The sequence below is a fragment of the Nocardioides sp. genome (assembly GCF_047602075.1).
Taxonomy (GTDB): Bacteria; Actinomycetota; Actinomycetes; order Propionibacteriales; family Nocardioidaceae; genus Nocardioides.
Genome location: NZ_JASGIF010000001.1, coordinates 1757708 through 1815378, shown reverse-complemented (window position 1 = coordinate 1815378; position 57671 = coordinate 1757708). Strand labels below are relative to the sequence as shown.

Annotated in this window: 56 protein-coding genes and 1 pseudogene (2 of these 57 running past the window's edge); 41 read left to right on the top strand and 16 right to left on the bottom strand. The window is 69.4% G+C overall.

The features are described 5' to 3' along the window. From QM714_RS09155 to QM714_RS09145, 3 genes are all read left to right on the top strand, one after another. Positions 1–611, top strand: the 3' portion of a protein-coding gene (locus QM714_RS09155) for a FecCD family ABC transporter permease (protein WP_415099691.1). It extends 460 nt beyond the left edge of the window; only the last 611 of its 1071 coding nucleotides appear in the window; the start codon falls outside the window, past its left edge; the stop codon is at positions 609–611. Positions 612–685: 74 nt separating this feature from the next. Then, positions 686–1684, top strand: a complete 999-nt coding sequence (locus tag QM714_RS09150) for a FecCD family ABC transporter permease (protein WP_415099689.1) — start codon at positions 686–688, stop codon at positions 1682–1684. 20 nt (positions 1685–1704) lie between these two features. After that, positions 1705–2520: an ABC transporter ATP-binding protein gene (locus QM714_RS09145; RefSeq protein WP_415099687.1), complete on the top strand. Its 816-nt coding sequence runs from the start codon at positions 1705–1707 to the stop codon at positions 2518–2520. Between the two features lie 27 nt (positions 2521–2547). Here the strand turns inward: QM714_RS09145 and QM714_RS09140 are convergent, their stop codons facing one another. Continuing rightward, positions 2548–4044 (bottom strand): amidohydrolase, encoded by a 1497-nt coding sequence (locus QM714_RS09140; RefSeq protein ID WP_415099685.1) that lies wholly within the window; start codon positions 4042–4044, stop codon positions 2548–2550. A gap of 66 nt (positions 4045–4110) precedes the next feature. On the opposite strand from QM714_RS09140, the gene QM714_RS09135 reads away from it, so the two are divergent. Next, a complete protein-coding gene (locus QM714_RS09135; RefSeq protein ID WP_415099683.1) occupies positions 4111–4815 on the top strand; it encodes an FMN-binding negative transcriptional regulator in 705 nt (234 codons plus the stop codon). Positions 4816–4896: 81 nt separating this feature from the next. On the opposite strand, the gene QM714_RS09130 is transcribed toward QM714_RS09135, so the two are convergent. Further along, positions 4897–6045, bottom strand: coding sequence for a S1C family serine protease (locus tag QM714_RS09130; RefSeq protein ID WP_415099681.1), 1149 nt, complete (start codon positions 6043–6045; stop codon positions 4897–4899). Positions 6046–6442: 397 nt separating this feature from the next. Between QM714_RS09130 and QM714_RS09125 the strand changes: the two are divergent. Next, positions 6443–6721: pseudogene (locus tag QM714_RS09125) on the top strand (AMP-binding protein); the annotation flags it as partial. Between the two features lie 163 nt (positions 6722–6884). Then, entirely contained in the window at positions 6885–7127 is a 243-nt protein-coding gene (locus QM714_RS09120) for an AMP-binding enzyme (protein ID WP_415101036.1), read from the top strand. Here QM714_RS09120 and QM714_RS09115 read toward each other — a convergent pair. Further along, positions 7099–8409 (bottom strand): citrate synthase, encoded by a 1311-nt coding sequence (locus QM714_RS09115; RefSeq protein ID WP_415099679.1) that lies wholly within the window; start codon positions 8407–8409, stop codon positions 7099–7101. The genes QM714_RS09120 and QM714_RS09115 overlap by 29 nt on opposite strands. A 329-nt stretch (positions 8410–8738) precedes the next feature. Between QM714_RS09115 and rplM the strand changes: the two genes are divergently transcribed. The 18 genes from rplM to secA all read left to right on the top strand — a co-directional run bounded on the left by rplM (position 8739) and on the right by secA (position 29669). Beyond that, positions 8739–9182 carry a 50S ribosomal protein L13 gene (rplM, locus tag QM714_RS09110; RefSeq protein WP_415099677.1) on the top strand — a complete coding sequence of 148 codons (444 nt, stop codon included), beginning with the start codon at positions 8739–8741 and terminating at the stop codon, positions 9180–9182. A gap of 24 nt (positions 9183–9206) precedes the next feature. Next, on the top strand, positions 9207–9698 hold the full coding sequence (gene rpsI, locus QM714_RS09105; RefSeq protein ID WP_415099675.1) for a 30S ribosomal protein S9: 492 nt from the start codon (positions 9207–9209) through the stop codon (positions 9696–9698). A 240-nt stretch (positions 9699–9938) separates the two neighbouring features. Then, positions 9939–11285 carry a phosphoglucosamine mutase gene (gene glmM, locus QM714_RS09100; RefSeq protein ID WP_415099673.1) on the top strand — a complete coding sequence of 449 codons (1347 nt, stop codon included), beginning with the start codon at positions 9939–9941 and terminating at the stop codon, positions 11283–11285. A gap of 93 nt (positions 11286–11378) precedes the next feature. Continuing rightward, positions 11379–12908, top strand: a complete 1530-nt coding sequence (locus QM714_RS09095; protein ID WP_415099671.1) for a M1 family metallopeptidase — start codon at positions 11379–11381, stop codon at positions 12906–12908. Positions 12909–12985: 77 nt separating this feature from the next. Further along, complete coding sequence (locus tag QM714_RS09090; RefSeq protein ID WP_415099669.1) at positions 12986–14359, top strand: phosphomannomutase/phosphoglucomutase; 1374 nt, start codon at positions 12986–12988, stop codon at positions 14357–14359. Between the two features lie 16 nt (positions 14360–14375). After that, positions 14376–14534: a Trm112 family protein gene (locus QM714_RS09085; protein ID WP_415101034.1), complete on the top strand. Its 159-nt coding sequence runs from the start codon at positions 14376–14378 to the stop codon at positions 14532–14534. After that, the gene (locus tag QM714_RS09080) at positions 14531–15562 is read left to right on the top strand and encodes an SIS domain-containing protein (RefSeq protein ID WP_415099667.1); all 1032 of its coding nucleotides are present in this window, start codon (positions 14531–14533) and stop codon (positions 15560–15562) included. The genes QM714_RS09085 and QM714_RS09080 overlap by 4 nt, the downstream gene beginning before the upstream one ends. A gap of 240 nt (positions 15563–15802) precedes the next feature. Next, positions 15803–16750: a DUF808 domain-containing protein gene (locus tag QM714_RS09075; RefSeq protein ID WP_415099665.1), complete on the top strand. Its 948-nt coding sequence runs from the start codon at positions 15803–15805 to the stop codon at positions 16748–16750. Positions 16751–16872: 122 nt separating this feature from the next. Next, positions 16873–18321: an adenosylhomocysteinase gene (gene ahcY / locus QM714_RS09070; protein ID WP_415099663.1), complete on the top strand. Its 1449-nt coding sequence runs from the start codon at positions 16873–16875 to the stop codon at positions 18319–18321. Between the two features lie 82 nt (positions 18322–18403). Continuing rightward, positions 18404–19105, top strand: coding sequence for an MtrAB system response regulator MtrA (gene mtrA, locus QM714_RS09065; RefSeq protein ID WP_415099660.1), 702 nt, complete (start codon positions 18404–18406; stop codon positions 19103–19105). Positions 19106–19107: 2 nt separating this feature from the next. Then, a complete protein-coding gene (mtrB, locus tag QM714_RS09060) occupies positions 19108–20691 on the top strand; it encodes an MtrAB system histidine kinase MtrB (RefSeq protein WP_415099657.1) in 1584 nt (527 codons plus the stop codon). Further along, a complete protein-coding gene (locus tag QM714_RS09055; RefSeq protein ID WP_415099655.1) occupies positions 20691–22424 on the top strand; it encodes an LpqB family beta-propeller domain-containing protein in 1734 nt (577 codons plus the stop codon). Before mtrB ends, QM714_RS09055 begins: the two co-directional genes overlap by 1 nt. Positions 22425–22487: 63 nt before the next feature. Then, positions 22488–23222 carry a ComF family protein gene (locus QM714_RS09050; RefSeq protein ID WP_415099653.1) on the top strand — a complete coding sequence of 245 codons (735 nt, stop codon included), beginning with the start codon at positions 22488–22490 and terminating at the stop codon, positions 23220–23222. A 443-nt stretch (positions 23223–23665) separates the two neighbouring features. Continuing rightward, positions 23666–24283 (top strand): ribosome hibernation-promoting factor, HPF/YfiA family, encoded by a 618-nt coding sequence (gene hpf, locus QM714_RS09045; RefSeq protein WP_415099651.1) that lies wholly within the window; start codon positions 23666–23668, stop codon positions 24281–24283. A gap of 67 nt (positions 24284–24350) precedes the next feature. Further along, on the top strand, positions 24351–25025 hold the full coding sequence (locus QM714_RS09040) for a response regulator (RefSeq protein ID WP_415099649.1): 675 nt from the start codon (positions 24351–24353) through the stop codon (positions 25023–25025). Continuing rightward, the gene (locus tag QM714_RS09035; RefSeq protein WP_415099647.1) at positions 25022–26227 is read left to right on the top strand and encodes a winged helix-turn-helix domain-containing protein; all 1206 of its coding nucleotides are present in this window, start codon (positions 25022–25024) and stop codon (positions 26225–26227) included. The genes QM714_RS09040 and QM714_RS09035 overlap by 4 nt, the downstream gene beginning before the upstream one ends. A gap of 71 nt (positions 26228–26298) precedes the next feature. Then, positions 26299–26682 carry a hypothetical protein gene (locus tag QM714_RS09030; protein WP_415099645.1) on the top strand — a complete coding sequence of 128 codons (384 nt, stop codon included), beginning with the start codon at positions 26299–26301 and terminating at the stop codon, positions 26680–26682. Between the two features lie 188 nt (positions 26683–26870). Then, on the top strand, positions 26871–29669 hold the full coding sequence (gene secA, locus QM714_RS09025; protein WP_415101032.1) for a preprotein translocase subunit SecA: 2799 nt from the start codon (positions 26871–26873) through the stop codon (positions 29667–29669). Positions 29670–29679: 10 nt separating this feature from the next. Here the strand turns inward: secA and QM714_RS09020 are convergent, their stop codons facing one another. Further along, positions 29680–30180 carry an Rv3235 family protein gene (locus QM714_RS09020; RefSeq protein WP_415099643.1) on the bottom strand — a complete coding sequence of 167 codons (501 nt, stop codon included), beginning with the start codon at positions 30178–30180 and terminating at the stop codon, positions 29680–29682. A 27-nt stretch (positions 30181–30207) separates the two neighbouring features. Beyond that, complete coding sequence (locus tag QM714_RS09015) at positions 30208–30888, bottom strand: LysM peptidoglycan-binding domain-containing protein (protein ID WP_415099641.1); 681 nt, start codon at positions 30886–30888, stop codon at positions 30208–30210. A 116-nt stretch (positions 30889–31004) separates the two neighbouring features. Between QM714_RS09015 and QM714_RS09010 the strand changes: the two genes are divergently transcribed. The 4 genes from QM714_RS09010 to QM714_RS08995 all read left to right on the top strand — a co-directional run bounded on the left by QM714_RS09010 (position 31005) and on the right by QM714_RS08995 (position 34459). After that, positions 31005–31538 (top strand): hypothetical protein, encoded by a 534-nt coding sequence (locus tag QM714_RS09010; RefSeq protein WP_415099639.1) that lies wholly within the window; start codon positions 31005–31007, stop codon positions 31536–31538. Positions 31539–32703: 1165 nt separating this feature from the next. Next, on the top strand, positions 32704–33057 hold the full coding sequence (locus tag QM714_RS09005) for a hypothetical protein (RefSeq protein ID WP_415099637.1): 354 nt from the start codon (positions 32704–32706) through the stop codon (positions 33055–33057). Between the two features lie 109 nt (positions 33058–33166). Beyond that, positions 33167–33772: a hypothetical protein gene (locus QM714_RS09000; protein WP_415099635.1), complete on the top strand. Its 606-nt coding sequence runs from the start codon at positions 33167–33169 to the stop codon at positions 33770–33772. Positions 33773–33784: 12 nt separating this feature from the next. Continuing rightward, positions 33785–34459, top strand: a complete 675-nt coding sequence (locus QM714_RS08995) for a hypothetical protein (RefSeq protein WP_415099633.1) — start codon at positions 33785–33787, stop codon at positions 34457–34459. A gap of 9 nt (positions 34460–34468) precedes the next feature. Here the strand turns inward: QM714_RS08995 and QM714_RS08990 are convergent, their stop codons facing one another. Genes QM714_RS08990 through QM714_RS08975 form a run of 4 tightly spaced genes read right to left on the bottom strand, consistent with a single transcriptional unit; the run spans position 34469 to position 37856 of the window. After that, the gene (locus QM714_RS08990) at positions 34469–34798 is read right to left on the bottom strand and encodes a sec-independent translocase (RefSeq protein WP_415099631.1); all 330 of its coding nucleotides are present in this window, start codon (positions 34796–34798) and stop codon (positions 34469–34471) included. Positions 34799–34850: 52 nt separating this feature from the next. Beyond that, complete coding sequence (locus tag QM714_RS08985) at positions 34851–36011, bottom strand: Mrp/NBP35 family ATP-binding protein (protein WP_415099629.1); 1161 nt, start codon at positions 36009–36011, stop codon at positions 34851–34853. Positions 36012–36036: 25 nt separating this feature from the next. Beyond that, a complete protein-coding gene (locus tag QM714_RS08980; RefSeq protein WP_415099627.1) occupies positions 36037–36585 on the bottom strand; it encodes a DUF1003 domain-containing protein in 549 nt (182 codons plus the stop codon). Beyond that, complete coding sequence (locus QM714_RS08975) at positions 36585–37856, bottom strand: magnesium transporter MgtE N-terminal domain-containing protein (RefSeq protein WP_415099625.1); 1272 nt, start codon at positions 37854–37856, stop codon at positions 36585–36587. Before QM714_RS08975 ends, QM714_RS08980 begins: the two co-directional genes overlap by 1 nt. 127 nt (positions 37857–37983) lie before the next feature. On the opposite strand from QM714_RS08975, the gene QM714_RS08970 reads away from it, so the two are divergent. From QM714_RS08970 to QM714_RS08955, 4 genes are all read left to right on the top strand, one after another. Next, positions 37984–39186: an acyl-CoA dehydrogenase family protein gene (locus QM714_RS08970; RefSeq protein WP_415099623.1), complete on the top strand. Its 1203-nt coding sequence runs from the start codon at positions 37984–37986 to the stop codon at positions 39184–39186. Positions 39187–39224: 38 nt separating this feature from the next. Next, the gene (locus QM714_RS08965; protein WP_415099621.1) at positions 39225–39758 is read left to right on the top strand and encodes a MaoC family dehydratase; all 534 of its coding nucleotides are present in this window, start codon (positions 39225–39227) and stop codon (positions 39756–39758) included. A 49-nt stretch (positions 39759–39807) separates the two neighbouring features. Beyond that, entirely contained in the window at positions 39808–40458 is a 651-nt protein-coding gene (locus QM714_RS08960; protein WP_415099619.1) for a DUF6758 family protein, read from the top strand. A 232-nt stretch (positions 40459–40690) separates the two neighbouring features. Then, positions 40691–41569, top strand: coding sequence for a PHP domain-containing protein (locus tag QM714_RS08955; RefSeq protein WP_415099617.1), 879 nt, complete (start codon positions 40691–40693; stop codon positions 41567–41569). Between the two features lie 47 nt (positions 41570–41616). On the opposite strand, the gene QM714_RS08950 is transcribed toward QM714_RS08955, so the two are convergent. After that, a complete protein-coding gene (locus QM714_RS08950) occupies positions 41617–42399 on the bottom strand; it encodes an SDR family NAD(P)-dependent oxidoreductase (RefSeq protein ID WP_415099615.1) in 783 nt (260 codons plus the stop codon). Between the two features lie 61 nt (positions 42400–42460). Between QM714_RS08950 and QM714_RS08945 the strand changes: the two genes are divergently transcribed. The 5 genes from QM714_RS08945 (at position 42461) to QM714_RS08925 (ending at position 46497) form a co-directional block, all read left to right on the top strand. Further along, on the top strand, positions 42461–43267 hold the full coding sequence (locus QM714_RS08945) for a ParA family protein (protein ID WP_415099613.1): 807 nt from the start codon (positions 42461–42463) through the stop codon (positions 43265–43267). A gap of 43 nt (positions 43268–43310) precedes the next feature. Continuing rightward, positions 43311–44018, top strand: a complete 708-nt coding sequence (locus tag QM714_RS08940) for a L,D-transpeptidase (protein WP_415099611.1) — start codon at positions 43311–43313, stop codon at positions 44016–44018. A 200-nt stretch (positions 44019–44218) separates the two neighbouring features. After that, positions 44219–45238, top strand: a complete 1020-nt coding sequence (locus tag QM714_RS08935) for a hypothetical protein (protein WP_415099609.1) — start codon at positions 44219–44221, stop codon at positions 45236–45238. A 209-nt stretch (positions 45239–45447) separates the two neighbouring features. Beyond that, a complete protein-coding gene (locus QM714_RS08930) occupies positions 45448–45696 on the top strand; it encodes a hypothetical protein (protein WP_415099607.1) in 249 nt (82 codons plus the stop codon). 21 nt (positions 45697–45717) lie between these two features. Beyond that, positions 45718–46497 carry a hypothetical protein gene (locus QM714_RS08925; protein WP_415099605.1) on the top strand — a complete coding sequence of 260 codons (780 nt, stop codon included), beginning with the start codon at positions 45718–45720 and terminating at the stop codon, positions 46495–46497. Between the two features lie 470 nt (positions 46498–46967). Here the strand turns inward: QM714_RS08925 and QM714_RS08920 are convergent, their stop codons facing one another. Next, on the bottom strand, positions 46968–48512 hold the full coding sequence (locus tag QM714_RS08920) for a DEAD/DEAH box helicase (RefSeq protein ID WP_415099603.1): 1545 nt from the start codon (positions 48510–48512) through the stop codon (positions 46968–46970). Positions 48513–48577: 65 nt separating this feature from the next. Between QM714_RS08920 and QM714_RS08915 the strand changes: the two genes are divergently transcribed. Continuing rightward, positions 48578–49282, top strand: a complete 705-nt coding sequence (locus tag QM714_RS08915; RefSeq protein ID WP_415099601.1) for a ferritin-like fold-containing protein — start codon at positions 48578–48580, stop codon at positions 49280–49282. 38 nt (positions 49283–49320) lie between these two features. Here QM714_RS08915 and QM714_RS08910 read toward each other — a convergent pair whose 3' ends face one another. The 3 genes from QM714_RS08910 to QM714_RS08900 form a co-directional block, all read right to left on the bottom strand. Continuing rightward, complete coding sequence (locus tag QM714_RS08910) at positions 49321–49590, bottom strand: GlsB/YeaQ/YmgE family stress response membrane protein (RefSeq protein ID WP_415099600.1); 270 nt, start codon at positions 49588–49590, stop codon at positions 49321–49323. 16 nt (positions 49591–49606) lie between these two features. Next, complete coding sequence (locus tag QM714_RS08905) at positions 49607–49828, bottom strand: DUF3107 domain-containing protein (protein ID WP_415099598.1); 222 nt, start codon at positions 49826–49828, stop codon at positions 49607–49609. A 90-nt stretch (positions 49829–49918) separates the two neighbouring features. Beyond that, positions 49919–50506 (bottom strand): TetR/AcrR family transcriptional regulator, encoded by a 588-nt coding sequence (locus tag QM714_RS08900; protein WP_415101030.1) that lies wholly within the window; start codon positions 50504–50506, stop codon positions 49919–49921. A 244-nt stretch (positions 50507–50750) separates the two neighbouring features. Here QM714_RS08900 and moeZ point away from each other — a divergent pair, with 244 nt between their 5' ends. Together moeZ and QM714_RS08890 are read left to right on the top strand one after the other, a co-directional pair. Next, positions 50751–51965, top strand: coding sequence for an adenylyltransferase/sulfurtransferase MoeZ (gene moeZ, locus QM714_RS08895; RefSeq protein ID WP_415099596.1), 1215 nt, complete (start codon positions 50751–50753; stop codon positions 51963–51965). 477 nt (positions 51966–52442) lie between these two features. Beyond that, entirely contained in the window at positions 52443–53114 is a 672-nt protein-coding gene (locus tag QM714_RS08890; protein ID WP_415099594.1) for a lysophospholipid acyltransferase family protein, read from the top strand. Between the two features lie 12 nt (positions 53115–53126). On the opposite strand, the gene QM714_RS08885 is transcribed toward QM714_RS08890, so the two are convergent. Together QM714_RS08885 and QM714_RS08880 are read right to left on the bottom strand one after the other, a co-directional pair. Continuing rightward, complete coding sequence (locus QM714_RS08885; RefSeq protein WP_415099592.1) at positions 53127–54650, bottom strand: M36 family metallopeptidase; 1524 nt, start codon at positions 54648–54650, stop codon at positions 53127–53129. 193 nt (positions 54651–54843) lie between these two features. Continuing rightward, entirely contained in the window at positions 54844–56037 is a 1194-nt protein-coding gene (locus QM714_RS08880) for a CaiB/BaiF CoA transferase family protein (protein ID WP_415099590.1), read from the bottom strand. 77 nt (positions 56038–56114) lie between these two features. On the opposite strand from QM714_RS08880, the gene QM714_RS08875 reads away from it, so the two are divergent. Then, positions 56115–57671, top strand: the start of a protein-coding gene (locus tag QM714_RS08875) for an ATP-dependent helicase (RefSeq protein ID WP_415099588.1). Its footprint extends 1716 nt past the window's final position; 1557 of the gene's 3273 nt are visible here — the first part of the coding sequence; its start codon is at positions 56115–56117; its stop codon lies off the right edge, out of view.

Below are 57671 nucleotides of genomic sequence, written 5' to 3'. Positions count from 1 at the left end.
TGATGGCCTACGGCTTGGGCTCGGCCGGCCAGGCGGGAGTGAGTCCGGCCCGGTTGGCCCTCGCCGGCGCGGCGATCTCCGCGGTGTTGACGGGGTTGATCTCTGCGATCGTGCTGGTCTCGCCGCACGCGTTCAACGGCTTCCGCTCCTGGAGCGTCGGCACGCTTGCTGATCGCAACGGGCAGGTCGTCACCCAGGTGCTGCCGTTCATCGCCGTCGGGGTGGTCATGTCGCTGGGGTTGGCTCGCTCGCTCAACGCGCTCGCCCTGGGCGACGACGCCGCACGCGGGTTGGGCGCACACGTGGCTCGCACCCGCGTGCTCGGCGTGGTCGCCACCACCCTGCTGTGCGGTGCCGCCACTGCCGCGGTGGGGCCGATCGGCTTCGTCGGCCTCGTGGTGCCGCACATGGTGCGCAGCTTCACCGGCCCCGACCACCGATGGTTGCTTCCCTACTGTCTGGTCGCCGGGCCGGCACTGATGCTCGCCGCTGACGTCACCGGACGACTGCTCGCCCGCCCGGGCGAGATCGGCACCTCGATCGTCACCGCCGCCGTCGGCGCACCGGTCTTCATCGCACTCGTCCGCCGACGCCGGATGGCCGAGCTGTGACCTCCGTGGACCGTCGACCGGTCGCCCCACCCGGCCCTGTCGCTCCCTCGTTCCGGACCTTGCAGACGGGCCGGGTGTCGGTCCGACTGCAGCGCCGCACCATCGTCGCCTGCCTCCTGGTCACCCTCGCCGTGCTCGGTCTGGTGCTGGTCCAGCTCTGCGTCGGGGACTACCCGATGTCGCCCCGGGACGTGCTCAGCACCCTCAGCGGCCACGGCAGTCCGGGTGAGGAGTTCACGATCTACACGCTGCGGCTGCCCCGGGTCGTTACCGCCGCGTTGATCGGTCTGGCGCTGGGTGCCAGTGGCGCGATCTTCCAGTCGCTGACTCGCAACCCGCTGGGCAGTCCGGACGTGATGGGCTTCACCATGGGTGCCTCCGTGGGGGCCGTGCTCGTCATCTTGGTGCTGCACGGAGGGGACGCCGGGGTCACCGGCGGCGCGATGGTCGGCGGCTTCGTCACCTCGGCCGCGGTCTATCTGCTTGCCTATCGCAAGGGTGTCCAAGGGTTCCGGTTGATCCTGGTCGGGATCGGCATCAGTGCCATCTTGGAGTCGGTGGTGTCCTACCTCCTGCTCCGTGCCCGCCTGCAGGACGCTCAGGACGCCTACGTCTGGTTGGTGGGCAGCCTCAACGGCCGTGACTGGGGCCACGTCGTGATCATCGGGGCCGTGACCGGGCTGATGCTCCCGGCCGGGATGGTGCTGTCCGGCCGGATGCGGATGCTTGAGATGGGCGACGACACCGCGCAGGCGCTCGGTGTCCCAGTCGAGCCGAGCCGCCGCTGGCTTCTCGGCGTCGGCACCATGCTGTGCGCGGGTGCGGTCGCCGCTGGCGGTCCGATCTCGTTCGTGGCCCTGGCCGCTCCGCAGATCATGCGCCGGCTCACCGGCGGACCGCTGGCCGTGCTTCCCTCCGCCCTGATGGGTGCGTTCCTCCTCGTGCTCAGTGATCTCGCCGGTCAGCGGCTCTGGCCGGACATCCAGTTCCCGGTCGGGATCGCGACGCTGTGCATCGGCGGGATCTACCTCGCCTGGCTGCTGTTCCGCCAGAACAAGACCAACCGTTTCTGACCACCCGACGGGAGAACCAGATGGCCGTGTCACCGACCGAGGGCACCGACCGCCTCCACGCGCACGATCTCTGTCTGCGATACGGCGACCGGGTGGTCGCCGAGCAGCTCTCGGTGTCCGTGCCCGATGGCTCGTTGACGATGGTGATCGGGCCGAACGCCTGCGGGAAGTCGACGTTGCTGCGCTCGCTTGCTCGTCTGCTGGTGCCCGAGACCGGCAGTGTGGTGCTCGACGGCGCCGACATCTCGACCTATCACACCAAGGAGGTCGCCCGTCGGCTCGGCCTGCTCCCGCAGACCTCGATCGCCCCCGACGGCATCACGGTGGCCGACCTGATCGCGCGCGGTCGCTTCCCGCACCAGGGCTTCCTGCGCCAGTGGTCGCGCGAGGACGACGTCGCGGTCGGCTGGGCGATGGAGCAGACCAACGTCACGGCGCTCGCGTCACGCTATGTCGACGAGCTCTCCGGCGGTCAGCGGCAGCGCGTGTGGCTCGCGATGGCGCTCGCCCAGGACACACCGCTACTGCTCCTCGACGAGCCCACCACCTACCTCGACATCGGCCACCAGATCGAGGTGCTCGACCTCTGCGCCGAGTTGCACGAGCGCGGTGGCCGCACGATCGTGGTGGTGATGCACGAGCTCAACCACGCTGCCCGCTATGCCAGCCACCTGATCGTGATGCGGGACGGCGCGATCCTCGCCCAGGGTCTGCCTCGTGACATCGTCACCGCCGAGCTGATCGAGCAGACCTTCGACCTGCCCTGCCGGATCATCGAGGACCCGGAGTCGCACACCCCGATCGTCATCCCCGCCGCCAGGGTGCCGCTGGTCTAGTGGTGCGGGGTTGGGTCCGAGCACCCTTCACTCGGCGCGCCAGGTCCAGCGGCCGCCGAGGAGGGTGGCGTGGACCGGCATCGTCGCGAGCTCCGCGGGGGTGCTGGTGAGCGGATCCCGGTCGACGACGACCAGGTCGGCGGGTGTGCCGACCACCGGTGCAGGCCCACCGCGGGTCGACCAGGTCAACGCCTGGATGATGCTGAGCTGCTGCTCGGGATGCCACGGTGGACGGTCGTCGGCACTGCGGTGCACGGCTGCGGCGATGGTGACCCACGGGTCGAGCGGCGAGACGGGTGCGTCCGAGCCCAGGGCGAGCGTGGCTCCGGCTCGAGCGAGGTCGGCGAAGGGGAACGCGCGACCGGTCCGACCCGCCCAGTGATGGTCGGCCACGTCCCGATCGTCGAGCACGTGGGCGGGCTGCACGCTCGCGGTCACGCCGAGTCGAGCGAAGCGGGCGAGGTCGGCGGCGTCGAGCAGCTGCGCATGCTCGATGCTTCCGGTTGCGCCGAGCCGCTCGAAGACGTCGAGCACCAGCGTGTTTGCCCGGTCGCCGATCGCGTGGATAGCTGCCGTGATGCCGCGGTCGCGGGCTCGGGCCATCAGCGTCTCCAGCTGCTCGGGTGCCACCTCCAACAGGCCGCATGCATGCGGTCCGGTGAGCCCTGGGTAGGGATCGTGGCAGTAGGCCGTGCGGGTGTTCAGGGAGCCGTCGGTCATCACCTTCAGCGGTCCCATCCGGACCAGACCGTCGGTGGCGGGAACCGGTTCGCCCGTGCGGAGACCTTGGCCGAGTGCCCAGCCGAGGTCCGGAGGATAGAACGCGCACTCCACCCGCAAGGAGGTCAGCCCACCGTGATGACGGCGAGTCCAGACCTCCAGGTTGCGGGCCCGCTCGAACTCCACGATGCCCACCACTCCCCGCGCTGCCGCCGCGGACGCGGCGGTGACAGCGCGAGCATCGCTGGCCTCCGGCGTCGTGGTCCATAGCTGTCCCACGGCCTGTTCGCTCTCCTTCTCGCGCAGGAGGCCTTCCGGGCGCGGCTCGACACCGAGTCGGCCGAAGGCGGCGCTGTTGAGCCACACGCAGTGCAGGTCGCCGCTCACCAGCGCCACGGGAGTCACGCCCGAGACCGCGTCGAGCGCGGTCAGGGTCGGTGCGTCTGGCCACAGGCCGTCCCGGAAGCCGTAGCCGACCAGTACGTCGTCCCCCGCGGGATGCTCCGCCACGCGTTCCGCGACTCGGGCGACCGCCTCTCCGGCCGACCGCGTGCCCGAGAGGTCGAGCTGCAGCTCCGCGGTCGCCCACTGGTCGAAGTGGACGTGCGCATCCCAGAGGCCGGCCAGCACGAACCGTCCGTCCAGGTCCACGGGGTCGCCCTGATCGGCAGCACTCGAATCGTGTGGACGTCGGGCGACCAGCCGGCCCGCCTCGATGACGAGGTCCTCCAACGCCCCGTCGGAGCCCACGACACGGGCTCGGCGCAGAACGGTCGGAGAGGGAAGATCGGCATCGGCAGTCACCGCCTCAGGATGTCGGTGCTCTGGGTCTCCCACATGTGGCAGAGCCACTGATTCGCGCCCGCACGCTTGGCCGATCCGACGAAGTTCCTCAGCGGTCAGGTCGGGCAGGATGGCTGGGTGTACGTCAACGACGACTACCGTCCCGAGGACCTCGCGGAGATCCACGCGCTGATCGAGCGATGGCCGTTCGCGGTGCTCATCGTCACCGAACCCGAGCTGGCGTTGGCCTTCGTGCCGATCGAGCTGCGTCGTGACGTGGGTCCGCTCGGCACTCTGGTCGGCCACGTCGCGGCAGTCGACCCGATCGCGGCGTCCCTGCGTGCGGGCGAACGGTTACGGATGGCCTTCCTCGGACCGGTCACCTACGTCAGCCCGACGCTGTACGCCGACCGCGGGCTGCCGACGTACAACTTCGGTGCTGTGGAGGTCGAGGGACGTGCCCGTCCGTTCGACGACGAGCAAGCGGTGCGCCGGCACCTGATGACGCTCGTCTCCATCCACGAGGCGCACACCCCCGAGCAGCAGGCCACCTGGCGCCCCGACGAGTGGGCGCGGAACCGGATCGGTGAGCTGCTCGACGAGCTACAGGCCTTCGAGCTGCCGATCGACTGGCTCGACGCCAAGGTCAAGATGGGGCAGAACCGCACCCCCGGCGACCGGCTCGGCACCATTGCGGGCCTCGAGGCGGCCGGCGGGGAGCACGCCTGCGAGGCGGCCCGGATGATGCGGGCGCGCTACGACGACAACGGCGACTTCCGACCGCGCGCCTGACCTGCGTCAGTGGAACTGGCCGGCCCCAGCAAGTAGGGCCGGCCAGTTCCGCGGTTGCGTCCGATCAGGATGCTTGCCAGATCAAGATGCGGTGGCGTCGGAGTCCAAGGTGATCTCGGCGGACTGCTCCTTGCCGTCGCGCTCCCAGGTCACCTTGACCTTGTCGCCGGGGCGGTAGGACCGGATCGTGGCGACCAGGGAGTCCGCGCTGGTGATCTGGTTGTCGCCGACCTTGGTGATCACGTCCCCGGCCTTGAGCCCGGCCTCGGCGGCGGCCGAGCCCTCGGTCACGCTGCCGACCTGAGCGCCCTCTTGGAGCAGCTGGGTGGAGCCACCGGTGACATCGGTGACGCTGACACCCATCTTCGCGTGGGTCGGGGTCGCGCCCTTGGCCATCTGGTCGATGATCGGCATCACCTCGTCGATCGGGATCGCGAAGCCGAGGCCGATGGAGCCGGACTCGCTCTCGCTGCTCCCGGTCGTCTTGATCGAGGAGTTGATGCCGACGACGTCGCCGTTCATGTCGACCAACGGGCCACCACTGTTGCCCGGGTTGATCGCCGCGTCGGTCTGGATCGCGGGATACGTCGTCGCGTTGCCCTGCTCGTCGGTGCCCACGTTGACCGGCCGGTTCAGCGCACTGACGATGCCGCTGGTCACCGTCGACTGCAGGCCGAACGGTGAGCCGATCGCCACCACCTGCTGACCGACGCGCAGTTGGGAGGACTGACCGATGGTCGCCGGACTGAGTCCGCTGACGCCCTCGGCCTTGATCACGGCGGTGTCGGTGAGCGGGTCGGTGCCGAGCACGCGCGCCGACGCGTGCGACCCGTCGTTGAAGAGCACCTCGATGGAGCCGCTGCTACCCGCCACTTCGACCACGTGGTTGTTGGTGAGGATCTCTCCGTCGGCGCTCAAGATGATGCCCGACCCGGAGCCCGATTCCTGTGCACCGGACACGTCGATCTTGACGACCGAGGGCAGCACAGCGGCGGCCACGTCCTCGACCGATCCGCTCGCGGGGGCCGAACCCTGGTGGACGGCCGGTTCTGCGCTCGTCGCACTCGCCGAACCCGAGTCGTGGGTGGAGGTCCACAGCGCCGCACCACCCACGCCGGCGCCGGCACCAGCCACGAGGGAGACGGCGACGACACCCGCTGCCAACGCACCGGCCCGCTTGCGACGGGGCTCCGGGGCGGCAGGGATCGGCTGGGTGTAGGTCGGTGGCATGCCACCGCCGTGCGGCGGTTGGCCAGCGCTGGGCTGATGCCGAGGAGGCTGGCCGCCGTAGGTTGGCTGGCCCGTCGACGGAGCCGGTGCGGGGGGCTGGGCGGGCCAGCCAGCCGGCGTGTTGATCGGCTGCGTGTGATCGGGGCTTTCGGGGGAGGGCACGGGGGGAGGGACACTCTCGTCAGGCATGGTCCCCATCCTCGCGACGGACGCTGTGAGGAGGCTGAGTCGGCGCTGGGTGCCCGCGAAATTCCACGCGGCCCTGGGAGGTGAACGGAAACCGGGAGCCGACCGACCGACCTGGTGGGCCGAGCACACCCCAGAAGGGTGAGGCAGTGACCTACACGGTCAACGACTCAGGCGCCCGGGTGGTCTTCGTCGGCAGCGAGCTGATGCCATGGTCGACTCGATCCGCGACAAGCTGCCGAACGTCGAGCACATCGTGGAGGTGAGCCCGGACCGAACAGAGGGCGACGAGTACGAAGCCCTGGTCGCCGGTGCCGAGCCGCTTGCTCGCCCAGACGAGACCGATCCGGACGACGTCTGCCTGGTGATGTACTCCTCCGGGACCACCGGCCGGCCCAAGGGGGTCATGCTGACCCACGCCAACATGGTCCAACACGCCGTGAACGCCAACGAGGGCTGGGAGTTCGAGCTGGGCGACAAGTCGATGGTGTCGATGCCGCTGCCACTGCTGCGGGCGGCGATCGAGGCCTGGCCGGACACCGACTTCATCCAGGTCTACGGACTCACCAAGGTCGCCGGCGTCGCCACCCACCTGATGCCCGAGGCCCACCACGAGGAGGAGCATCCCGAACGGCTGGTTCCGGACCGGCGACATGGGCAAGGTCGACGACGAAGGGTTCGTGTTCATCGAGGACCGGCTCAAGGACATGATCATCAGTGGCGGGGAGAACATCTACTCCCCGGAGATCGAGCGCGTCCTCGCCGAGCACCCGGCTGTGACGGAGGTCGCCATCATCGGAGTGCCCGACGACCAGCAGAGCCAGCTCGTCGAGGTCACCTGCGTCAGGGGTCCACGCCGAGTGCCGGTCAGGCCCAGCGCTCGACGGCCGGGGTGAACGGGATGGTCCGCTGGCCGGTGTAGATCTGCTTCGGCCGGGCGATCTTCTGCTCCTTGTCCTGCACCAGCTCGAGCCACTGGGCCAGCCACCCGGGCGCGCGGCCGATGGCGAATAGGACCGTGAACATCTCGGGTGGGAACTCGAGTGCCTCGTAGATCAGACCGGAGTAGAAGTCGACGTTGGGGTAGAGCTTGCGGGTCACGAAGTACTCGTCCTCGAGAGCGATGCGCTCCAGCTCCTGGGCGATCTTGAGCAGCGGGTTGACCCCGGTGACCTCGAAGACGTCCTCGGCCGCCTGCTTGATGATCTTCGCGCGGGGGTCGTAGTTCTTGTAGACCCGGTGGCCGAAGCCCATCAGCCGCTCGTTGCCGGCCTTGACCCCCTCGATGAACGCGGGGATGTTCTCCATCGACCCGATCCGGCGCAGCATTCGCAGCACCGCCTCGTTGGCACCACCGTGCAACGGGCCGTAGAGCGCAGCGATGCCGGCCGCGACGGCGGAGTAGGGGTCGACCTGGGAGGAGCCCACCGACCGCACCGCGTTGGTCGAGCAGTTCTGCTCGTGGTCGGCGTGCAGGATGAACAGCACGTCCAGCGCGTGCACCAACCGCGGATCCGCTTCGTACTTCTGCTCGCTCATCTTGAACAGCATCGCGAGGAAGTTGGCGGTGTAGGACAGCTCGTTGTCGGGGTAGACGTAGGGCTTGCCCTGTGCGTGCCGGAACGCCCACGCCCCGAGCGTGGGGAGTTTGGCGATCATCCGCACGATCTGGATGTCGCGGACCTGCGGATCGGTGATATTGCGGCTCTCGGGGTAGAACGTCGAGAGCGCACCCACGGATGCCATCAGCATCCCCATCGGGTGGGCGTCGTAGCGGAACCCCTGCATGAAGCCTTTGACGTTCTCGTGGACGAAGGTGTGGTAGGTGATCTGGTGCACCCACTCGTCGTACTCCTCACGAGTGGGCAGGTCACCGTGGATCAGGAGATAGGCCACCTCGAGGAACGACGACTTCTCGGCCAGTTGCTCGATCGGGTAGCCGCGATACTCCAAGATCCCGTGGTCGCCGTCGATGTAGGTGATCGACGACCGGCACGATGCGGTGTTGACGAAGCCGGGGTCGTACGCCGCCAGGCCGCCGTCCTCGTCGTTCAACCGGATCTGGGTCAGGTCGCTGGCCTTGATGGTGCCGTCGGTGATGGGAAGCTCGTACTCGCGCCCGGTGCGATTGTCACGCACAGTGAGCGAGGGGGTCCCGGAGGCCGTTTCGTCGGTCACGCCGGCTCCTTCGTCGCGTCGATGATGTCGAGGGGTGCATCACGGTGTGATCCCCCTAACGTAGTCGGCGTGGGAGCGAACGGGCCGGTCGGGTGTGAGGGATGAGCCGTCGATGCCAGGCGGCACGGGCGTCGTACGCCGCGGTTTTGACCCCGCTGTCGCCCCCCGCGTAGTCTTGACGGTCGCGACTCCTGCCGCGCCGTGTCGACGTGTGAGGGACGGTGCAGACCCGGACGCCAAGCCGGGCAGTGTTCGTCAGAAGTCGTAGCAGCATCACCCGGCCGGTGCATCCGCCTGACTGGGCAACCACGAACGAATGAGGCTCAACCGTGCGCACGTACAGCCCCAAGCCTGGCGACGTCCAGCGCGAGTGGTACGTCATCGACGCCACCGACGTCCGCCTCGGGCGACTGGCGGTCCAGGTCGCGAACCTGCTCCGCGGCAAGCACAAGGCGATCTTCGCCCCCCATGTCGACACCGGTGACTTCGTCATCGTCGTCAACGCCGACAAGGTCTCCCTGTCGGGCAACAAGCGGGCCACCAAGATGGCCTACCGCCACTCCGGCTACCCCGGTGGTCTCACCGCGACGCCGTACGGCGAGCTGCTCGACAAGGACTCCCGCAAGGCGATCGAGAAGGCTGTCTGGGGCATGCTCCCCAAGAACAAGCTCGGTCGTCAGATGCTGAAGAAGCTCAAGGTCTACGCCGGCTCCGAGCATCCTCACGCGGCCCAGCAGGCCAAGCCGTTCGAGATCACCCAGGTCTCCCAGTAACTCGCGCCAAGAAGGACTTTTTTCGTGACTGAGAACACCGACGAGACCTACGAGACGAACGAGCAGGGGGTCACCTACACCTCCGAGAGCTCGCCGTCCGCTGACGCTCCGCTCAAGCCCGCCACCATCGCCCCGGCGTCGGCCACCGGCCGCCGCAAGGAGGCCGTGGCCCGCGTGCGGATCATGCCCGGCACCGGTCAGTGGCGCCTCAACGGGCGCACCCTCGACTCCTACTTCCCCAACAAGCTGCACCAGCAGGTCGTCAACGAGCCGTTCGTGACGACCGGGCTGGAGGGCCGCTTCGACGTCGTGGCGCGCATCCACGGCGGTGGCATCACCGGCCAGGCGGGCGCGCTGCGCCTGGGCGTTGCCCGTGCGCTCAACGCGGTGGACGCCGACGCCAACCGCCCCGCGCTGAAGAAGGCCGGCCTGCTCACCCGGGACGCCCGGGTCATCGAGCGCAAGAAGGCCGGTCTGAAGAAGGCTCGTAAGGCTCCCCAGTACAGCAAGCGCTGATCGGGACACCCCGTGCCGGGCACCTGGCTGCGTTGTCGTCGGTCGACGGCCGCTCCGCTGCGCTCCGCACAAAGGCCGCCTTCTCTCCTCCGCCTTGCCATGCACTCCGGCGAGCCGGGCACCTGGCTGCGTTGTCGTCGGTCGACGGCCGCTCCGCTGCGCTCCGCACAAAGGCCGCCTTCTCTCCTCCGCCTTGCCATGCACTCCGGCGAGCCGGGCACCTGGCTGGACGGTTGCTGAATGGGGCGACTCTTCGGCACCGACGGAGTCCGGGGCCTGGCCAACGGTGATCTCACCGCTGAGCTGGCCACCGGGCTGTCGGTCGCTGCCGCTTATGTGCTGAGCGACCGCGGCGATTTCGCTGGCCACCGGCCGTTGGCCGTGGTCGGGCGGGACACCCGGGTCTCTGGACAGTTCCTCGAAGCCGCGGTCGTCGCCGGGCTGGCCTCGGCCGGTGTCGACGTCCTGCTCCTCGGCGTGTTGCCGACACCGGGCGTCGCCTACCTCACCGGCACCCTGGACGCCGATCTGGGTGTGGTGCTCTCGGCCTCGCACAACCCGATGCCCGACAACGGCATCAAGTTCCTCGCCCGAGGCGGACACAAGCTCGACGATGCCGCCGAGATCGCCATCGAGCAGCGCCTCAGCGAGACCTGGGCGCTCCCGACCGGCGCCGGCGTTGGCCGGGTCGACACCCACCCGACTGCGGTCGAGGAGTACGCCGCCCACCTGGTCCGCACCATCGAACACCCCCTCGCCAGCATCCGGGTCGTCATCGACTGCGCCGAGGGCGCCGCCTGGCAGGCCGGCCCGCTGGCACTGACCGGCGCCGGTGCGGATGTGACCGCCATCCATGCCCAGCCCGACGGCCTCAACATCAACGACCGCTGCGGCTCCACCCACCTCGAGGCGCTGCAGGCGGCCGTGGTCAAGGACGGCGCCGACGTCGGCTTCGCCTTCGATGGTGACGCCGACCGGTGTCTGGCCGTCGACCACGAAGGCAACGTCGTCGACGGTGACCAGATCATGGCAGTCCTCGCGCTCTCGATGCACGAGTCGGGTCGGCTCGCCTACGACACGGTGGTCACCACCGTGATGAGCAACCTGGGCTTCCTGCAGGCCATGCGCGCACACGGTGTCGAGGTGCACCGCACCAAGGTCGGCGACCGCTATGTGCTGGAGGCGATGAAGGCCGCCGGGTTCTCCCTCGGTGGCGAACAGTCCGGTCACGTCATCCTCAGCGACCACGCCACCACCGGCGACGGCATCTTGACCGCCCTGCAGGTGCTGGAGCGGATGGCCACCACCGGACGGTCCCTGCGCGACCTCGCCGCGGTGGTGACCCGGCTGCCGCAGGTGCTGGTCAACGTGCCCGACGTCGACAAGGTCCGCGCCGCGGCGGATCCCGTCCTCTCGGCCGCGGTCTTTGCCGAGGAGGCCGCGTTGGGCGAGTCGGGGCGGGTGCTGCTCCGCCCCTCCGGCACCGAGCAGCTGGTCCGAGTCATGGTCGAAGCACCCACACCGGGCCAGGCCCAGGCGGTGGCCGATCGCCTGGCCACCGTGGTGAAGGAGCAGCTCGGCCTCTGAGCGTTGGGGGGAGGCACCCGATAGGGTCAGTCGAACCCTGCTCACCGTTTCGGAAGGTCACCGTTGCGGGAGCCACGACCTCGGGAGCCACGGATGTCCTCACCCGCACTTCGCCGGATCGCCGCGCTCGGCACCGCCGTACTCCTCGGCGCGCTGCTGGTCCCGGCCAGACCGGCGACCGCACTCGAGCCCACGCCGGGTGCACCCGGGATCGGCGACCACTACTTCCCGAAGTACGGCAACGGGGGATACGACGTCTCCCACTACGACCTGTCGCTGCGCTACGGCATGAAGAGCGAGCGGCTGGTCGGCGATGCGACCCTGACCGCGACCGCGACCCAGGACCTCTCCCAGTTCAACCTCGACCTCCAGCTGCGCGCACTGCGGGTCTGGGTGGACGGCCACCGGGCCACCTTCACGCAGGGCAAGCGGGAGCTCGTGGTGGTGCCGGCGACGCCGGTCACCGACGGGCAGGAGTTCCGCGTCCGGGTGACCTACGACGGCGAGCCCGCGGCGGTGGCCACGCACGGACTGGGCGGCTGGTGGAAGACCTCCGACGGAGCGGTGGCGGCCGGCGAGCCAGAGGTCGCCACCTTGTGGTTCCCCAGCAACGATCACCCGGCCGACAAGGCGACCTACGACATCACCACCAACGTCGCCGCCGGCAAGCAGGTGATCAGCAACGGCGAGCTCGTCGACCGGTCGCGATCGGGCGAGCGGGTCAGCTGGCACTGGCGGGTGCGGCAGCCGATGGCCACCTATCTCGCGACCGTCGTGATCGGCGACTACCGGATCGAGAGGGGCCGCACGCCGGGTGGGGTGCGCTATCTCTACGGGATCAGCCGCCACATGAACCCGGCGCTGGAGCGGGCCGCCACCCGGAGTCTCTACCAAACGCCCAAGGTCGTGGACTTCTTCACCCAGCGGTTGGGCTTCTATCCCTTCGACTCAGCCGGTGGCACTCTGGTCAACGCCTCGTTCGGCTTCTCGTTGGAGAACCAGACCCGGCCGAACTACTCCAAGGTGTTCTTCCAGGGCGGCAAGGACATCGACGTGATCGCCCACGAGCTCGCCCACCAGTGGTGGGGAGACACGGTCAGCGTGCACCGGTGGCGAGACATCTTCATGAACGAGGGCTTCGCGACCTGGTCCTCGTGGTGGTATCAAGCGACCCGCCCGAGTGCCGACTTCACCCTCAACGACATCTTCGCCGAGACCTACGACAACCTGACGGACTGGGACGAGTTCTGGGAGGTGCCGATCTCAGACCCCGGTGCCTCGAAACTGTTCGACTTCGCCGTCTACTACCGAGGTGCCATGGCCGTTCAGGCGCTGCGCAACCGGATCGGCGCGAGCACGCACACCGAGCTGCTGCGTCAGTGGGCGGCCGCGCACCGGGACGGGAACGGATCGCTGGCCGACTTCGAGGCGCTCGCCGAGACCGTCTCCGGTCAGGATCTGGACACCTTCTTCGCGGAGTGGCTGGACCAGCCGGACCGGCCGTTGCCCAGCGCCGAGCTCGGCTTCCCGGACTCGATGCTGCACGGCCGGGCTCCGCATCCGGTCCCCGACCATCTGATCCCCTCACGTTCACTGCGCCACGCGCAGCGGACGTCGTCCTGATCGGTCGCCCGCGCGACCGGTGGGTATGACGTCCGCCGGGTCGCCTTCCGTCGCCGGCGCTCCACTAGGGTGACCCCATGTCGACGAAGGACTCCGCCGACGGGTGGAAGGCGGTGTTCAAGGCCTACGACGTCCGCGGAGTGGTGCCTGAGGAGTGGGACGAGGACCTGGCTCATCGGATCGGCAACGCGTTCGTCTCGGTGACCGGCTCGCCCGCGCTGGTGGTCGGCTGGGACATGCGACCCAGCTCGCCCGGCTTGGCGGCAGCGTTCGCCGACGGTGCCGCCGTGGCGGGCGCCGACGTCACCATGCTCGGCCTGGTCTCGACCGACGAGCTCTACTTTGCCTCCGGCCGGCTGGACCGGGCCGGGGCGATGTTCACCGCGAGTCACAACCCGGCGCAGTACAACGGGATCAAGATGTGCCGCTCCGGCGCGCGCCCCATCGGCGCCGACACCGGGCTGCTCGCCATCCGTGACGCCGTGGCCGCGGGGGAGACCCGCACGGCCGAGACCAAGGGCGCCATCGACGAGCGAGACGTGCTCGTCGACTATGCCGAGCACCTCCGCACCCTTGCTCCGGTCGGCGGTCGTCCGCTGACCGTCGTGGTCGACGCGGGCAACGGGATGGCCGGACTGACCGCACCCGCCGTCCTCGACCCGCTGCACGAACGGCTCCGGATGATCCCGCTCTACTTCGAGCTCGACGGCACCTTCCCGCATCACGAGGCCAACCCGATCGACCCGGCGAACCTCCGCGATCTGCAAGCCGCGGTCGTCTCCGAGCAGGCCGACCTGGGTCTCGCCTTCGACGGCGACGCCGACCGCTGCTTCGTGGTCGACGAGCGAGGTGAAGCGGTGTCGCCCTCGACGCTGACCGCGCTGATCGCCGCGCGGACTCTGGCTCGTGAGCCGGGCGCGACGATCATCCACAACCTGATCACCAGCCGCGCGGTGCCCGAGATGGTGCGAGAGCTGGGCGGCACCGCTGTCCGCACCCGGGTCGGCCACTCCTTCATCAAGGCGACCATGGCCGACACCGACGCCGCCTTCGGTGGCGAGCACAGTGGGCACTACTACTTCCGGGACTTCTGGCGAGCCGACTCCGGCATGCTCGCGGCGCTGCACGCCCTGGCGGCCGTGGCCGAGACGACCCGGCCACCGTCTGCGCTCTTCGCCGACTACGAGCGATACGCCGTCAGCGGCGAGATCAACTCAACGGTCACCGAGGTCCGCGCCGTGCTCGCGCGGGTCGAGGCGGCGTACGCCGATCGAGACGATGTCGAGATCGACCATCTCGACGGGCTGACCGTCGAGCATCCCAGTTGGTCCTTCAACCTGCGCCCGTCGAACACCGAGCCGCTGCTCCGCCTCAACGCCGAGGGGCGCGACACTGACACGATGACGGCGGTGCGTGACGAGGTGCTGGACCTGGTCAGGAGTCCCGAGTGAGGAGCGCGTGATGAACCTGGATCCCCGGCTGCGCGAGATCATCGTGTGCCCCGACTGCCGCGGTGACCTCGAGGAGGTGGGCGAGGAGTTGGTCTGCCAAGAGTGTGGCCTCGCCTACCCGGTGCGCGACGACATCCCGGTCCTGCTGGTCGACGAAGCCCGTCGCCCGTCGTGACGAGCTGGTTCGACGAGGCGCGCCTCGACGACCCGCGTGCGCTCGAGGCCGCGGATCCGATGCTGCGGAGGCTCGCGGAGTCGGGAGCCCGGGTGCGTCGAGAGGCACACGATGCCGCGGCAGCGACGTTGACCGCCGTCGAGCGCAGCGGTGAGCTGGTCCGCCCCCGCGCAGTCGTGGCGGCCGGACCCGACTCCCGGCTGCTGCGCGCTGTTCTGGAACCCTGGTGTCCAGTGCCGTTCGTCGCCTGGCCCGACGCAGGGCTGCCCGGCTGGGCAGGCAGCATGGATCTGGTGCTCGTCCTCGCGCCAGGCGGCAGCGACACCGGCAGCGCCTCCGCGGCCGCCGAGGCCGTCCGCCGCGGCTGCCAGGTCGTGGTGGCCTGCCCGGCGGGCTCGCTGGTCGCCGAGCATGCCGAGGGCCGATGGACCACCGAGCTGCCCACGGTGACGGGGGACCAGCTCGCCACGGCAGTGGTCATGCTCGACTACCTCGACCGAGTCGGCCTCGGTCCCCGAGCCGACGCGGAGAGCGTCGCGGTGGCCTTGGACGACGTGGCGGTCGGCTGCTCCCCACACCGCGACCTGGCCGTCAACCCGGCCAAGATGCTCGCGATCGCGCTGGCCGACACCACGCCGGTGGTGTGGGGTGGCTCGGTCCTCGCCGCTCGAGCCGCCCGCCGTGTTGCCGAGTCGATCCGCCGGGCGATCGGCCGCTCGGCGTTGGCCGGTGACGCCGAGCACCTGCTGCCGGTCCTCGCTGCCGCCCCTCGGCGCGATGTCTTCGACGATCCCTTCGCCGACGGCGCGGCGGCCCCGCGGACGATGCTGCTCGTCCTCGACGACGGCGCCGAGGACGCGGTCGTTCGAGAGTCCCGCGGCCGCCTGCTGGCCACTGCCGCCGACCGCGGCGTCCGGGTCGAGACCGTCACCGCCGTAGGCGAGACCGAGGTCGCCCGCTACGCCTCCCTGCACCTCACCGGCTCCTACGCCGCCGCCTACCTCCAACTGGGGCTGGTCGAGGACTGACTGCCGCGGTCTTCCTGCGTCTGCCGCGGTCTTGTCGTGGCAAAGTGCCTCGTATACCGGGCCCCAACCCACCACAGCACCGCGGCAGATGGGTCAGGACCACCACAGCACCGCGGGAGTTGGGTCAGGGCCACCACAGCACCGCGGCAGACGGGCGGCACGGACGGCTTCTCAGTAGGCTTCTCCAATGGCGAGCGACTGCGCGACCAGAGACCGGGCGACGAGAGCGCGGGCGACCTCGTGAGCGCCGGGCTGTTCGGGCTGCTCGACGACGTCGCGGTGCTGGCCAAGATGGCGGCGGCGTCGATCGATGATGTCGGTGCGGCTGCCGGACGGGCCAGCGCCAAGGCCGCGGGTGTGGTCGTCGACGACACAGCGGTCACGCCGCAGTACGTCCATGGGGTGGCCGCGCGGCGCGAGATTCCCATCATCAAACAGATCGCCAAAGGCTCGCTGCGCAACAAGCTGCTCTTCATCCTCCCCGCGGCACTGGTGCTCAGCCAGTTCCTGCCCTGGGCGCTGACACCGATCCTGATGGCCGGCGGCACCTACTTGTCCTTCGAGGGCGTCGAGAAGATCTGGGAGCGGATCGCTGGTAGCCACCACGAGGAGGAGTCCGCGAACAGCGGACAGATGTCCGAGGAGCAGGAGCGCGCCCTGATCGCGGGGGCCATTCGCACTGACTTCATCCTCTCTGCGGAGATCATGGTCATCTCGCTCAACGAGGTCGCCGACGAGGGCTTCTGGGCCCGTCTCGCGATCCTCGCCTTCGTCGCCGTGGTGATCACCATCGCGGTGTACGGCGTGGTCGGGCTGATCGTGAAGATGGATGACCTCGGCCTGGCGTTGGCCCAACGCAAGTCGGCCTTCTCCCAGCGATTCGGTCGGTTCCTGGTGGACGCGATGCCGGCGCTGCTGTCGATCATCTCCGTGGTCGGAGTGGCGGCGATGCTCTGGGTCGGTGGTCACATCATCTTGAACGGCGTCGACGAGCTCGGCTGGCACTGGCCCCACGACGTGATCCACCACCTCGAGGAGGCCGTGCATCACGCCGTACCCGGTGTCGGCGCGGCGCTGGCATGGTTGGTGAACACCGTCGCTTCGGCGATCGTCGGTCTGCTGGTCGGCGCCGTGGTCGTGGCCGTGATGCACCTGCTCCCCTCCCGGCGCCAGCACGCCGGCCACTGAGCCCGCAGCCACAGCCACGGCCGCGGATCGGCCGTGCCGCGAGGATTCTTCCCCGGCGGCACCCCGGGATTAGCCTGGATCGTCGCGGCAGCCATCGAGCCGCGGAAGCATGGAGGAACCTCGTGGACGTCAAGGTCGCCGACCTCGACCAGGCCGGCTTCGGTCGTGCGGAGATCACCCTGGCCGAGCACGAGATGCCCGGCCTGATGACCATGCGGGAGCGGTACGCCGCGAGCAAGCCGCTGGCCGGGGCCAGGATTGCCGGGTCGCTGCACATGACGGTGCAGACCGCCGTCCTGATCGAGACCCTGGTCGCGCTCGGCGCGGAGGTCCGCTGGGCGTCCTGCAACATCTTCTCCACCCAGGACCACGCCGCCGCAGCGGTCGCCGTCGGCCCGACCGGCACCCCCGACGCTCCCGCCGGTGTGCCCGTCTTCGCCTGGAAGGGCGAGACCCTGGAGGAGTACTGGTGGTGCACCCAGCAGATCCTGGACTGGGGGACGGACGAGGACGGCGCGGAGCGTCGCCCGAACATGATTCTCGACGATGGTGGCGACGCCACCCTCCTGGTCCACCTCGGCGTCGAGGCCGAGAAGGCCGGCGTCGCCCCCGACCCGGCCAGTGCGGCCAGCCACGAGCAGCAGATCATCTTCGGGGTGATCGCCGACTCGCTCGCCCAGTCGAGTGATCGCTGGACCAAGATCGCCAACGAGATCAAGGGCGTCACCGAGGAGACCACCACCGGCGTGCATCGGCTCTACGAGCGCGCCAAGGACGGCAGCCTGCTGTTCCCGGCGATCAACGTCAACGACTCGGTGACCAAGTCGAAGTTCGACAACAAGTACGGCTGCCGACACTCGCTGATCGACGGCATCAATCGCGCCACCGACGTGCTGATCGGCGGCAAGGTCGCCGTGGTCTGTGGCTACGGCGACGTCGGGAAGGGCTGCGCGGAGTCGCTGCGTGGTCAGGGTGCCCGCGTTGTGGTCACCGAGATCGACCCGATCTGCGCGCTGCAGGCGGCGATGGACGGCTACCAGGTCGCCACCCTCGAGGACGTGCTGCCGATCGCCGACATCGTGATCACCTCGACCGGCAACCGCGACGTGGTCACTGCCGAACAGATGAGCCGAATGAAGCACCAGGCGATCGTCGGCAACATCGGCCACTTCGACAACGAGATCGACATGGCCGGGTTGGAGACCTGGCCGGGCATCGTGCGCACCACCATCAAGCCTCAGGTCGACTTGTGGACCTTCCCGGAGACGGGCCGGGCCGTGCTGGTGCTGTCGGAGGGCCGGCTGCTCAACCTCGGCAACGCGACCGGACACCCGTCGTTCGTGATGTCGAACTCGTTCACCAACCAGGTGCTCGCCCAGCTCGAGCTGTTCACCAAGACCGAGGACTACCCGGTCGGGGTCTACGTGCTGCCCAAGCACCTGGACGAAGAGGTCGCGCGCCTCCACCTCGACTCGCTCGGCGCCCGGCTGACCGAGTTGAGCCCCGAGCAGGCGTCCTACCTCGGCATCCCCGTGACTGGCCCGTTCAAGCCGGACAGCTACCGTTACTGATCTACGATGACGTGACCAAGCACCCGCTGCCGAGCAGCACCGTTACTGAGCAAGTGCCGTCCGGGCTGGCACACTGGAGGCCATGAGTCAGCCGGTCGAGAGCGTCAGCAAGGGGCGTGTGCTCGTCGTCGACGACGACGCCTCGCTTGCCGAGATGCTCACCATCGTGTTGCGCCAGGAGGGTTTCGACTCGCTGGTCTGTGATCGTGGTGACAGGGCGATGGCCGCCTTCCACGAGTATCGCCCCGACCTGGTCCTGCTGGACCTGATGCTGCCCGGTCTCGACGGCATCGACGTGTGCAAGGAGATCCGCAGCGAGTCGGGCGTCCCGATCGTGATGTTGACCGCGAAGAGCGACACCATCGACGTCGTCCTCGGACTGGAGTCGGGTGCCGACGACTACATCGTCAAGCCGTTCAAGCCCAAGGAGCTGGTGGCCCGGGTGCGTGCCCGGGTGCGGCGGCTCGACCCGCCCGGCAACGACACGCTCTCGATCGGTGACGTCCAGATCGATGTCGCCGGGCACTCCGTCACCCGGGGCGGCCGGGCGGTCAACCTGACCCCGTTGGAGTTCGACCTGCTGGTGTGCCTGGCCCGCAAGCCCTGGCAGGTGTTCACCCGCGAGATCCTCCTCGAGCAGGTCTGGGGCTACCGCCACCAGGCCGACACCCGGTTGGTGAACGTCCACGTCCAGCGGCTCCGGTCGAAGATCGAGCACGATCCGGAGAGCCCCGAGGTGGTCATCACCGTCCGCGGCGTGGGCTACAAAGCCGGCACCTCCTGACCATGAGCGGCAGGACGCTCCCCACCGCCGTACGTCGTGGCCTGACGCTGTGGCGGCGCTCGATCCAGGCGCGAGTCGTGCTGAGCACGGTGCTCCTCTCGGCGCTGGTGCTCATCGGGGTCGGCTGGTTCCTGCTGCAGCAGACCCGCGACGGGCTGCTCGATCACCGGGTGACCGCCGTGGTGGCCGAGGCCAACGAGGAGACCCGCAGTGCCCGGCTCGCCCTGGAGGGTGCGCTCGGCACCGACCTGGACGCCAGCACCCAGCGCACCGAGCTGGTGAACCCGATCATCGAGCGCGGCGCCGTCCGCGGCTTCAGCGTGGCCCTGATGAAGCCGGGGCCCGAGCAGAGCGGCGGCACCTCGATCTTCAGCCCCGGCTTGGACCTGAGCAGCATCCCGGACAGTCTGCGCGAGCACTTCGTCGACCACACCACCACGGCGCGGACGTTCACCCAGATCAACGCCGGTGGCGCCCATCCCGAATCGGTGCCCGGTGTGGTCGTCGGCTCGACGATCCGGCTGCCGGCCGATGGCTCGGTCTACACCCTCTACTACCTGTTCCCTCTCGACGAGGAGCAGGAGACCCTCAACCTGGTCACCCGGTCGCTGGCCACCGCAGCCGGTGTGCTGCTGGTCCTCGTCGCCGGGCTCACCTGGCTGGTGACCCGGCAGGTGGTCACCCCGGTTCGGATGGCACGCGAGGTCGCCGAGCGGCTCGCCGCGGGCCAGTTGCAGGAACGGCTGCGGGTCCGCGGTGAGGACGACCTCGCCCGGCTGGCGACCTCCTTCAACCAGATGGCCTCCAATCTGCAGCGCCAGATCCGTCAGCTGGAGGAGCTGAGCCGCGTCCAGCGCCGGTTCGTCTCCGACGTCTCCCACGAGCTGCGCACCCCGCTCACGACCGTCCGGATGGCCAGCGACGTCATCCACGACGCGAAGCAGGGTCTTGACCCGGTGACTGCCCGTGCCGCGGAGCTGCTGCAGACCGAGCTGGACCGCTTCGAGACGCTGCTCACCGACCTGCTGGAGATCAGTCGGTTCGACGCCGGAGCGGCCGTGCTGGACCCGGAGGACGTCAACCTCGTCGATGTCGTGCACCGGGTCGTCGAGTCCAGCAGGCTGCTCGCCGACCAGCGCGGCAGCACACTGATCGTGCGGGCACCAGATGAGCCGTGCCTCGCCGAGGCCGACGTGCGTCGGATCGAGCGGATCGTGCGCAACCTGGTGGGCAACGCGATCGATCACGCCGAGTCGGGCGATGTGCTCATCATCGTCGCCCACGACGACCAGGCCGCATCCGTCGCGGTGCGCGACTACGGCGTCGGCCTGGCGCCAGGGGAGTCCGCGATGGTGTTCAACCGCTTCTGGCGGGCGGATCCGGCGCGCGCCCGCAGCACTGGCGGCACCGGCCTCGGTCTGTCGATCGCGCTGGAGGACGCCCATCTGCACGGTGGCTGGCTGCAGGCCTGGGGGCGCCCAGGTGAGGGCTCCCAGTTCCGGCTCACCTTGTCGCGGCACCTGGGCCAGCCGCTGCGACACAGCCCGATCCCGCTGGTGCCGACCGATGCCGAGGAGAAGGTGTGATGGCAGTGCGTCTTCGTCTTCTCGGCCTCGTCCTTGCGGGCATCGTCGTGCTGACCGGCTGTCTGGCCGTCCCGGACCAGGGCCCGGTGGTCGAGGTGGGCGGCAGTTCGGACGTGCGAGCCGGCGAGGCGCCGGACATCGTCCCGGCGCCACCGCAACCGGGCGAGTCCGCCAGCGACATCGTCCGCCACTTCCTCGAGGCGATGCGCGCCTCGCCGGTCGAGACCAGCGTCGCGCGCAAGTTCCTCACCAAGGACGCGGCCGCCTCCTGGCGACCGGAGGAGCAGACGATCACCTATGTCAGCACCTCCGGCCCGATCGGTAGCTCCCAGCTTCGGGTCAGGCTGCTCGGTGCGACCGGCTATGACTCCCGCGGCACCTATCTGGGTGCGTTGCCGCGCGGCGACCGCACGCTCCACTTCCCGATGCAGTTGGTGGACGGCGAATGGCGGATCGCCGAGGCGCCGAACGCGTTGATCGTCAACGACGACTGGTTCGACCAGCGCTTCCAGCGGGTCTCGCTCTACTTCTTCGATCCGAGTGGCAAGCACCTGATCCCGGAGCCGGTCTTCCTCACCCGAGGTGACCAGCTCCCGACGGCGCTGACCAAGGGGCTGTTGGCCGGCCCGCCGAGCACGCTGCGTCGGGTGGAGCGGACCTTCGTGCCCTCTGGGACCACGCTCGACCTCTCCGTGCCTCCGGTGAGCGGTGGTGGTGTCGCGGACATCGCGCTGAGCAGCGGGGGTGGACGAGTCTCACCCGAGGCGACCGAGCTGATGATGGCTCAGCTCACCTGGACCCTGCGCCAGGTGCCCAGCGTCGAGGCACTCCGGGTCACCGTCGACGGTCAGCGGATCGATCTGCCGGGCTCGGAGAAGACCGTGCCGGTCGACAGCTTCTCCGAATACGACCCCACGGGCTGGCTGGCCAGCAGCACGCCGTACGCCGTCCGCAAGGGTGTCGTCGTCGGGAACGCACTGAGCGATCCGCTGCCGGTGGCAGGGCCGTTCGGCACCAAGAAGTACGGCCTGCGCTCCATCGCGGTCGATCCCGCGAACACCAAGATCGCCGGCGTCTCGGGTGACGGGGAGTCGGTCCTGGTCACCTCGCTCACCAACGCCGATGCCCGCGTGACCGAGGTCGCTTCCAACACCACCAACCTGCTGCCCCCCGTCTGGGACCTCTCCGGCCGGCTGTGGCTGGTCGACCGGAGGTCGAGCGGAGCCGTGGTCGTCGTCCTCGCGGACGGCACGCACCCCCAAGAGATCAGTGCCCCGGGCATCACCGGCCGACAGGTGCGCCGGTTCGAGGTGTCCCGCGACGGCTCGCGGTTCGTGGCCGTGGTGGGCGGCCGATCCGGCGACAGCCTGCTGGTCAGTCGGGTGCAGCGCAGCGCCGACGGTCGGGTGAGCCTTGCTCCGCCGACCCAGCTGCCGTCGCCGAGCGACACTCCGTTGCGCGCTCGGGATCTCGGTTGGAGCGACGCCACCACGGCCACGGTGCTCAACCCGTTGACCGACGACCTCACCCAGGTCAGCGCGGTCCCGTTGGACCGATCGCCGGGGCGTTCGGTGGGGACGGTGCCGGGGGGCATGCGCTGGTTGATCAGCTCGCCGATCGAGATCGAGCCGACGTACGTCGTGGCGCGCGATGACGTCGTGCTGCTCGCCGACGTCGGTTCGGTGAAGGTGGCCGAGGGCATTGCACTGCCCACCCTCACCTACGCCGGTTGACTCTCTCCACAGCGGCCGGCTGCCCCGGTGGCGGCGGGGTGATCGAGCCGGTGAGATGGCCACGTGGATCTAGAGGCCGGACTCTCGCTGCGCGACGCGGCGCTCGACCTGCTGCTCGGGGGAGCCTGCCTGGGCTGCGGTCGTCCCGGCTGGCTGGTGTGTGCGGACTGCGGGGCCGCGCTGCCGGACCGGGCGGCGCCGGCCTGGCCGACTCCGATGCCGGCCGGGCTGGCTATCCCGTGGGCGATGGGACCCTATGCCGGGGTGTTGAGGGCGATCGTGCTCGGACACAAGGAGCACCGCCTGCTGGCGTTGCGACCCGTGCTCGGCAGGTTGCTGGCCGGTTCCGTCGCAGGAGCCGCCGTGCCGGGCCTGCCGGTCGTGCTCGTCCCGGTGCCGTCGCGACCGGCGGCGGTCCGGGCCCGTGGGCACGACCACACCTGGGAGATCAGCAGGGCGGCAGGCACGACGCTGCGCCGACTCGACATCGACGTGCGGGTCGCCCGACTGCTGTCCTCTCGGCGCGACATCGCCGACCAGGCCGGGCTGACCGCCGACGAGCGCGCGGAGAACCTTGCCGGCTCGCTGCAGGTTCGCTCGGGCTCGCTGGCTCGGTTGGCACGGTGGCGGCCTCGGGTTCAGGTCGTCGTCTGTGACGACGTGCTCACCACCGGCGCCACCGCCCGCGAGGCACAACGAGCGCTGGAGGTGATCGGCCTGCCGGTCAACGCCATTGCGGTGGTCGCGGCGACCCAGCGTTGGATCAACCTCGGTGGCGAGTGGCGGGGATCTCGCTGAGGATCTCCGCAAGCGGCTTTGAACCGGTCGCCCGACCGGATAGCGTCTATTCATGGAGTCCGTCCGGGTCCGTGGTTGCGTCATCCGGGCGGTCCGTGTGTCTTGGCACTTGACCGAGCACACGAGGCCCGTTCCCGGTTGGCTAGCCGATGCCAGTCGCAGGCGAAACGGCCCACGTAACGGGCGGAGTGACGGCTCTGTCCGTCACCCGTTCGGATCACGGTGCGGCTTAGTCGTAAGTCCTGCCTCGCGGCCGTCGTCAGATGCGACGCACCGCGGGAGAAGGTCGGTAGTGGCGCGAGAAGCTGCGAGAGCCTCAGCAGGCGGGTGTGGGGTCGAAGACCAGGTCGGCCGGACGGACTCCTCTCGAGCGCGCTCCCTGCGCCGCTCGTCGATGACGCGCAGCCCGCGTCCTTCGCCCACGCGACTCGTAGGAGGTTGACATGGAGGTAGTGGTCACCGGACGTCACATCGAGGTCTCGGATCGGTTCCGCAGTCACGTCTCCGAGAAGCTCTCCAAGCTGGAGAAGCACGACCATCGGATCATTCGCGTGAACGTCGAGATCGAGCAGGAACGCAACCCTCGCCAGGCGGACCGCGCCGTGCGTGTGCAGCTCACCGCGCTCTCCCGTGGGCCGGTGATCCGGGCCGAGGCTGCCGCTGCCGACAAGATGGCCGCGCTGGACATCGCTCTGGACAAGATGGCCGCGCAGATGCGGCGTGCCGCCGACCGCCGCCGTGTGCGCAGCAGCCGGATGCGGGGCAACGGCGCGGCGGTCGCCGCCGAGCTCGAGGCCGCACTGGTTGTCGAGCAGGCCGACGAGGAGGTCGAGCACCGGGTGGGGCCGATCACCGTGACCGGTGAGGGGCCGCTGCTCGTGCGCGAGAAGACCCACCATGCCGCGCCGATGACGCTCGACCAGGCGCTCTACGAGATGGAGCTGGTCGGCCACGACTTCTACCTCTTCGTCGACAAGGAGTCCGAGCGGCCCTGCGTGGTCTACCGCCGGCGCGGCTACGACTACGGCGTGATCTCCCTCGACCTGGGCGACGCCGAGTAGCCGCTCCCGATGTTTCCCTAGGTCGCGCCGCCACGCCTGACCGGCCCTGATCTGCGATGATGCGCGGGTGAGCGACACGCAGGAGACCGACCCCATCAAGGTGCTGGTGGTCGACGACCAGGAGCTGTTCCGGCGCGGTCTGACCATGCTGCTCGGCGCCGAGGACGGGATCGAGGTCGTCGGCGAGGCGGGCGACGGTGTCGAGGGCACCCAGCTCGCCGAGCGGACCGTCCCCGATGTCGTCCTCCTCGACGTGCGGATGCCCAAGCGCACCGGCATCGAGGCCTGTCTGGCGATCAAGGAGGCGGTGCCGTCGGCGAAGATCGTCATGCTCACCGTCTCCGACGAGGAGGCCGACCTCTACGAGGCGGTCAAGAGCGGCGCCTCCGGCTACCTGCTCAAGGACTCCTCCATCGAGGAGGTGGCCCAGGCGGTCAAGGTGGTGGCCGACGGCCAGTCGCTGATCTCACCGTCGATGGCGGTCAAGCTGATCGACGAGTTCAAGCAGATGTCCAAGCCGGAGCGCGACCACGTACCCGGTCTGCGCCTCACCGAGCGCGAGCTCGAGGTGCTCCGGCTGGTCGCCCGGGGGATGAACAACCGGGAGATCTCCAAGCAGCTGTTCATCAGCGAGAACACCGTGAAGAACCACGTCCGCAACATCTTGGAGAAGCTGCAGTTGCACTCCCGGATGGAGGCCGTGATGTATGCCGTCAAGGAAAAGCTCCTCGACCTCCCGTGACCGAGCAGCTCTCGCTGGCCCAGGCGAGGCGGATCGCGCTGGCCGCGGGCGGCTTCACCGACCGGCCGCACGCCGTCCCCACGATGCGCACCCTGCAGCGCGCCGTCGCGCGCACCGGCGTACTCCAGGTCGACTCGGTGAACGTGCTGCAGCGGGCGCACTTCATGCCGCTCTACTCCCGGATGGGTCCCTACGACGTCGGGCTGCTGACGCGGGCCGCCGAGCGCCGGCCGCGCCGGCTGGTGGAGTACTGGGCCCATGTGCAGGCGCTGATGCCGGTCGAGCTCTGGCCGCTGATGCAGCACCGGATGGATCACTATCGGGCCGAGCGCGGCAAGTGGGGGTTCGTCGTCGACAACCCCACGCTCGAGCAGAACCTGCTCGCCGAGCTGCGCGAGGTCGGTGCCTCGACCGCGCGTGATCTCGACGACGGGCTGCCGCGCAGCAAGGAGAGCTGGGGGTGGAACTGGTCGCTGACCCGGCAGGCGCTGGACTTCTTGTATATGTCCGGGCAGGTCGCGATCGCCGGGCGCAACCCTCAGTTCGAGATCCTCTACGACCTGCCCGAGCGGGTGCTGCCGCCCGACGTGCTGGCCCTGCCGACGCCGCCGAGGCCCGACGCCGACCGTGAGCTGGTGCGCCGCGCCGCCCGCTCACACGGCGTCGCATCGATCGCCTGCCTGCGCGACTACTACCGGATGTCGATCGCCGACACCAAGGTGGCCGTCGAGTCACTGGTCGAGGCGGGCGAGCTGTTGCCGGTGACGGTGGGCGGCTGGAAGCGGCCGGCCTACCTCCACGCCGAGGCTCGCCTGCCTCGCCGGGTCCGCGCCCGGGCCCTGCTCAGCCCGTTCGACCCGCTGGTGTGGGAGCGGGCCCGGGCCGAGGCACTGTTCGACTTCTTCTACCGGATCGAGATCTACACCCCGGTCCAGAAACGGGTGCACGGCTACTACGTGCTGCCGTTCCTCCTCGGCGACCGGATCGTCGCCCGCGTCGACCTCAAGGCGGATCGGGCGACCGGCAGACTGCTGGTCAAGGGCTCCTACGCCGAGACGCACGCCGACCCCGGCGAGACCGCCGAGGAGCTCGCCGCCGAGCTGCGCCAGCTGGCCGACTGGCTGGGGCTGGCCGACATCGTCGTCGAGCCTCGTGGTGACCTCGCTCCGATGCTGGCCGTCGCGGTGGCAGCGGCGAGTTGAGCGGTCGTACCTGGTCGAGCGGTATGGACGGGGGAGTGACGTCCGTACCACCGCGGGCTAGCGTGCCGCTGGTGAGGCGCTCTCCGCACGAGAACGTGGCGACGGTCCTGGTCGACCCCGAGATCCTCGTCGACCTCGAGTTGGAGTTGATGGCGCTCGACCTGCGGCTCTGGCCGGTCCACTCCGCGCCGATCTGTGTCGACGGCGTACGCACCGCCTTCCAGATCCGCCGCCAGCTGTTGATGCGCCACCAGGGCGCCTGGGACCTCGCCGCAGGCTGGGTGCCGGTCTGGATCACCTTCGGCGGCCGCTGGCGCCGCGACGACGATCCACTGCCCTGGGCCGCTCACCGGACACTGTGGCAGGTGCTCGACTCGCACGCCGACCACGTCCGCTTCCACCGTCGCCTCGGCGGCGTCCGCCCGCTCAGCACGCCCGTCGAGCCGTCAGTGTGACGGTCCGGAGTCGGATCGGCCGGCGATCTGTTGTCGGCCGCAGATTCCCCGGCGGCTGGTGAGGCTGGGTAGCATGACCGGAGGCCCGCCGTGACCTCGGCATGGCCTCGCCCCGGGTCGGGTCCGGGGCAGCGACCAACACCCGGGAGTCGACGCACGTGCCTGCCATTCTCGACAAGATCCTTCGCATGGGCGAGGGCAAGATCCTGCGCCAGCTGGAAGTGATCTCGCGCGCCGTCAACGAGATCGAGGACGACTTCGTCGCGATGAGCGACGACGAGCTGCGCGGGATGACCGACGAGCTCAAGGAGCGGTTGGAGAAGGGTGAGTCGCTCGACGCCTTGATGCCGGAGGCCTTCGCGACCGTGCGCGAGGCGGCGAAGCGGGTGATCGGGCAGCGGCACTTCGACGTCCAGATCATGGGTGGCGCCGCCTTGCACCTCGGCAACATCGCCGAGATGAAGACCGGTGAGGGCAAGACGCTGGTCGCGACGCTGCCGACGTACCTCAACGCGCTCACCGGCAGGGGCGTCCACGTCGTCACCGTCAACGACTACCTGGCGAAGTACCACGCCGAGTGGATGGGCCGGGTCTACCACTTCCTGGGCCTGACCGTCGGCGTGATCCTGCCCGAGATGCGGCCCGACGAGCGGCGGGCGGCGTACTCCTGCGACGTCACCTACGGCACCAACAACGAGCTCGGCTTCGACTACCTGCGCGACAACATGGCCTCCTCGATCGAGGACTGCGTCCAGCGCGGCCACTACTACGCCATCGTCGACGAGGTCGACTCGATCCTGATCGACGAGGCGCGCACCCCGCTCATCATCAGCGGTCCGACCCAGGACGAGGTCCGGTGGTACGCCGAGTTCGCGAAGGTCGCGGCGACCCTGACCAGGGACGTCGACTACGAGGTGGACGAGAAGAAGCGCACCATCTCGGTGCTCGAGCCGGGCATCACCAGGGTCGAGGACCACCTCGGCATCGAGAACCTCTACGACTCGGTCAACACCCCGCTGATCTCCTTCCTGAACAACTCCATCAAGGCCAAGGAGCTGTTCCGCAACGACAAGGAGTACGTCGTCCTCGAGGGCGAGGTCCTCATCGTCGACGAGCACACCGGCCGCATCCTGTCCGGCCGGCGCTACAACGACGGCCTGCACCAGGCCATCGAGGCCAAGGAGGGCGTGCAGGTCCGCGAGGAGTACCAGACGCTGGCCACCATCACCCTGCAGAACTACTTCCGCCTCTACGAGAAGCTCGCCGGCATGACCGGCACGGCGATGACCGAGGCCTCGGAGTTCGACAAGATCTACAAGCTCGGCGTGGTGCCGATCCCGACCAACCGACCGATGGTCCGCAAGGACCAGGCGGACCTGGTCTACCGCACCGAGGAGGCGAAGTACGCCGCGGTCGTGGAGGACATCGCCGAGCGGAACCGCAAGGGCCAGCCGGTCCTCGTCGGCACGGTGTCGGTGGAGAAGTCCGAGCACCTCTCCGGCCTGCTCAAGAAGGCCGGTGTCCCGCACACCGTGCTGAACGCCAAGCAGCATGCAGACGAGGCCAAGGTGGTCGCCCTCGCCGGCCACAAGGGCGCGGTCACCGTGGCCACCAACATGGCCGGCCGAGGCACCGACATCATGCTCGGCGGCTCGGTCGACTTCCTCGCCGACCAGGAGCTGCGCAAGCTGGGTCTCGACCCGCTGGAGGACGCCCAGGCCTACGAGACGGCATGGCCCAACATGGTCGACAAGATCAAGGAGCAGGTCGCGACCGAGCACGACGCCGTGCGCGAGGTCGGCGGCCTCTACGTCGTCGGCACCGAGCGACACGAGTCCCGTCGCATCGACAACCAGCTCCGCGGCCGCTCCGGCCGCCAGGGCGACCCGGGGGAGTCTCGGTTCTACCTGTCGTTGCAAGACGAGCTGATGCGGCTGTTCAAGTCCGACTGGGTCGACCGGATCCTGCAGGTGCTCAAGGTCCCCGACGACGTCCCGATCGAGAACAAGCGGGTCACCAACGCGATCGCCAGCGCGCAGTCGCAGGTCGAGTCGCAGAACTTCGAGTCCCGCAAGAACGTCTTGAAGTACGACGACGTGATGAGCCGCCAGCGCGAGGTGATCTACGCCGAGCGTCGCGAGGTGCTCGAGGGTGCGGACCTGGAGAACCAGATCCGCGGCTTCATCGACGACGTGATCGCCGGCTATGTGACCGAGGCGACCCAGGAGTTCCCCGAGGAGTGGGACCTGGAGGCGCTCTGGGTGGCGCTCAAGCAGCTCTACCCGATCTCGCTCAACCACGCCGATCTCGAGGACGAGGCTGGCGGCCGGGAGTTCCTCGAGGTCGAGGACCTCGTCGAGCGGCTCCAAGCCGATGCCTCGGCGGCCTACGACCGCCGCGAGGAGGAGGTCGGCGAGGAGGTCATGCGCGAGCTGGAGCGCCGGGTGCTGCTCTCGGTGCTGGACCGCAAGTGGCGCGAGCACCTCTACGAGATGGACTACCTCCGCGAGGGCATCTACCTGCGCGCCTACTCCCAGCGCGACCCGTTGGTGGAGTACCAACGCGAGGGCTTCGACATGTTCGCCGCGATGATGGAGGGCATCAAGGAGGAGGCCGTCGGCTTCTTGTTCAACCTGGAGGTCCAGGTCGAGGAGGAGGACGAGGTCGAGCTCGACGACGAGGGCATCTTCGAGCTGGTCGACACTCCGGTCGAGTTGGGTGTCGCCGAACCGGTTCCCGCGCCCGAGCACCCGCTGATCAAGGCCAAGGGCCTGGACGCCCCGCAGCAACCCCAGCGGCTGTCCTACTCCGCACCCAGCGAGGACGGCGAGGCGGAGGTCTCCGGCGAGGCGGCCTCGGCGAGCGATGACGCCTTCGCCAAGACCGGCCGCAACGCGCTGTGTCCTTGCGGGTCGGGCAAGAAGTACAAGCGCTGCCATGGTGCGCCCGGTGGTCCGACCGGGCTGACCACGCGGGTCAACGGCTGAGCAGGCTGGTTCAGGCGAACTCGAGGGCGGAGCACTGCCAGCGTCCGCCGATGAGCTCGAAGCAGGCGGCGATGGCGCGCGAGCGTTCGCCGTACCGCACATGCACGGAGGCCTCCACCCGCTCCGGGCTGACGAAGCAGGTGCGCACGCCGAGGACCTGGGCGCGGACGGCTGGACCTTGGCGACCCTCGCCGGGGCGGTGCCCGCCGGCCCGCGCGACCAGCTGGGCGCGACGCGCGAGGGTGGCGTAGACGTCCGGGGTGGTCCACCGCAGCACCTGGGTGACGGGGCGGTCGCCGCTGACGATCTCCACCACGGCCTGGGCGTAGCGGTGACACCACTGCTCCAGCTGTCGCCGCACCTTTCGGTCGACCGGCACCACGTCGCCGCCCGGTCTGCCGGGCACGGGCACCAACCGCGGTGGCGCCTGATCGGCCGTGCCGTCGAGCGCGAGGGTGCCCTGGATGCTGGCCAGCGGCAGGGTGTCTGGGCGGAGGATGGACACGGACATGAGCTCTCCTCTCAACGGTCCGGCTCCTCAGCGGTCCGGAAGGGTCAGGTGGGTGCCGGGCATGATCAGGTCGGGGTCGGCTCCGATGACCGACCGATTGAGTTCGTAGAGGCGGCGCCAGGTGTCGTCGATCTCCGCCGCGGTGGCACCCGGAGGAAGGGCGCTGGCGGCTATCGCCCACAGCGAGTCGCCGGGTTGCACCACGACGTCCCCGCTGGTCTGTTGGCTGGCGGTCGTGGGCCTCGACTGTCCGGCCGTGTGCACTCGCGGCCCGCCGACCGCTCGGTCCGGCAGCGGCAGCCCGGAGACGACGCTGGTCGCCTCGCGGCTGCTGACTTCTGGCGGGTGGAGGCGGCTCCCTTCGGCGCGCGCGGGCGAGGCGAGGGCGCTCACGGCGAGCACCCCGCAGCCGACGAGCAGCCAGCGCCGCAGCAGCGCCGGGCAGGTGCGCACCGTGGCCGGTTGGCGGGCGGTGCCGGCCGTGGCGACGACGACGGTCGAGACCGCGGCCAGCCAGACCGCGCATCCGGCGCAGGCCGCTGCGGCCAACCAGACCAGCCACTGGCTCAACTCCGTCGCCGCTAGCTCACCGGCGCTGGCGGCCCGGCGCGCCGAGCGCAGCTCCGGCAGGGCCAGCGAGGCCAGCGCGCCCGCCACGAGCAGCGAGGCCAGCCACATGATCGCCTGGCGACCCCGATTCACCTGCATGGCTCAAACCTTCTGTTTGCATCTGTTTGAACTATTTAAAGACTGTTCGACAGCATCGTCAATCGGTTGTCCACAGCCCCTGGCGACGATCACGGGGGGCGTGGCAGGGTCGGCGTATGCCCTGGGACGACGAGCTCTTCGCGCTCTTCGACGATCTCGAGGCCCAGGCGGAGGCGGCCTTCGCCGCCGACCGCGAGGTGGAGCTGGCCGACCGCACCCGCGCGGAGTACGCCTCGGTCAGCTTCGCCAGCAGGCTGATGGCGTCCGTCGGCACCACCGTGAGCCTGACCGTGGTCGCCGTGGGCAGCCTGACCGGAAGACTGACCCGGGTCAGTGAGGGCTGGCTGCTGCTCGAGTCACCCTCCCGGGGCTGGATCGTGCCGTGGCCCGCCGTGACCTCCGTCAGCGGCGCCTCGCTCCGGTCCCGCTCGGAGCTGACCTGGTCGCCGGTGACCAAGCTAGGCCTGGGCTCCGCGCTGCGCCGGCTCGAGGAGGCCGGCACCCCCTGTGTGCTGCACCTGACCGACGAGAGTCAGCTCGACGCGCAACTGCGCCGGGTCGGCAAGGACTTCGTCGAGGCTATGATCGGCGAGGACGCGATCCGACTCGTCCCGTTCTCGGTTATCGCCGCAGTCTCCAGTCGGGAGTGAAGAGGCGCTGCACGAATGGGCGAAGGCAGCTCGCTCCAGCCGGGCAGCGATTGGATCATCTGGCTGGCCTACTTGGCCGTGCTGGGCGCATTCCTTGGAGTGGCCTTCGCAGCTTTGCGGTCACGAGCCAGCCGGCCCCGCAAGGGGCTCGCGGTGCTTGCTGCTGGCGTCGCAGCCTTGGTGAGCGCGTCGATGTTCGTTGTCGATGTGCACGCCGACGGAGTGACGTGCACACTTGACCCGCTCACCGGTGCCTTCGCTCACGGACTGATGTCGGGAGTGGAACACGCCTGCGTGAGAGCCAGCCGTTGGCGACTCTTCTTCGGGCTTGCTCTCACGTGCCTTGGTGTCGTGGTTGCGGCGTGGTTGCTTCGGGTCCCTCGAAGAGGGGATTCGTCCTGATGGCTGCAAGACGGCGTCGGTTGGGCATCGTCGCAACAGCGACGTTGCTGGTTCTTGGATGGGCGCCGGTGGCTCACGCAACAACGCGCGATGCTGCGACACGGTCGGCGTCTATCGAGGCGACGTGCGTTCGCTCCAATGCTCGAGTCCGGTTGCATGTTCGGCGCCCATCTACAGGGGCCCTGCGGGTGGGTGTACAGATGAGGATGGCGCGCCCCGAGAGCACTTGGTCTGGGTTGCTGGAGTGGACCGAGCCAGATGAGCCGTTCAGGACTGGCCAAACTCGGATCGAGGTCAGCGGATCCGAGGGAGCGGTACGTCGGGTTCCGCGGTGGGCACGCGATGTGAGCGTTCGGGTGCATCGATCGGATTCTGCTCGACGACATCAGGCGTGCATGGTCGGCGCCTACGTCCTTCCACGCATTGCGTTGGTGGCGATTAGGTGTGTGGGCAGATCTCAGCTCTTTGCTGTTTCCGGACGGGAAGCCCGCCCGGCCGATGAGCGTCTGATCGTGGGTCTGGACGGCGGCTCCGGCCGGGTCTGGCGACTCACCGCTCGGCTTGACGGTGATGCCTTCGTCGAACGGCACCGTCTCCGAGATGAAGAAGTAGACTGGCGTGTTCCAGGGTGGCTGGTCCACAGGAACTCCACGTTACAGATTCACGTATCGCGACCCGGGGGCAAGCGAGAATGCAGATTCACCGCGAGGGACAGGTATCGCCTTCGCGATCTTCGCGCCCTGCCGGGCGGTCACAAGCTGTGATGGCGACCTTCAGTGAAACAGAGCGCCGCGTCTCTGTCCTCGGTGCTGTGGTCATCGGCATCTGCCTTGGCCTGCTGCCCATGGTGGTCGTCAATGTCCCGTGGATGCAGAGCCATGTGTTCGTGGCCGACGATCGAGACCTGGGGCTCGCTCTGCATGAGCCCCCGCCGGCGAAGCGGGCTTCTGGCGATCCGCAGGCGGCGGACGAGAATGGAGCCCGGATCGCCCGCTGCCAGCGCTACGCGCTCAAGCTGTACGACCATCCGATCCCGGCCGATGAGGTGAAGCCGTTCCCCGGTTGGGCAACACCGGCCGAGAAGGCCTTCTATCGCGCCTGCGTAGAGGGGCGCTGACCAACCGGCTTGTGAGTTAGCGCAACCTCGCGATGCGAGGTTGCGCTAATATGGGGGTGGCAGAGGGGGTGTCGTCATGAGCCAGCCGGGTCTAGCCAAGGAGCCGACCATGTCGACACATGCGCGTGTGTTGGACCTCGTCTGGGTCGCCGAACGGCTGGCGCCAGAGGCCCCGGAGGAGTTCTTGGACCGGCTGGTCAGCGATCTTGAGGCGGTGGCGAACCGGACCCCGGCGGACGCGGAGGATCCGGAGGCCAGCCTCGCCGAGGAGGAGATCGACGCGCTCAGCGCGGTCGGTTCGCTGGTCACCCGGATGCCCGAGCGCCGGGCGTCGGTGGAGACCGTCCTCGCGGCCAACCAAATGATCGCGACCGCCCACAGCGTGCGTGAGGTCGCCGGGATGCTCCACAAGTCCGAGAGTCGGGTGCGCCAGCGACTGGTCGAGCGGACGCTCCTCGGTGTGCACACAGTGGGTGGATGGCGTGTCCCACAGTTCCAGTTCGCCGACGGTCATGAGTTGCCCGGCTGGTCCAGGGTCGCGCCCGCGTTCCCGCCTAGCGCTCCGCTGCGCGCTGTCGAGCGTTTCGTCACCACACCGCATGTCGACCTCGAGTTGGATGATGAATCGGTGTCCCCGCAGGAGTGGCTGCTAGGCGGAGGCGACGCCGATCAGGTGGCCGCCCTGGTTGCCTCCGCCTTCTCGCTGGCAGTCTGAGCCGGGTGCGGCTTGACCGAGCGACTGGATCACCCAGCGCCGGCGCAGTTCGCCGACCTCGAAGAACGTCACCTCATGGTGCTAGATGCTGGTTCATCGTTGGCGAGGGTCTACTTCAGCGAAGGTAGCCATCCGGCGACCTGGCGGACCTTCCGCCACTACGGGCCGACGTTGCGCGGGCGATTCGACCATCATCAGCCGCCGAGTCGGGTGCAGGAACGCGGCGTCATGTACGCCGCACCCGGATGGCGGTCCCCGTCCGGTCGGGAGCAGGCTGCCCTGAAGACCTGCCTGGCGGAGGTCTTCAGGGACCAAGGCACCGTCAACCTCGTTGCCGGTGCGCCGAAACTTGTCATCTTCACGCTCAGCCGGCCGCTGCGACTTCTTGATCTGGCCGACTCTGAATGGCTCACCGAGTCGGGAGGCAACGCCGCGATCTCCTCAGGCTCGCGGATACATGCTCGGAGGTGGGCGCGGGCCATCGCAGATCGATACGGCGCCACGATCGATGGAGTCTTCTACGCTCCGTCGAACCTCCCCGCCGCGCGAGCCGCGGCGCTGTGGGAGCCAGCCGTCGACGCGCTGCCGGGGCGGCCTCGGTTCAACAAGGCTCTCGCGGACGGGGTGCTGAGAGCAGCCGTGGAGACCTATGCGTTCGAGCTGCGACTGGACCTCGTCACAGGGTGACGGAGGCAACTAGGTCGCGTCGACGTCGTATGGCGGCAGCTCGCCGGGGGCGAGGCTGCGCTGGCGGCGGGACGGGCGAGGATCGTCGTCCTCGTCCTCCATCGCCTCCATGATCTGCTTGCGCACGATGGTGCGGGGGTCGAGGTCGCGCAGCTCGAGGTCGGCGTAGTCGGGGCCGAGTTGGTCGCGCAGCTCGTCGCGGGCCTGATTGGCGAAGCCGCGAAGCTGCCGGACGAAGCGGCCGGCCTGCTTCGCGAGCCGGGGCAGCTTGTCCGGTCCACCGACCAGGATGGCGACGAAGATGATCACCGCCAACTCGGGCAGGCCCACGCCGAACATGCGTCAGAACCTAGTCGATGGTGCCATGGGCGAGCTGCGGGGGCACCGTTGCCTACCCACCCATCTGGCTGGTGGGGGTGAGACCGAGCTGCATGCCCGCGAGCCCCCGGCCGCGGCCGTCGAGGGTCGCAGCGATCGACACCAGGGCTGTCGCGGATGCCGACGCAGGATCGGCCACCACGATCGGGGTGCCGGCGTCACCACCCTCACGCAGGCCGATGTCGAGGGGGATCTCGCCGAGCAGCGGGACGTCATAGCCGAACCGGTCGGCCAGCGTCGCGGCGACCCGCTGGCCACCACCGGACCCGAAGACCTCGAGCCGATGCTCAGGCCCGCAGTGCGGGCAAGGGAGGTAGCTCATGTTCTCGATGACGCCGACCACGCGCTGGTGCATCATCGAGGCCATCGTGCCGGCCCGCTCGGCGACCTCAGCGGCCGCCTCCTGCGGGGTGGTGACGACGATCACCTCGGCGTTGGGCAGGTGCTGGCCGAGGGAGAGCGCGATGTCGCCGGTGCCGGGCGGCAGGTCGAGCAGCAGCACGTCGAGGTCGCCCCAGTAGACATCGGCGAGCATCTGCACCAGGGCCCGATCCAGCATCGGGCCACGCCAGGCGACCACCTGGTCGCGGCGGGGCTTGAGCATCCCGATGGAGATGACCGAGACGCCGGACGGCGTCGGCACCGGCATGATCATCTCGTCGACCTGGGTAGGCCGCGAGTCCGCGACGCCCAGCATGGCGGGCACCGAGTGACCGTAGATGTCGGCGTCGATCAGACCGACCGATCGGCCCCGTGCGGCGAGCGCGAGGGCGAGGTTCACCGTGACCGAGGACTTGCCGACACCCCCCTTGCCGCTGGCGACGGCCAGCACGCGGGTCAGCGAGCCGGTCTGGGCGAAAGGGATCTCGCGCTGCGCCTGGCCGCCGCGCAGGGTCTGCTGCAGCTCACTGCGCTGCTCACTGCTCATCACACCGAGAGTGAGGTCGACACCGGTGACGCCGGGCACGGCGCCGACCGCCGCTGTCACGTCGCGTCGGATCGTGTCCCGCAGCGGGCAGCCGGCCACCGTCAAGAGCACGGTCAGGGTGACCTCGCCGTCGCCTGTGACCTCCACCGATTCGACCATGCCCAGCTCGGTGATCGGGCGCTTGATCTCGGGGTCCTGCACGCGCGCGAGCGCAGCGTTCACCTGCTCCAACGAGGGGGTGGTCATGTGGCCAAGGGTAATCGGGGGCCGGTCATCCGCCGTCGGCGGCATCCTCGGGCTCGGGGGTCGGGGTCGACGGCTGCACCGTCTCGAGGCGCTCTTCGAGATCGCCGAGCAGGCTGCGCAGCTCGGAGCGCAGGAAGTCGCGGGTGGCCATGTCACCGACCGACATCCGCAGCGAGGCCACCTCGCGGGCCAGGAACTCCATGTCGGCGTGCGCTCGGGCGTTGGCCTGGCGATCCTGCTCGGCGATCACCCGGTCGCGGTCCTCCTGACGGTTCTGCGCGAGCAGGATCAGCGGAGCGGCGTACGACGCCTGCAGGCTCAGCATCAGCGTCAAGAAGATGAACGGGTAGTGGTCGAAGCGCAGGTGCTCGGGGACCAGCGTGTTCCATCCGATCCAGACCAGCACGACGACGGTCATCCAGAACAGGAACCGCGCGGTGCCCATGTAGCGGGCGAAGCTCTCGGCGAAGATGCCGACCGCGTCGGACTCCGGATTGGGCCGGGGCAGCACGAGGCGGCGGGTGTCGCGGGGGGTGTCCAGCCGGTTGCTCCGGCTGGTGCGGGTCTCGGCCATCAGCCCGTCGCCCCCTCACCCGGTCGCGATCTCTCGACGGCGTGGTCGCGCCAGTTCTCCGGCAGCATGTGGTCGAGCAGGTCGTCGACGGTGACGACGCCGAGCAGCCGGCCCTCGTCGTCGACCACGGGGGCGGCAGTCAGGTTGTAGTAGGCCACGTGGGCGGCCACCTCGGAGATGGTGGCGTCGACGTGGATGTAGGTCGTCTCCTTGTCGAGCACACCGGCCACCAGCTCCGAAGGTGGCTCACGCAGCAGCCGCTGGATGTGGGCCAGGCCGAGGAGCTTGCCCGTCGGCGTCTCCAACGGTGGGCGGCAGACGTAGACCTGGGCCGCCAGCGAGGTCGGCAGTTCCTCGCGGCGCACGTGGGCCAGCGCCTCGGCGACCGTCGCGTCCGGCGGCAGGATCACCGGCTCCGGCGTCATCATGCCGCCCGCGGTCTCCTCGTCGTAGACCATCAGGCGGCGAACGTCCTCGGCGTCCTCCGGCTCCATCAGCGCCAGCAGCCTCGCGGCGGTGTCGGGTGGGAGATCCGCGATCAGGTCGGCGGCGTCGTCGGCCGACATCTCCTCCAAGATGTCCGCTGCCCGCTCGGGCTCCAAGAAGCTGAGCACCTCGACCTGGTCCCGCTCGGGCAGCTCTTCGAGCACGTCCGCAAGGCGCTCGTCGTCCAGCTCGGCCACCACGGCCGCGCGGCGCTCCGGCGGCAGGTCGTGCAGCGTGCTGGCGGCGTCCGCGGGACGCATCTCGTTCAGTGCCGCGATCAGTTGGGTGGCGCCTTGGGTGTCCTCGTGGCGAGTCAATCCGTCCACCGCATCCCACTCCGCGACGTGGGTCTGCCCGCGCCGCCGCAGCCCGTGTCCCGGCTCCTGGACTGCGACCCGGCTGAGCATCCAGTCCCGCGTGCGACCCTGCTCCATGGCGACGTCGATGACCACGCCGACCGTGCCGGAGTCCTTGATGGTCACCCGCCGGTCCAGGATCTGACCCATCACCAGCGTCTCGGTCGGTCGCTGCTCGAAGCGCCGCATGTTGATCAGGCCGGTGGTGTAGACCTGACCACTGTCGATGTGGGTGACCCGGGTCATCGGCAAGAAGATCCGGCGCCGTCCGAACACCTCCGCGACCAGGCCGAGCACGCGCGGCTGGCTGCTGTCGGTGCGCAGCATGACCACCGTGTCGCGCACCTTGCCCACCAGGTCGCCTCGCGGGTCGAAGACCGGCAGGCCGACCAGGCGCGCGACGAAGACGCGGGACGGTGCAGTGGTCACCGCGCCACGCTACTGCCCGGGCGACCTCGGACGAACTACCTGGGGCCAGATTCGTCACACATCGTCGCCGAGCCGGTCCCCGAGGGCAATACTTGTGCCGCTCCCCGCCTGCCAGAAAGGACACTCCATGGGTCGCTTGTGCCAGACCGACGGACTCACCGAGGACCAGACCGAGATCCTCAAGGCGGTGCGCCAGTTCGTCGAGGACAAGATCATCCCGGTGGCGACCGAGCTCGAGCACGCCGACGAATACCCCACCGAGATCGTGGAGGGGCTCAAGGAGCTGGGCATCTTCGGGCTGACCATCCCCGAGGAGTACGACGGCCTCGGCGAGTCGCTGCTCACCTACGCCCTCTGCGTGGAGGAGATCGCGCGCGGCTGGATGAGCGTCTCCGGCGTCATCAACACCCACTTCATCGTGGCCTACATGCTCATGCAGCACGGCACCGAGGAGCAGAAGCGTCGGTATCTCCCGCGGATGGCGACCGGCGAGGTCCGGGGCGCCTTCTCGATGTCCGAGCCCGCGCTCGGCTCGGACGTGTCGGCGGTGAAGACCAAGGCCGTCGCGGTCGACGGTGGCTACGAGATCACCGGACAGAAGATGTGGCTGACCAACGGTGGCTCCGCCAACCTGGTCGCGGTGCTCGCCCGCACCGACGAGGGAGTCGACGAGGGTGCGTCGGTCTACAAGAAGATGTCGACCTTCCTGGTCGAGAAGGAGCCCGGGTTCGGCGAGGTCGCGCCCGGGGTCACCGTCCCCGGGAAGATCGACAAGATGGGCTACAAGGGCATCGACACCACCGAGATGATCTTCGACCGGCACCGGGTCGCCGCCGACCAGCTGCTCGGCGGCTCCATCGGGCAAGGCTTCTACCAGATGATGGACGGTGTCGAGGTGGGCCGCGTCAACGTGGCCGCCCGCGCCTGCGGCATCGCCAACCGCGCGTTCGAGCTCGGCATCGACTACGCCCAGCAGCGGGAGACCTTCGGCAAGCCGATCGCCCAGCACCAGGCGGTGCTGTTCCGGCTGGCCGAGATGGCCACCAAGGTCGAGACCGCCCACGCAATGATGGTGCGCGCGGCCAGGATGAAGGACTCCGGCGAGCGGAACGACGTCGAGGCCGGGATGGCCAAGATGGTGGCCTCGGAGTACTGCAACGAGGTGGTCGAGGCGTCCTTCCGGATCCACGGCGGCTATGGCTACTCCAAGGAGTACGAGATCGAGCGGCTCTACCGCGAGGCCGCGTTCATGCTCATCGGCGAGGGCACCTCCGACATCCAGAAGATGATCATCGGTCGGCGGATGCTCGAGGAGTACAAGCTCCGCTAGGCGTCTGGCCCCGTCGTACCCAGTTGAGAGGAGCACCCGTGCAGTTCGGCCGAAGCTATGAGGAGTTCGAGGTCGGGGCGACCTACCGGCACTGGCCGGGCAAGACGGTCACCGAGGCGGACGACCATCTGTTCTGTCTGCTCACCATGAACCACCACCCGCTGCACCTGGACGCGCACTACGCGGGGGAGACCACCCAGTTCGGCAAGAACGTCGTGGTCGGCAACTACGTCTACTCGGTGCTGCTCGGCATGAGCGTGCCCGACATCTCCGGCAAGGCGATCGCCAACCTGGAGATCGAGTCGCTGCGGCACGTCGCCCCGACCTTCCACGGGGACACGCTTTATGGCGAGACGACCGTGCTGGACAAGTGGGAGTCGACCTCGAAGGACGACCGGGGCGTGGTCTACGTCGAGACCATCGGCTACAACCAGGACGGCAAGGTCGTCTGCATCTTCCGCCGCAAGGTGATGGTGCCCAAGCAGAACTACCTCGACGCCCGTGGCGGTGAGCAGCCCGGCCGTCCCGTTCCCGTGCCGGACAAGAACTGGCCGGGGCCGACTGCTCCCTGACCCGCGGTAGTGGGTTGACGGTAGCCGGATAGACCGCCACTCTCGTGGCATGGCGCTGGTGCCTCTCTGCCTGCACTGCCGCGCGTCGTCTGCCCCGCTGGACGACGCGTCGACCTGTGCCGTGCACGGGTCGACGACGCCGTGCTGGCGGACCACCGAGGCGTCGTACGACGACTTCGGCGAGCACTTGCGCTCGGCGGGGGCGATGGCGACCTATCTGCCCTGGCCGATGAGTCCCGGCTGGCGGATCAGTGACTTCGCCGTGGTGACCGACGGGCCGGGCTCGGCGCTTGCGGTTGCGGCGGCGTGCTCCGGGGTGAGTGAGCTCGACGGCCCGGTCGACCTGGTCGTGGTGACCGAGGAGCCGGGCACTGGGCTGGGTGCGTGCTACGCGGGCCTGCCGGTGAGCTATCCGGGCGCGGAGGTGGGCGTCGGGGTGCCCGTGACGAAGATGCGGGTCGAGGGTCAACCGGTGCCGCTGTGGCTGGTCTCGCTGGTGGAGTCGGCTCCCGACGTCCCCACCGACCCGGTCGACCGGACGGTGCTGGTCGGGGAGGCGTTCGGTCGCTGGCTCTGGCTGGTCCTCCGTCCCGCCTCTGCCCTGTTGCTACTGCACGACGAGTGGCAGCTCCACGACCTCTCCCGCCTCGGCCCCGCCCTGGTCGAGGTCACCTTCGGCGGCCCGGCGCCGACCTGGTGAGGCGGCGAGCCGGTGAAGGCGGCCTGCCGCGGCGTCCGTGCCGAGAGGGGCCCCCTTGGGCAACCACCCCTCCGCTCGCTGGCGCTCGCTCCGGGGGGCCAGTCCCATCCACGCCCTGCGGGGGCCCCTCCCGGCCCGACCGCCGCGTCCGGCCTTCCCCGGCGGGCCGCCTCTGCGGGGCCGCGGCGAGCCGCCTCCTAAGGGAGATGGAGAGCGGCCGTAGGCTGCTCCGGTGCGCATCGACCTCCACACGCATTCCGATGTGAGCGATGGGACGATGGCACCGGGCGAGGTGGTGCGGGCGGCAGCGGCGGCGGGGCTCGACGTCGTCGGACTGACCGACCACGACACGGCGGCGGGGTGGGCGACGGCGGAGGCGGCCGCGCTGGAGACCGGCATCTCACTGGTGCGCGGGTTGGAGATCAGCACCCGCTTCGGGGGCCGCGGAGTCCACCTGTTGGGCTACCTGGTCGACCCGACCTATCCGCCGCTGGTCGAGGCGCTCGGCAAGATCCTCGACGGTCGCAGCTCGCGGGTGCCGGCCATCCTGGAGCGCCTGCGGGGGCTGGGCATCGACATCGACGTCGCCGACGTGCGCCGGGTGGCGCCGCATGCGCGGGCCACCGGTCGCCCACACATCGCCGATGCGCTGGTGGAGGCGGGCGTGGTGTCCGACCGCGCCGCCGCGTTCCGGGAGCTGCTCAACCCGGGCCGGCCGGCGTACGTCCAGCGGTATGCCGCCGACCTGGAGGACATGATCGGCTTGGTGACCGCTGCCGGAGGGGTGGCGGTGATCGCGCACCCGTGGGGTCGGCAGGACCCCTCGGTGCTGAGCGAGGAGGGGCTGGCCCGGCTACGGCAGGTCGGGTTGGCCGGTGTCGAGGTCGACCACCAGGACCACTCTCCAGCCGACCGGGAGCGCTTGCGGGCGATCGCCCGAGAGCTGGAGCTGGTAGCCACCGGCTCCAGCGACTTCCACGGGACCGGCAAGGTGAACCACGAGCTCGGCTGCCACACCACCGAGGTCGAGGAGTTCGAGCGACTGATCGCACTCGCCGACGCGGCCGCCGCTGCCTCGGGCCGGGTCACCCCGCACGTCGTCGTGGAGTGATCTCGACTGGCTTGATCGGGGGAGCCGTATCGACGGGGCCGTGCGGGTCAGCGGCGACCGATGGACTGGTAGGTCTGCAGCGCCCGGCGGGGGATGACCCGGGCGGCCGAGGTGATCACCTTGTACTGCCCGCCGGGGATGGACAGCTCGCGGCCCTTGTCGAAGTCGGCCAGGCTGCGCTCGACCAGGAAGTCCGACTCGAGCCAGAGCAGGTCCGGAGCGGATTGGCGACGCACGCCCATCCGGCTGTGGAACTCGGTGCGGGTGAACCCCGGGCACAAGGTGAGCACGGTGATGCCCTGGGAGCGATACTCGTTGGCGGCCCACTGGCCGAAGCTGGTCACCCACGCCTTGGCGGCGGAGTAGGTGCCGCAGGGCAGGAACGACGCGACACTGGAGACGTTGATCAGGCCGCCCTTCCCGCGGGCCGCCATCGCGCCCAGCGCCGCATGGGAGAGCCGCATCACCGCGGTGACGAGGACGTCGATCATCGCCTGCTCGTCGGCGATGTCGGAGTCCAAGAAGCGCTTCTTCAGGCCGAAGCCCGCGTTGTTGACCAGGAGGTCGACGGGCCGATCGTCCTCGGCCAGCCGCTGCTCGACGAGCAGCAGCTGGTCTCGATCGGCCAGGTCCGCGGGCAGCACCTCGACCGAGACGCCGTACGTCGAGCCGAGGTCGGCCGCGACCGCGTCCAGTCGCTCGCGGTCGCGTGCGACCAGGATCAGGTCGTGTCCGCGGGAGGCGAGCTGGCGGGCGAACTCGTGGCCGATTCCCGAGGTCGCACCGGTGATCAGTGCCGTGCCGAGGTCGCTGAGCTTGGTCGAGGCCATGGCACCAGGAAAGCAGTGTCGGCGCGGGATCGGCACGCCGGGTCCGGCATGATGGGAGGCGATGACCACCATCCTCGCCGTCGCCAACCAGAAGGGCGGAGTCGCCAAGACCACCTCCGTCGCCTCGATCGGCGCCGCCCTCGCCGAGGAGGGTCAGCGGGTGCTGCTCGTCGACCTCGATCCGCAGGCGTGCCTGACCTTCTCGTTGGGCATCGACCCGGAGGATCTCGAGATCTCCATCTACGAGGTGCTCACCAAGGGGATGCCGGCAACCGAAGTGCTGGTCGAGACCGAGGACGGCGTGGATCTGCTGCCGGCCACCATCGAGCTGGCCCGCGCCGAGGCGGACCTGCTGACCCGGACCGGCCGCGAGCAGGCCATCAAGGCGGCGCTGGAGGACCTCGACGACGCCGGCTACGACTGGATCCTGCTGGACTGTCCGCCCTCGCTGGGAGTGCTGACCGTGGCCGCCCTCACCGCTGCGCAGGGAGTGCTGATCCCGCTGCAGTGCGAGACGCTGTCCCACCGAGGCGTCGGTCAGCTCCTCGACACCGTCCACGACGTGCGTCGCTTCACCAACCGCAAGCTCGAGGTGTGGGGGGTGCTGCCCACGTTGTACGACGGCCGCACCAACCACGCCCGGCGAGTGCTCGACACGATCGCCGATACCTACGACCTCGAGGTGATCGAGCCACCGATTCCGAAGACGATCCGGTTCGCCGAGGCACCCGCGGCCGGTCGGTCGATCATGCGCACGAGCCGGTCGAGCAAGGGTGCTCAGGCCTACCGTGAGGTGGCGGCCAATCTGGCGCTCCGGGCGCGCCGCCCCAAGCCGAAGCGACCGGCGAAGCGTCGCGCGGGCGGCTGAGATGGGCAATCATCGGCGGGAAGTGGAGCCGCGCTACGGTCGGATGGCCGTTGCGAGCACCTCGCTGGTGATCACCCTGATTGCTGTTCTTGGTGGTCTCGGCATCATCCCGCTCGGGCAGGGCAGCGGCTCTCGGGCATCCGCCGCCTCCTCCGATCGTTCTACGTCGGCCACGGCGCCCTCTGATGTCGACGGGACAGTGCCGTCCGGAGATGCGAGCGATGGCGCTGCCGGCAAGGAGGCCGCCGACGACAAGGGAGCGACCACCGGCACGGGTGCCAAGGCATCGGAGGCCGGTGAGCAGGAGGCGAGCCCGTCTCCCCAGCCTTCGCCGCCGTCGGCCGCCCCGCCGGTGCCAGCGGACTCCGGCGCCGGTCGTCGGGCGGTGTTCAGCGAGAGCGAGCAGCAGGTCTGGCTGGTCGACGACGACGGCAGCGTGCTGCGCAGCTATCCGGTCTCGGGGAGCACCTTCGACAACCTCGACCCGGGCACCTATCAGGTCTACTCCCGCTCGGAGGACGCCGTCGGCGTGGACGGCTCCACGATGCACTGGTTCGTCCGCTTCACCCGAGGATCGAGTGGGGCGGCCATCGGCTTCCACTCCATCCCCGAGAAGGACGGCGCTCCGGTGCAGACCCTCGCCCAGCTCGGCACCCCGCTCTCACACGGCTGCATCCGGCAGCGCGAGCCCGACGCCCTGGCGATGTGGGACTTCGCCCAGCTCGGTGACACCGTTGTGGTCACAGCCTAGGCCCCGGATTATTGTCACTTTGTTAAGCCGACCCGACTGAACCACCGGCACCATCTGCCGATGAGGTGTTCGGGACGATCCACTGCAGTTGTGCGTCTTCGGATGCGTGTGGCCTTCTGGCTTCGATCTCTCTGGTCATGCTCCTTCCGGTCTGCCCAGCCTGGGCCGGCAGTGGGACCGGCGGGGGGGAAGTGCGTGTGATGAGCGAGGGAACGGGGACCTGGCAGAAGGCGGCTGTTCCGCTGGTAGTTGCCGCTGCGGTGGCAATGGTGGTCGGCGTTGCGGCCATCCGAGAGTCGGCGGGCAGTCCTGGTCGCTCTGTTGAGTCGGGAGTGGCTAGGGTCGGCTCGGCAACCGGCGGAGCACCTGAAGGTCTGGAGCCTTGGGCGGCGGAGGCCTGGGACGCCTACGTCTCCTGGGCGGGAAGCAACGACGAGCACCAGGCCGCGGAGGTGCTCGTGGCGTACGCGCTCAACGGTGGCTATAGCGAGTGCATGGAGGCCGCCGGATATCCGCGGCCGTGGCAGGAGTCGATCTCTCCGCCGCCGGTGTTCAAGGATGGGCTGCTGTATTCCTTCTGGGCAGGTGGACGTCGGGACGGCTACTTCTCGCAGACGGTGATCAACGGCGAGATCGGTCAACGGACCGAGTTGGCAGAGAACGCGGTCAACGCCGTGGGGGAGGAGGCCGACGCCGAAATGGTTTGCGGGGAGGCGAACCCCGCTGCCAGCGACAGCACCGTCGAAGGCTACCGAGACCCGCCCGTGGTGTCGCGGCTGGAGCATGAGTGGGCCGAGGCGCTCGCCCCGGTCCTTGTCGCCGGCGGCGACCCGCGCGACTATGACGCCTGCATCGCCGAGACCGGAATCTTGGAGGGAAGCGGCTTCGACTCCGTCGACGAGTTCACCGACCAGCTAGCAAGTCTGATGCCGGTTGGGACGGTGCCGCTGGGCGACGAGGCGTCCACGCCCGAGTGGGACGCCTACCTGGTGACGGAGCAGGAGTTCGTGGATGCGGACTGGAACTGTCGCAAGGACGTGCGTGCCGAGCTGGCCGACGAGGTCACGGAGGCGGTGGCTGGCTTTGAGGCTGCCCATGGCGATCAGATCAGCCAGGCACGGTCGCACTGGGACTCGGTGGCTGCCCAGGCCGAGGACCTTGGCTGGACGCCAGACGACCCCTACCTCGGTGCTGGATTCCCACCACGACCAGGCGGTTGACGGCGGCCCATCGGACGTCAGGATCCAAACTGCGTCGACTCTTCGGCCGGTCCGGGCTGTCTAGGTGTGCGGCAACCGACGTTCGCCGGCTCGCCGCCGTCGTGCTGGTCCTCGGTGGGGCGACGGGTGCGGCAGCGGGATGTGGCACCGCGGCGACTGAGCCGGGTTCGAAACAGTCCCTTGCGGTCGAGTCCTCGCCGGCGTCGGGGGTGGGCGAGGAGGATTGGGGCGCGCTCGGGCTGCCCTACGGTGTGCTCGATCGCGAGGCCAATCCACCCATGTGGCGGCTCGCCTACGGCGCGCACATGGTCGAGTTCCCGTTCGCCGAGGACGACCGCGAGGACACGCCGTACACCGACGTGCTCTCGATGACCGCGACCAAGAACGCGGGAATCTTCGAGCTGCAGCACACCGGGCAGGCGGCCGAGGTGTGGATGCTCACCACCACGGGAGAGTAGACGCAGATCGGTGACAACGTCGTGGGCATCCCCCTGGCCGGGGTGCACGACAGCCGGGTCTACTGGAGCACGGGGCCAAGCACTGACAAAGACACGACCCTCAAGGGCTTCGACACGATCACCGGCAAAGAGATCGTCTCCGTCCCCGCCCCCAATCACGGCGACCTGTCGGCCGTCGACGGTGACTCCGCGTTCGTCACTCCGACCCCCACCGACACGGTGGCGAGGATGCTGGACGCGTCGAGCGAGGACTGGGTCTCGGGCCACCGGGTGGGTATCCGAGACGTGGAGGAGGTCACCGCCTATCGACAAGGCGTCGGCGCGATCATCACCTCGAGCGAGGGCTGGACCCGGCTCGCTCTGGCCGACGGCTCGACCGGCTTCAAGCTCTTTGGGGACTACTACGGGCTCTTCAACCACGATGGTTCCTATGCAGCGCTCTCCGAGCCCGACAACTTCCGAGTGGTGAGCGTCCCCGACGGCAAACGGGTGCCCCTCCGCGGGTTGCCGGAGGACCACTTCCACCAAGCAAGCTTCGAATGGGCGGCCACCGACCAACTGATCGTCCAAGGCACTGCCGAAAGCCTGCGGCCCGAGGTCAAGGAAGAAGGCACCGGAGAGACCCTCGACGAGGGAGCCGAGTTGACCGCCGATCTGGACCCCGTCCCGTTCCTGTGCACGATCCCCGACGGCAGCTGCACACGGATCGCCGACCGCGTCGTCAGCACCTACGGCGAGAGCTCCGCCAGAGGCCAAGACGTGGCCAACCTGCCCCCGGACTACGAAGACGAGGGCGAATAGGGGCAGTCCGGGGGTGTGGTCGACTACCGGAGAGGCAGTCCGGATGTCGGCGCGGTCTCCGGGTTGCTGATCGCCCTGGGTTACGTCCGACAGGGCAGCGACGGGAGAGGTTCCGGGTGGTCGACGTCGCTGTCCGGGTTGCTGGCCGCCTGTGGTCACTCCTGTCGCTGCTTCATCAAGGTATCTGGGTGGGCCTGCACTTCTCATTGCATATGCGCCGTGAGAGGTGACGCTTCATCCACTTATCTTGGTGAAGCAGCGACCCGTGTGACCCCTGGGGCCAGGTAGGCGTCGGTCCTGGGGACGGGTGCATCGATTGGTCCGAAACCGCAATCCCGGCCCGTCTGCCGCGGTGCTGTGGTGGCTCTGACCCGTCTCCCGCGGTGCTGTGGTGGGTTGGGGCCCGGTATACCGGGCACTTTGCCACGACAAGACCGCGGCAGATGCAAGAAGACCGCGGGAGACGCGGCTCAGTTGGCGGACTCGGCGGGCGCCTGGTTGCCGGAGCCACCGCGGCGACGGCGGCGACGGTTGCGGTTCGGCCGCGGGGAGGAGGCGGGGGCGTCCGCGGCCCCGGCGGAAGCGGGACCGGCGGCGGGTGCGGTCTCGGCGGAGTCGGGGACGGGGCGCCCGCTGCGACTGCGGGTGCGCTGACGGCTCCGGTCGCGGGCTGGGCGCTCGCGCGGAGCACGCTCCTTCTCGGCCTGCGCAGGGCGCTCGGGGACGATGCGTCCCTTGGTGCCCGGGGCGATGCCGAGGTCGTGGAAGAGATGCTCGGAGGTCGAGTAGGTCTCCTGCGGCTCGTCGAACGGCAGGTCCAGCGCCTTGTTGATCACCTTCCACCGGGTCAGATCGGCCCAGTCCACGAAGGTGACCGCGGTGCCGGTGGCGCCGGCCCGGCCGGTGCGGCCGATCCGGTGCACGTAGGTCTTCTCGTCCTCGGGGCAGGTGTAGTTGATGACGTGGGAGACACCCTGGACGTCGATCCCGCGGGCCGCCACGTCGGTCGCCACCAGGGCGCGCAGCTTGTCCTCGCGGAAGCGGGTCAGGGCGCGCTCGCGGGCCACCTGGGCCATGTCACCGTGCAGCGGAGAGGCCTTGAAGCCGCGCTCGGCCAGGTCGTCGGCGATCCGCTGGGCCTGCCGCTTGGTGCGGGTGAAGACGATGATCTTCTCGGAGTCGTCGGCCTGCAGGATGCGGGCCACGATCTCCGGCTTGTCGAGGTCGTGTGCCTGGTAGATGAACTGCGCGGTCGCCGGCACCGTCTGGCTGTCGGCGGAGGACTCGGCCCGGATGTTCATCGGGTGCCGCATGTGGGTGCGGGCCAGGGAGACGATCGCGGCCGGCATGGTCGCCGAGAACAGCATGGTCTGCCGGGTCTCGGGGGTCATCGAGATCAGCCGCTCGACGTCGGGCAGGAAGCCCAGGTCCAGCATCTCGTCGGCCTCGTCGAGCACCAGGGCGTGCACGTGGGAGATGTCGAGGGCCTTGCGGTTGGCCAGGTCGATGAGCCGACCGGGCGTCCCGACCACGACATCGACGCCGGAGGCGAGGGCGTCCAGCTGCGGCTCGTAGCCGACGCCGCCGTAGACGGTCAGCACGCGCACGCCCCGATCGGCGCCGGCGAGGGTCAGGTCGCCGGAGACCTGCAGGGCGAGCTCGCGGGTCGGCGCCACGACGAGCGCCTGCGGCTTGCCCTGGGGCAGCTCTGCGTAGTCGGGGTCGTGCGGCGCGACACTGCGCTGCAGCACGGGGATGCCGAAGGCCAGCGTCTTGCCGGTGCCGGTGCGGGCCTGGCCGATCAGGTCGGTGCCCATCAGGGCCACCGACAGGGTCATCTCCTGGATCGGGAAGGGCGTGGTGATGTTGGCGCGCTCGAGCGCGTCGCAGATCTCGGGGAGCACCCCGAGCTCACGGAAGGTAGTGATGATCTTGTCGCTTTCGTAGGTTCCGAACGTGCGGCGGACTCCACGAAGCGTTGGCGTCTGCCGCGCACATGCTGACGAGTCCCGCATCACCTCGCTGTTGGCAGCGGGGGAGCGGCGCTCGAACCTGGTCAGTCTATCGGTAGGGTGCCAGCATGACGGAATCGCCGGACGGCGCGCCGGCTGCCGATCCGATGGGCGACCCGCTCTACCGCGAGGCGGTCGTCGACCTGCTGGGCGTGATCGGCTACGGCGAGCTCGCCGCCTTCGACCGCCTAGCGGAGGATGCCCGGCTCGCGCCGACTTTGGACGACAAGCTCGCCATGGCGGCCATGGCCGCCGCGGAGTTCAGCCATCTGGCCGCCCTGGAGGAGCGGATCCGAGCCCTGGGCAGCGATCCGGCGGAGGCGATGGCGCCCTTCCGGACCGCCCTGGACGACTTCCATGTCCACACCAGCCCGGCCGATTGGTACGAAGGCCTGGTCAAGGCGTACGTCGGTGACGGGCTCGCCAGGGACTTCTATCGGGAGATCGCGGCCCAACTCGACCACGAGACGCGGGACGTCATCGTGGCGTCTCTCGCCGACTCGGGGCACGCGGAGTTCGTGGTCGACCGGGTGCGAGCAGGCATCGTCGCCGACCCGCGACTTGGTGGGCGGCTCGCGCTGTGGGGCAGGCGACTGATGGGGGAGGCGCTCACCCAGGCACAGCGGGTGGCCGCCGATCGCGACTCACTCACCCTGCTGCTGGCCGGCGGCGTCGGCCGCCCAGGCATGGACCTGCTGGCCATCGGACAGATGTTCACCCGGCTCACCGAGCGGCATGCCGACCGGATGACCAAACTCGGCCTGGACGCCTGAGACGCCTCTGGCGCCGGATCCAGGCCGAGCCTAGGTCGCTAGCTCTTCGAGCGGCCGGTGACGCCCGCTGCGACGACGACCAGGACCGCCGCCACGGCGACCTGCCAGATGTGTCGCCACCAGTCGATGCCGTTGGTGTGCGGGTTGAAGAAGAGGCTGTAGAGCCAGGTGCCGATCAACACGCCGCCGATGCCGCAGATGATGGTGAGCCACAGCGGGACGTTGTCCCGGTCGCCCGGGGCCACCCACTTGCCGAGGAAGCCGATGATGGTGCCGCCGATGAGTGCCCACAAGATTGCGCTGATCATGAGGTTCCTTTCCGAATTAGTGTCGGAAGCCGACCTGTCCGGCCACGCCGCCGCCGATCTCAATGTAGGCCAGCCTCTCGGCGGGCACCACGATCCGGCGCCCTTTGGTGTCGCTGAGACCGAGCACACCGCCGGAGCTGATCGCCTCGGCGATCTGCTTCTCGATGTCCTCGACCGATCCGCTGGTCTCCAAGATCAACTCCCGTGCGGCGTTCTGTACGCCGATCTTGACCTCCACGTCGTCCCTCTTTCCTGATGCAGTCTCGTTCCTGATGCAGTCTCGTTGGTCCGGTGCTGTGCTGGCCGGGGCTGGTGTGGTCGGTGCTGGTCAGTGCTCGTCGGTGAGCGGGTAGCCCCGGATGCCCCGCCACGCGAGCCCGGCGACCAGGGCGGCCGCGTCCGCGCGCGGGATGCCGCTGCGCTCGGCCAGCCAGAACCGCGCACTCACCTGACCCATTCCCACCAGGGACACCGCGAGCAGGCGGGAGGCCTCCTGGGGGAGTCCGGTGTCCTCGTGGATCACCGCGGCGATCATGTCCGCGCACTGGGCGGTGACCCGGTCGACATGCTCGCGCACGGCCGGCTCGTTGGTCAGGTCGGACTCGAAGACCAGACGGAAGGCGCCGGTGTCGCTGGCGACGTACTCGTAGAAGGCCGCCATCGTCGCGGCCACCCGCTGCTTGTTGTCCGTCGTGCTCGCCAAGGCCTTCCGGCACTGGTCGATGACGGTGTCGCAGGAGGCGTCGAGCAGGGCCAGGTAGAGATCCAGCTTCCCCGGGAAATGCTGATAGAGCACCGGCTTGGAGACGCCGGCCCGGTCGGCGATGTCGTCCATCGCAGCCGCGTGGTAGCCCTGCGCGGCGAACACCTCCAACGCCGACTGCAGGAGTTGGGCCCGACGCTCCTGACGGGGCATCCGGCCGCCACGAGGACGGACGTCCTCGTCGTACCGACCTGCGGTCACCTGTTGCTCCTCACTCCGTGCCGCCTTGCGGGCGCGTCGCCCACGGCGCACGGCAGCCTACCCCCGGCACCCACGCGGGTCCGGATCGCGGACCTGCGAGGTGGCGGCGCCGACGGGCCGGGAACATGGCAGGCGTCGCAGGTGTTGACCCATCCGAAACCGTCTGCGAAACCCGCCTACCGGCCTGTCCAGGAGTTTGAGTCGTGAGCTTCCCCCGCTGGTGGAGCCAGCCGCCGAGCTGACCGTCGACGAGGTGCGCCGCTACAGCCGCCACCTGATCATCCCCGACGTCGGCATGACCGGGCAGAAGCGGCTCAAGAACGCCAAGGTGCTGGTGATCGGCGCGGGCGGCCTCGGCAGTCCCGCCTTGCTCTACCTCGCTGCCGCCGGCGTGGGCACGATCGGCATCGCGGAGTTCGACGAGGTCGACGAGTCCAATCTGCAGCGCCAAGTCATCCACGGCCAGTCCGACGTCGGCCGGTCCAAGGCCGCGTCCGCCCGGGACTCGATCCTGGAGGTCAACCCGCTGGTCGAGGTGGTGCTGCACGAGGAGCGCCTCGACAACGACAACGTGATGTCGGTGTTCGAGGGCTACGACCTCATCGTCGACGGGACCGACAACTTCGCCACCCGCTACATGGTCAACGACGCGGCGTACTTCCTCGGCATCCCCTACGTCTGGGGCTCGATCTACCGCTTCGACGGACAGGCCTCGGTCTTCGCGCCGACGCTCGCCGAGGACGCCCCGTGCTACCGCTGCCTCTACCCGGAGCCGCCACCGCCCGGGATGGTGCCCTCCTGCGCCGAGGGCGGCGTGTTGGGCGTGCTGTGCGCCGCGATCGGCTCGATCCAGGTCAACGAGGCCATCAAGCTGCTCGCCGGCATCGGTGACCCCGCGATCGGCAAGCTGGTCATCTACGACGCCCTTGAGCTGGAGTGGCGCAAGCTTCGGGTGCGCAAGGATCCGAACTGCGCGCTGTGCGGCGAGCACCCGACGGTCACCGGCCTGATCGACTACGAGACCTTCTGTGGCGCGGTGTCGCAGAGCGCCGCCGAGGCGGCCGCCGGGTCCACCATCTCGGTCACCACGCTTGAGCACATGCTCAAGGAGCGCGAGAACGGTGAGCGCGACTTCGTTCTCGTCGACGTCCGTGAGCTCAACGAGTTCGAGATCAACCGGATCCCCGGCTCCGTGCTGATCCCCAAGGGCGAGTTCATCAACGGCAACGCGCTGGCCGACCTGCCGAGCGTGGACGCCGGTCAGCAGGTAGTCCTGCACTGCAAGTCGGGCGTCCGCTCGGCCGAAGTGCTCGCGATCCTCAAGGGAGCCGGCTACTCCGACGCCGTCCACGTCGGTGGCGGCGTGGTCGCCTGGGTCAACCAGATCGACCCCAGCCAGCCGTCGTACTGATCCTCCTCGCCGACCCCACGCTCCGGGGATGGATTCCGGAGCACGGCGCAGGCCCGGAGAAGGAGTTCGAGCCCAGCGACCATAGTCGTCCACAGCCGGGCCCCTCGGCTGTGGAAATGGGGCGCCTGTTGTGGATGATGACGACGGCGTTGTGGACGACACGCCGGTAGGGGAGAACTGCTCGAAATAGTTGGCGCTACCCCCTTGCGCGAGGTCCCGTCGGGGGCATAGAACTTTCCTCACGCAGCCCCTTCGGGGGAGGCGGGATGGCTCGGAGACGAGGATCCAGACCTCAGGGTTCGCCTTGAGGCGGCGAGAGGGTGACGACCTCGCCGGGGTCGGAGTGGACGAGTGATCGGCCGGAGGCGTCACCATGATCCGGTCACCAGAAGGGCCCTTGTAGCTCATACCTATGAGGGCCCTTCACCTATTTCGGACCGGCATGCCGTCCGCCGATCGGCGGCGCGACAATGAACCATGCAGCTCTACAGCCTCATGCATGCGGTCGTGCCCCCGGTGCTCAAGGCCATCTGGCGTCCGACCGTGCGAGGGCTGGACAACGTGCCGCGCACGGGGCCGGTGATCTTGGCCAGCAACCACCTCAGCTTCGCCGACAGCGTGGTGATCCCCTCGATCGTGCCGCGTCGCGTCGCCTTCTTGGCCAAGGCCGACTACTTCACCGGCACCGGCATCAAAGGAGCCCTGAGCAAGGCCTGGTTCGAGAGCCTCGGCATGCTGCCGGTCGACCGCGACGACACCAAGTCGGCGCTGGACAGTCTGGACACCGCGCTGGGCGTGCTGGCCGACGGAGGTGCGTTCGGCATCTACCCCGAGGGCACCCGCTCCCGAGACGGCCGGCTCTACCGCGGCCGGACCGGCGTCGCCCACCTCGCCCTGACCGCCGGCGTGCCGGTGGTGCCGGTCGGCCTGATCGGCACCGAGCACCTACAGCCGGTGGGCTCCAACCTGCCGCGACTGGTCAAGGTCACGGTGTCCTTCGGCCCGCCGATCGACTTCGCCGGCCGCTACGACAAGCTGCCCACCGGTCGGGCCCGACGTGAGGCCACCGACGAGATCATTGCCACCATCCGCGAACTGAGCGGTCAGGAGTACGCCGGCGTCTACAACGACCGGCCCCTCGAAATCTAGACCCCTTTGCGGCTAGGCGTCGGCCAGGATCCCTCGGTCCACGAACGCCTGGCGGACCGAGGCGGCCGCGGTGTCGCCGTACAACGCCTGAGCGGTCTCGACGGTGCGCTCGGCGGCCACCTTGAACCCGATCTTCGGGGTGAAGTCGAACTGCGCCTCGATAATCACCATGTTGGCGGCCTTGCGGCCCAGCGCCTGGTTGATGTCCCACAGCGCGCGAGACCAGATCTCGCCGTCACTGTGGACCTCGTGGACGATGTCGTCGGGGAAGATCTTGTCGGTGTCGGTCCGACGCAGGCAGTGCGGCTTGTCGGTGGTGTAGGAGGTGGCGTCCCAGTCGGCGACGCAGGGCAGCGGCGTGGTGGTCGTGTCCGGGCTGTTGGCCTGGCTCATCGTCACGGCCCAGTAGTCACCGAAGCCCTCGCCGATCGAGCCGGCCTGCAGGCTCGCGCCGAAGCCGGGCACCTGGGCGTCCTGGATGGCGTGGCCATACTCGTGCCAGATGACCTCCATGTCCTCGGCGTCGTCGACGCCTCCGGAGCCGAACAGGATCCGGTCGCGGCCCGGCTCGTAGAAGGAGTTGTCGTCGGCGAAGGCGTTGGTCTTGACCTTCTGGGACTCGGCGTTGACGTGCTTGAATCCGAGCTTGTGCAGGTAGGTCTGCGCGCGGTCGACGGCCTGGTAGGCGTTGACCATCTCGAACCGAGCGTCGTTGCGGAAGTACATGAACCGGTGCTTCTTGCTCACCGGAGCGTCCTTGTTGATGATCGTGACCCACTTGCCGGTGAGGCTCTTGCCCCGCAGGTGGCGCAACCGGACCTCGGTGTAGGCGCGCTTCGGCAGCGCGGCCTTGCTGTTCCGCTTGTCGCGCAGGCTCTCGTCCTGCAGCTTGACGACCGGATTGGGGTCCAGCACCCGGCCCTTGGCCCGGGCGTGCTGGGAGATCTTGTCGGTGGACAGCACGCGGGCGGTCACCGCGTCGACGTAGTGGTAGGCCGACCCGCGCCCGCTCACGGTCAGCACCGAGTAGACGTATCGGGCCGGTCGTGAGGAGGTGGCCGGCAGGATCCACACGCCCTCGGACTCTGCAGACTCGGTGTCCGCGTCCGCTGGGGTGCTCTCGGTCTCTGCTGGTGTCGGCTCGTCGGCCTCGGCGGACTGCTTGTCGTCGGTCAGCTCTGGGGCTGCCTCGGTCGCGGCCGTGACGGCGCGTCGGGCGCTGATGAAGTCGTCGCTGTCCACACTGGCGGGGACCTGCAGGCGGGAGTCCGGGACCCGGCCGTCGTCGGCGGTGCTGGTCCCGTCGAAGTCGCGATGCAGGACATACCACCCACCCACGACCGGATGGCCGTCGGAGACCTGCTGATACCAGGTGTGCACCCCCAGCAGGGAGGACAGGCTCTGCACCTCGCGCAGTCCGTCCGGCACCGAGGCCGTGTCCTGGGTGGCGAGCCCGCTCGCTGGGAGGGCGGCCGTCGCTGGCGCCGCCGCCTGGCCCGCGAACAGGACAGCTCCGGCCGCGAGGGCGGTGGTCAAGACGCGGATGCTGCCCCGAGAGATGGTCCGCTGAGACATAGGTCCCCTTCGCCTGGGTGTGGTTCCGCTGGGTCTGGTTGCGCTGGGTCTGGTTGGGCTGGGTGGGGCCGACCGACGTCCAGAGCCGAATGCCGGGGCCGACGCTCAGCGTAGAGGAGCAGCCCAAGCATCCCCGAATACCCGAGACCGCGGCCTACTGGTCCGCCAGCCAGGCCCGGAGCGCTGCGCCGTGCTCGTCGAGCAGGGGTGGCGGGTCGTTGCGAGAGCGGCCGCCGGAGTGGGGCTGGTCGTCGAACCGCAAGGGGGAGCCGGGCACGACCAGGTCGCCGTACGTCGGATGGGTCAGCTCCATCAGCAGTCCCTGGGACCGGGTCTGTGCCCAGTCGTAGACGTCGTCGACGGAGCGCACCTTGCCGGCGGGGACGCCGGCGGCGAGCAGCAGGTCCAGCCAGTGCTCGGCGGGAGCGGTGGCAAAGATCCGCTCGATCGCCTCGATCAGCTCTGGGCCGGTGGCGACGCGCTCGCGGTTGGTGCGGAATCTGACGTCGTCGGGATCGAGACCGACGGCGACAGCGAAGCTGCGCCAGATGCCTTCGGAGCCCACCGCCACCTGGACGGGGGCGGTAGCGGTGCGGAACAGGCCGTATGGCGCGATGGCGGGGTGGTGGGACCCCGACAGCCCCGGCACCTCGCCGGCGATGGTCCACCGGGTGCCTTGGAAGGCGTGCAGGCCGACCACGCTGGCCAGCAGCGAGGTGCGCACCACCCGACCACGCCCGGTGCGCTCGCGCTCGTAGAGCGCGGCCACCACGCCGTAGGCCAGGTTCATCCCCGCCGCGAGGTCCGCGACCGGGACACCGACCTTGGTCGGCAGGTCGACACCGGTCACGCTCATCAGGCCGCCCTCGCCCTGCGCGATCTGGTCGTAGCCGGCCCGATGCGCCTCCGGGCCGTCGTGGCCGAAGCCGGTGATGCGGCCGATCACGAGGCGTGGGTTGATCGCGTGCAGCCCCTCCTCGGTGAGGCCGATCCGATCGAGCACGCCGATCCGGAAGTTCTCCAGCAGCACGTCGGCGCGACGGAGCAGCTGGGTGAGCAGATCGAGGTCGTCAGCTTCCTTGAGGTCGAGGACGATCGACTCCTTGTTGCGGTTGGCGGCCATGAAGTAGGTCGAGTCGCGCCCCCGTCCGGTCTCGCCGTCGGCGTCTCCAGCCCAGGGCGGACCCCAGGCCCGGGTGTCGTCACCGGTCGGGCTCTCGACCTTGATCACCCGGGCGCCGAGGTCGCCGAGCATCATCGCGGCCTGCGGCCCCGCCAGCGCCCTGGTCAGGTCGACCACCAGCACGTCGGTCAGCGGTCCATCGGCTTGCTGTGTCGTGTCCTCCACACGCCGACCGTACTGGCCCCGTATCGGCCCCCGTATTGACCCCACATATTGACGGAGGCTCGTGATTGGCTGGGGCCATGACCGCAGCGGAGCCGACGTACCACCTGGTGCGCCGCAGCGGAGAGGCGCCGGAGCCACCAGTCCTGGATGCGGATCAGCGGCGCGTGGTCGAGCACGAGGGTGGGCCGCTGCTGGTGCTGGCGGGGCCCGGCACCGGGAAGACCACGACCCTGGTCGAGGCGATCGCTCACCGGATCGAGGAGGGCGTCCGGCCCGACCAGGTCCTCGCGCTCACCTTCTCCCGCAAGGCCGCCGAGCAGCTGCGCGCCCAGGTGACCGCCCGGGTCGGCCGGACCACCGCGGCCTCGTTGGGGTCGACGTTCCACTCCTTCGCCTACGGCCTGGTCCGTCAGCATTCGTCGCCGGAGCTGTACGACGCCCCGTTGCGGCTGCTGACCGCGCCCGAGCAGGACGTGGTGCTGCAGCGGCTGCTGACCGCGCACGAGGAGTCGGTGGTCTGGCCGGAGTCGGTGCGTGGCGCGCTGGGCACCCGCGGCTTCGCCGGCGAGGTGGCTCGGGTGCTGGCCCGGACCCAGGAGAAGGGGCTCGGCTCGGAGGCGCTGCGACGGCTGGGGGAGGCCGAAGGGGTGCCGGAGCTGGTGGCCGCCGCGGCGTTGATGGAGCAGTACGACATCGTCACCGCAGAGGAGAACCAACTGGACTACCCCGGCCTGGTCGCTACCGCAGTCCGGATGCTGCAGGACCCGGAGCTGCCGCTGCGCGACGAGCTGCGCGCGCAGTACTCCCACGTCTTCGTCGACGAGTACCAAGACACCGACCCCGCCCAGGTCGCGATGTTGCGGGCGATCGCGGGCGACGGACGCAACCTGGTCGTGGTCGGCGACCCGCACCAGTCGATCTACGCCTTCCGCGGCGCCGAGGTGCGCGGGATCTTGCAGTTTCCCGAGCGCTTCGCGAGGGCCGACGGCAGCCGCGCGGACACCGTCGTGCTGGGCACCACCCGGCGCTTCGGCCCCCGCATCCTGCGTGCCACCCAGGCGGTCGCCGCGCGACTCCCGGTGCCGGCAGGCGTCCCAGACGAGACGCTGCGCCGCTTTCTCGACCCCGAGTCGGCCAGTCCCAACCCGGGTCGGGTGGAGCTGCTCACCTTCGACACCGAGCGGGCCGAGGCCGAGCACCTCGCCGACCTGCTCCGCCGCGCCCACCTCGAGGACGGCGTCGCCTGGTCGGACATGGCGGTCCTGGTCCGCTCCGGCCGCACCACCATCCCGCCGCTGCGGCGGGCGCTGGCCGCCGCAGGGGTGCCGGTCGACGTCGCCTCCGACGACACCCCACTGGTGCGTGAGCCCGCCGTGGTCCCGCTGCTGGATGCGCTGGCCGCCGTCACCGCTCTCGACGAGGCCGATCCGCAGGAGACGGCGTACGTCGACGCGCAGCGCGCGCAGGCCCTGTTCACCTCACCGCTGGCCGGTCTGGACGCCACCGACGTGCGGGTGGTGTCTCGTCGGCTGCGCACCCGTGAGCTGGCGGAGGCGACCCAGGCCGGCCGTCCACCGCGCAGCTCGACCGAGCTGCTCCGCGAGGCACTCGTGGATCCGGACGTGCTCGGCGCG

Bases quoted from the DNA above. Each gene is read 5' to 3' on its own strand.
- QM714_RS09145 (WP_415099687.1), top strand. From the start codon at position 1,705: ATGGCCGTGTCACCGACCGAGGGCACCGACCGCCTCCACGCGCACGAT.
- QM714_RS09130 (WP_415099681.1), bottom strand. From the start codon at position 6,045: ATGCCACCGACCTACACCCAGCCGATCCCTGCCGCCCCGGAGCCCCGT.
- QM714_RS09120 (WP_415101036.1), top strand. From the start codon at position 6,885: ATGGGCAAGGTCGACGACGAAGGGTTCGTGTTCATCGAGGACCGGCTC.
- glmM (WP_415099673.1), top strand. From the start codon at position 9,939: ATGGGGCGACTCTTCGGCACCGACGGAGTCCGGGGCCTGGCCAACGGT.
- QM714_RS09095 (WP_415099671.1), top strand. From the start codon at position 11,379: ATGTCCTCACCCGCACTTCGCCGGATCGCCGCGCTCGGCACCGCCGTA.
- QM714_RS09090 (WP_415099669.1), top strand. From the start codon at position 12,986: ATGTCGACGAAGGACTCCGCCGACGGGTGGAAGGCGGTGTTCAAGGCC.
- mtrA (WP_415099660.1), top strand. From the start codon at position 18,404: ATGAGTCAGCCGGTCGAGAGCGTCAGCAAGGGGCGTGTGCTCGTCGTC.
- mtrB (WP_415099657.1), top strand. From the start codon at position 19,108: ATGAGCGGCAGGACGCTCCCCACCGCCGTACGTCGTGGCCTGACGCTG.
- QM714_RS09055 (WP_415099655.1), top strand. From the start codon at position 20,691: ATGGCAGTGCGTCTTCGTCTTCTCGGCCTCGTCCTTGCGGGCATCGTC.
- hpf (WP_415099651.1), top strand. From the start codon at position 23,666: ATGGAGGTAGTGGTCACCGGACGTCACATCGAGGTCTCGGATCGGTTC.
- secA (WP_415101032.1), top strand. From the start codon at position 26,871: ATGGGCGAGGGCAAGATCCTGCGCCAGCTGGAAGTGATCTCGCGCGCC.
- QM714_RS09020 (WP_415099643.1), bottom strand. From the start codon at position 30,180: ATGTCCGTGTCCATCCTCCGCCCAGACACCCTGCCGCTGGCCAGCATC.
- QM714_RS09015 (WP_415099641.1), bottom strand. From the start codon at position 30,888: ATGCAGGTGAATCGGGGTCGCCAGGCGATCATGTGGCTGGCCTCGCTG.
- QM714_RS09010 (WP_415099639.1), top strand. From the start codon at position 31,005: ATGCCCTGGGACGACGAGCTCTTCGCGCTCTTCGACGATCTCGAGGCC.
- QM714_RS09005 (WP_415099637.1), top strand. From the start codon at position 32,704: ATGGCGACCTTCAGTGAAACAGAGCGCCGCGTCTCTGTCCTCGGTGCT.
- QM714_RS09000 (WP_415099635.1), top strand. From the start codon at position 33,167: ATGTCGACACATGCGCGTGTGTTGGACCTCGTCTGGGTCGCCGAACGG.
- QM714_RS08990 (WP_415099631.1), bottom strand. From the start codon at position 34,798: ATGTTCGGCGTGGGCCTGCCCGAGTTGGCGGTGATCATCTTCGTCGCC.
- QM714_RS08985 (WP_415099629.1), bottom strand. From the start codon at position 36,011: ATGACCACCCCCTCGTTGGAGCAGGTGAACGCTGCGCTCGCGCGCGTG.
- QM714_RS08980 (WP_415099627.1), bottom strand. From the start codon at position 36,585: ATGGCCGAGACCCGCACCAGCCGGAGCAACCGGCTGGACACCCCCCGC.
- QM714_RS08970 (WP_415099623.1), top strand. From the start codon at position 37,984: ATGGGTCGCTTGTGCCAGACCGACGGACTCACCGAGGACCAGACCGAG.
- QM714_RS08960 (WP_415099619.1), top strand. From the start codon at position 39,808: ATGGCGCTGGTGCCTCTCTGCCTGCACTGCCGCGCGTCGTCTGCCCCG.
- QM714_RS08950 (WP_415099615.1), bottom strand. From the start codon at position 42,399: ATGGCCTCGACCAAGCTCAGCGACCTCGGCACGGCACTGATCACCGGT.
- QM714_RS08945 (WP_415099613.1), top strand. From the start codon at position 42,461: ATGACCACCATCCTCGCCGTCGCCAACCAGAAGGGCGGAGTCGCCAAG.
- QM714_RS08940 (WP_415099611.1), top strand. From the start codon at position 43,311: ATGGCCGTTGCGAGCACCTCGCTGGTGATCACCCTGATTGCTGTTCTT.
- QM714_RS08935 (WP_415099609.1), top strand. From the start codon at position 44,219: ATGAGCGAGGGAACGGGGACCTGGCAGAAGGCGGCTGTTCCGCTGGTA.
- QM714_RS08920 (WP_415099603.1), bottom strand. From the start codon at position 48,512: ATGCGGGACTCGTCAGCATGTGCGCGGCAGACGCCAACGCTTCGTGGA.
- QM714_RS08915 (WP_415099601.1), top strand. From the start codon at position 48,578: ATGACGGAATCGCCGGACGGCGCGCCGGCTGCCGATCCGATGGGCGAC.
- QM714_RS08910 (WP_415099600.1), bottom strand. From the start codon at position 49,590: ATGATCAGCGCAATCTTGTGGGCACTCATCGGCGGCACCATCATCGGC.
- QM714_RS08900 (WP_415101030.1), bottom strand. From the start codon at position 50,506: ATGCCCCGTCAGGAGCGTCGGGCCCAACTCCTGCAGTCGGCGTTGGAG.
- QM714_RS08890 (WP_415099594.1), top strand. From the start codon at position 52,443: ATGCAGCTCTACAGCCTCATGCATGCGGTCGTGCCCCCGGTGCTCAAG.